This is a genomic window from Streptomyces sp. TS71-3, from assembly GCF_018327685.1.
Classification (GTDB): domain Bacteria; phylum Actinomycetota; class Actinomycetes; order Streptomycetales; family Streptomycetaceae; genus Streptomyces.
Genome location: NZ_BNEL01000001.1, coordinates 4,199,003 through 4,255,908, shown reverse-complemented (window position 1 = coordinate 4,255,908; position 56,906 = coordinate 4,199,003). Strand labels below are relative to the sequence as shown.

The window sequence follows — 56,906 nt, the reverse complement described above, 5'->3', positions numbered from 1 at the left end:
GCGGCTGACGATCCGGCGCCGGGTGGGCGTGCTGCTCCGCTTCCCCGCCGGCATCGCGCTGGTGTCCTGGCGCTACGTCTGGCGGGTCACGGCGCTGCACCGCACCGAGACCGAGGGCGACCGTGGCGACCTGCCGCCGCCGCTGCCCGCGGAGCTGGTCGACGAGCGCAGCAAGCTGCTGGCGGACGGCGCGGGGCCGATGTTCCACCGGCGGTTCTCGGTGCGCATCGAGGGCAGCGGGATGACGCCCGAGTCGCTGATGTCCGCCGTGGCGGCGGACGTGAACCGCGCGGCCCCGTCCGCCGCCGCCGTCTTCCACAAGACGGCCGGCGTGCCCGGCACCGCCCAGGTGGCGGACGAGTACCGGGTGCAGATGCCGGGGCCCTGGGACGGTCCGGTGCGGGTGGTGCACCGCGACGCCACCTCCCTGCGGCTCGCCACCCTCACGGGGCACCTGGAGGCCGGGCAGATCGAGTTCCGTACCGCGAGCGACCGCGGGTGCCTGGTCTTCGAGGTGGAGACCTGGGCGCGCGGCGGCGACCGGTGGGCGGACCTGCTGTACAGCAGGCTGCGGATGGCCAAGGAGATCCAGTTCAACATGTGGGTGCACTTCTGCCTGCGCACGGCCCGGTTCTCCGGCGGCCGCAGCCGGGGCGGGGTCACCGTCGTCACGCGCGCCGTGCCCGAGCCGGTCTGCCTCGCCGCGCGGGGCTGCTGAGCGGCAGGGCGGGGGCGATGGCGAGGGACTCGTCGCCGGGCACCCGCTCCACGCCGAGGACCGGTGCGCCGCGCAGTTCGGCCCGCACCAGCAGCACGAGGCGCCGCGCGGCCGCCCGCAGGAACCGGTGCTGGGTCGCCCTGCCGAACGCCTCGAAGCCGAGCCTGACGACGGGGTTCGCGATCGGGGCCCGGCGCGATCGGCCGCTGATGCGGAACTCGACGTCTCCGGTGGCCAGGTGCTTGACGACGAGATAGGTCAGGTCGCCCTCCTCCAGGTGGCCCTGGAGTGTCCGGTACGTCCAGCCCCAGACGCGCCGGGCCGCGGTGCCGGTGCCGAAGGTACCGTCGACCACCGACGTCACCCGGACGCCCATGTCGAAGCGGAGCCCCAGGAAGCGGCCCTCCAGCAGCATGTTCCGGCCGGGCAGCGGATCGCCGGGCCGGTACAGGGCACGCAGGATGCGCGGCTCCACGAACTGGAAGTCGCGCACCAGCCGGCAGGCGATCTGCCAGGCACCACCGGGCACCGGGTCGCCGGACGGCTCCCTGGCGACCGGGCAGCGCAGCGCGTCCAGGCTCCAGCCCGCGTTCCAGTACGGCAGCGGCCCGGGCGGTGGCGCGTAGTTCACGTCGAGCCGGGCCAGCGCCTCCAGGGCCTCGGCCGCACCGGCGCGGTACAGGCGCCGTTCACGCAGCATGCGGCCCCCTCGGTGGCGGGCGCCGGTCACCGCGGGGCGGCACGCACACGACGCGGGTCGCCGGAGGCTACTCGTACTCCGCCATGTTCTGGCCGATCAGCCAGAACATGGGCGGCCACAGGCCGACGAAGAGCGCCCGGCGCTCGGCGTTGCCGCGCTCGTCCTGGTCGTAGCCCTTCGCCCGGGTCCAGAACCCGATGCAGAGGACCACCGAGCCCAGCGAGGCGAGTTCGAGGTGGACACGGCGCAGCCCGGCCCGGTGCAGGACCTCAGCGACCGGCATACGACCTCCCCGGGCAACCTCCGCGCACGGCCCGTCCGCCGCCGTTCGCTCCACCGGCCGGGACGGATTCTTCCAATATGAGGAGCATAGGCCAGATATGTCCGCATGGCGCGCGCCCGCCGCCGGACGGCCCACCGCGCGGCCGGGACCGCCCGCCCGGGACCACTCGGCGGGGGCCGCCCGCCGGGAGTCACCTTGTAGCGGGCCGAGCCGGACCGCACGGCGCCGGACCTGACCGCACCTGACCGCACGGCGCCGCACCTGACCGCACGGTGCCGGACCCTGACCGCGCGGCTCCGGCTCCGCGGCCGGAACGTACCCTCTTGCGCATGACCGCGCAGCCGTCCGGGGACTCCGGTGTGACACGTACGAGGGTGCTGCTCGCCGAGGACCAGGGGATGATGCGCGGCGCACTGGCCCTGCTGCTCGGCCTGGAGGACGACCTGGAGGTCGTCGCGCAGGTGGCCACGGGGGACGCGATCGTGCCGACGGCGCTGAGCACGCGCCCCGACGTCGCCCTGCTCGACATCGAGCTGCCCGGGTGCAGCGGCCTGGACGCGGCGGCGGAGCTGCGCCGGCGGTGCCCCGAGTGCCGCGTGCTGATCCTGACGACGTTCGGGCGGCCGGGGTACCTGCGGCGGGCCATGGACGCGGGCGCGGCCGGCTTCCTCGTCAAGGACGGGCCCGTGGAGGAGCTGGCGGCGGCGATCCGGCGGGTGCTCGCCGGCGAGACGGTCGTCGATCCGGCACTGGCGGCCGCGGCGCTCACCGCCGGACCCAACCCGCTGACGCCCCGCGAGCGCGAGGTGCTCGTCGCGTCGGCGGACGGCGCGACGGTCGCGGACATCGCCGGGAAGGTGGGCCTGTCGGAGTCGACGGTGCGCAACTACCTCTCGTCGGCCATCGGCAAGACCGGCACGCGCAACCGCATGGAGGCGGTGCGCGAGGCACGGCAGCAGGGGTGGCTCTGAGGCCCCCGCTGCCGCGTCATCACCGCATGGACGTCGTCACCGGCCCCGTGCCGCCCACGGACCTCACGGACGAGCCGCCCGCACCTGATGCACGGCCCCCGCGGTGGCCGGCCCGCCGCGCTCAGTGCTGGCGCTGCGCCGCCTGTTCGGCGTCCGGCTCGACGAGCACCGGTCTCGGCCGGCGGGTCTCCCGGGGCATCCACAGCACCATGACGACGACCGCGGCGGCCAGGATGACGGTCGCGCACCGGAAGGCCAGGGCGTAGCCCGCGGTGAGCGCCGCGGGGCCGGTGCCGTCGCCGACTGCCGCCGTGCGGGACGCGGCCACCGTGGACAGCACGGCGAGCCCGAGCGCGCCGCCGAGGGTGCGCGAGGTGTTGACCAGGCCGGACACCAGGCCCGCGTCCCCCGGGTCGACGCCCGAGGTGGCGAGCGAGGCGAGCGGTGTCGTCGCGAGGCCGGCACCGAGCATCATCACGATGCCCGGCAGCAGGATCGACATGACGTAGCCGCCGTCCGCACGCATCGTCGACTGCCAGGCGAAGCCCACCATGGCGACGAGGATGCCGAGCACCGCCACGTTCCTGGCGCCGAGACGGGGCATCAGACGCGGGGCGGTCTTGGAACCCGCCATGATGCTCACCGAGCTGGGGACAAGCGCGATCCCGGCCCCCAACGGGCCGTAACCCAGGACATTCTGTGCGTACAGGGTCATCAGAAACCACATGCACATCATTCCGGCGCCGCCGATGAACATGGCGACGTTGGCGGCGGCCACGGGGCGCAGCCGGAACAGCTTCAGCGGCATCAGCGGGGCCCGGGTGCGCGCCTCCACCAGCAGGAAGACGGCCAGCAGCAGCGGCCCCGCGACCAGTGGGGCCAGCGTCCGCGCGGAGGTCCACCCCGAGGCCTCGGTCTCCACGATGCCGTAGGCGAGCACGGCCGCGCCCGCGGTGACCAGCACCGCGCCCAGCAGGTCGAGCCGGCGCCCGGCGGTGGACCTGCTCTCGGCCACCCAGCGGACCGCGGCGGTCAGCACCAGCGCGCCGATCGGCACGTTGATCAGGAGCACCCACCGCCAGGACAGCGCCTCGGTGAGCACACCGCCGACCAGGCCGCCCGCGGCGCCGCCGCCCCCGCCCACCGCGCTCCAGGTGGCTATCGCACGCGCGCGTGCCGGGCCTTCGGCGACCGCGGAGGTGAGGATCGTCAGCGTGGCGGGAGCCAGCACCGCGGCACCCAGGCCCTGCACGGCGCGGGCGGCCAGCAGTTGCCAGCCCTCCTGGGCGACGCCGCCCGCGAGCGAGGCGAGCGTGAAGAGCGCGAGGCCCATCAGGAACGTGCGCTTGCGGCCGAAGACGTCACCGGCCCGGCCGCCGAGCAGCATGAAGCCGGCGAAGGCGATCGAGTAGGCGTTGACGACCCATTGCAGGCCGGGCGCGCTCAGCCCGAGGTCCGTCCGCATCGAGGGCAGCGCCACATTGACCACGGAGACGTCGAGCACGACGAGGAACTGCCCCGCGCAGGTGGTGAGCACCACCAGCCAGGTGGGCACCGGAGTGCGGCGGGCGGGGGGCTCGGGAGGCGCGGCGGCTGGGGACATGGGGGCCATCGTCGCAGCGCCCGGCCCGCCGTGCATCGGGAATTCGCCGCACCGGTGCTGGTCCCATGGGACCAGGGCCTGTCCGGCCGCGCCCGCCGGCCCGGTGCGCCCGGCCCCGTCTCACAGGTCACGGACAGGTCAAGATTGATGTTCATAGGATATTCCTTGGAATACTCCCCGCCCCGGGTGAGTTGGGAACCGTCGTACTGCCGCACGGCCCCGGCCTCGGCACAGCGTGCCGCCATCGCGCCACGCACGACCGACCCGGCCCGCGTTCGCACGGCGGCGGTGCCGCCCGGCTTCAGGAAGCGCGGCGCCCCAGGGTGCCCGTACCACCCGCTGCCGCCGGAAGGCCGCAGCCACCGACGACGCACCGCTGACGACTGATGGACGCACGGAACCGATGGCTGATGACGGACGGCTGACGACCAGCGAGTCCGAAGCAACACCCAGACGCAATCCCCTCTCACTCCGCCCTGGAGGCCGCACAGAATGACCCAGACGACCGACCAGCACCCAGCGACGGCGGCCCAGGAGACCGCCGTTCGCGCGTCCGGGGTTCCCGGGGGTTCCGGACTGCCGGAGGACCCCGAGAAGCACCGTGACCGCAGCGGCGGCATCGTCCCCGTCCTCGCCTTCGCCGGCATCACGGTCGCCGTGATGCAGACGCTGCTCGTGCCGGTCATCAAGGATCTGCCGACCCTGCTCAGCACCTCGCCGAGCAACGCCACCTGGGTCATGACCTCCACGCTGCTCGCCGGCGCGGTGGCCACCCCGATCATGGGCCGCCTCGGCGACCTCTACGGCAAGCGGCGCATGCTGCTCGCCAGCCTCGCCGTCATGGTGATCGGCTCCCTGATCTGCGGCTTCACCGACCAGCTCCTGGTCATGATCGGCGGCCGGGCGCTCCAGGGCTTCGCGATGGGCGCGATCCCGCTCGGCATCGGCCTGATGCGCGACGAGCTGCCGCGCGAGCGGCTGGCGAGCGCCATGGCGCTGATGAGCTCCTCGATCGGCGTCGGCGGCGGTCTCGCGCTGCCGGGTGCCGCGCTGGTCGCCCAGCACCTGGACTGGCACGCGCTGTTCTTCACGGCCGCCGCGCTCGGCGTGGTGGCGATCCTGCTGACGATGCTGGTGGTGCCGGAGTCCCGGGTGCGCGCCCGCGGCAGCTTCGACCTGTTCGGCGCCCTCGGCCTGTCCGGCGGCCTGATCCTCCTGCTGCTGCCCATCACCAAGGGCAGCGACTGGGGCTGGGGCTCGCCCACCACCCTCGTCCTGTTCGGCGCCGCGGTGCTGGTCCTGCTGGTGTGGGGCCTGATAGAGCTGCGCCTCAAGGCCCCGCTGGTCGACCTGCGCACCTCCGCGCGCCGCGAGGTGCTGCTCACCAACCTCACCTCGATCATGGTCGGCGTCGCCTTCTACGCCATCTCTTTGGTGCTCCCCCAGCTCCTCCAGCTGCCCAAGGCCACGGGTTACGGCCTGGGCCAGTCGATGGTGGTCGCCGGCCTCTGCGTGGCCCCGCTCGGGCTGACGATGATGCTGACGGCTCCGCTCTACGCCAAGCTCTCCCGGGTCTACGGCCCCAAGGTCTCGCTGCTGCTCGGCATGCTGGTCATCGGCATCGGGTACGGCGCCGGACTCGGCCTCATGAGCGCCCCCTGGCAGACCATCGTCATCTCGGTGGTGGTCGGCGCGGGCATCGGTCTCGCCTACTCCTCGCTGCCGGCACTGATCATCGGCGCGGTGGACCCCTCGGAGACCGGCGCGGCCAACGGCCTCAACACTCTGATGCGCTCCATCGGCACCTCGGTCTCCAGCGCCGTCATCGGCATGGTGCTGGCCCGCACCGCGAACCTCACGCCCGATGGGATCGCGGTACCGACGCTGCACGGCTTCCGGGTGTCGTTCCTGATCGCCACGGCCGCGGTCGCCGGCGGTCTGGTGTTCGCGCTGTTCCTGCCGTCGCGCCGGCGGGCGCCCGCGGCCGGACACCTGCGCGCGGAGTCGGAGCAGGACACGCCCGATGCCCAGCAGGCCGGCGCCCCCGCCACAGCGGCGCCGCTCGCGGCCGAGCCGGCGACCGCCGTCGCCTCCGCTGTCGCCGAGCCGGCGATCGGTACGACCGCCACGGCCGTCCTCACGAAGGCCCCCGCCGCGGTCCAGGGCGGCGGTTGCTACGGCCGGGTGCTGGACGCCGCCGGTTCGCCGGTGGCGCGTGCGAAGGTCACGCTGATCGACAGCCGCGGCCGGCAGGCCGGCGCCGCCTTCACGGACGCGGAGGGACGCTTCGCCCTCGCCGTGCCGGACGTCGGCTCGTACGTGCTCGCCGCACGGGCCGCGGGCCACGCACCGCGCGCCTCCGCGGCCACGTACTCCGGTCCGGGCCGCCCGATGTCCGTCACGCTGACCCTTCCTGCCCTGGTCCCGGGTCCGCGCACGGAGCCCGAGCCCGCCCTGGAGCGGCCGCACGCCGGGGCGTGAGATCCCCGGTGTGACGCCGGCCCGAACTCCGGCGCGAAGGCCCCGGGTCGCCCCTCGAAGGGGGGCCCGGGGCCTTCGCCATGCCCGGACGGCCGCGCGGTGGCGCGTGCGGCAGAATTCCCTTCGGTGCGCATCATCGTGGCCAGTGCGCAATCCGTCGTAGCGGACGCGCTTCCGTCGCAGCCGGAATGTGCTGCGCCGTGACGCGCGGCCCCGGTGTCAGCCCGTGATCCGCATCAGGCTCACCCGGTCCCCCGCGACCGTGAACGCGAAGTCCGAGGGCCCGTTGAAGCCGCTGCCGCCGACCTGGGCGCTGACGGTGACGGTGTCGCCGTCGGCACGGGTCCCGGTCACGTCGAGGGTGACCTGCTTGCCGATGAACTCGGCGTCGCTCCAGCCCCGGATGGCATCGCCGCCGCGGAACTCGCGCCCCCAGTCGTTCACGGCACCGTCCTCCGTGAAGACCGCGAGGAACGCGTCGGTGTCGCCGTTGTTCGCCGCGTCGAGGGCGCGCCGGACGGGGGCGGGCAGGGCTGCGGTGGCCATGGGTGTCTCCCGGTGGTGCCGATGGAACGGAACGTGGGTGCAGTGGAACGCGTTCAGGGCGCGGACGGAGCACGGCAGCGGCGCCGGCGGAGCACGGCGGGCCCGCGGGCGGCGCTCCGGAAGCTTCGGCCGCACGCGAATGATCGCATCCGGTGTGCCGGCGCGGCCGGAACACCTCGCCGTCGCCGTCGCCTCCCGGCTCCCAGCTCCCGACCCCCGGCTCCCGACCCCCGGCTCCCGGCTCCCGGCTCCCGCACGCGCCCACCGCGCCCTGCGCTCCGAGCACTCCGACCGGTGGTGTCCGGCACTGAGGTCGTTCCTTGGCGGGGGTTCCACCGGACACCGTCCGGCCCGTGCGCCGGCCGGACTCGTTACCATCCGTTACGCCCCCGCCGCCCCCGGCGGCGGCGCCGTACGGCAGCATGGGCGCCGGGGCCTGCGCACCAGGCGCATCGCCCGGTGCACACCTCACGATCCGAGCGGAGGACTCATGGCCGCCGAGCAGACGCCGGTCGTCGAGCGGCAGGCGCCCGCGCCGGAGGTGCTCGCGGCCTTCGAGGCCGCGAAGGGCTTCATGCCGCGCGACGAGGGGCTCGCCCTCTACGCGGCGGCGTGCACGGCCGCGCGGCTGGGCCTGCCGCTGCTGGAGGTCGGCACGTACTGCGGCCGTTCCACCCTGCTGCTCGCCGCGGCGGCCCGGGACGCCGGTGTCACCGCGGTCACGGTCGACCACCACCGCGGCAGCGAGGAGCAGCAGCCCGGCTGGGAGTACCACGACCCGGAGCTGGTCGACCCCGAGGTGGGCCGGATGGACACCCTGCCCGCGTTCCGGCGGACGCTCGCCAAGGCGGGTCTGGAGGAGCACGTGGTGGCCGTCGTCGGCCGCTCCCCCGCGGTCGCCCGGCTCTGGCGGCAGCCGCTCGGCCTCGTCTTCGTCGACGGCGGCCACACCGACGAGCACGCGACGGGCGACTACGAGGGCTGGGCACCGCTCGTCGCACAGGGCGGTCTGCTGGTGATCCACGACGTGTTCCCGGATCCCGCGGACGGCGGCCAGGCCCCGTACCGCATCTACCGCAGGGCGCTGGATTCGGGCGCGTTCGACGAGGTGTCCGTGACGGGCTCGCTGCGGGTGCTGCGCAGGACCGGCCCCCCGAGGACCGGTGGCGCGGAGCCGGGAGCGTGCCGTTCATGAGCTTCGGCCACGACCCGTACGGGATCGAGGGTGAGAGCCCGCGCCGCCGGGTGCCGCGCGGTCCGCTGACCGTCGCGCTGGCCGCGCTGGTGCCGGCCGCCCTGGTGGGCTGGCTGGTCTGGCAGGGCCTGGACGGCGGTTCGGGCGGGGGCGGCGGGGCCGCGCAGGGCCCGCCGGGTGCCTCCGCCGGCGGGACCCCCTCGGGGCAGCCCTCCGCCCGGGGCGGGAGGTCCGCCGGGCGCGCGGACGGGCGACCGCTCGCGGGCAAGGTCGTGGTGATCGACCCGGGACACAACCCCGGCAACCACCTGCACACCGCCGAGATCAACCGCAAGGTCGACATCGGCACGGAGCGGAAGGAGTGCGACACCACCGGCACGGCCACCAACGCCGGCTACCCCGAGGCGCGCTTCACCCTGGAGGTCTCCAGGCGGGTGCGGGCGCTGCTGGAGCGGCAGGGCGCCAAGGTCGTCCTGACGCAGGACGGCGACCGCCCGTGGGGACCCTGCGTCGACGAGCGGGCCCGCATCGGCAACGACGCCCACGCGGACGCCGCGATCTCCATCCACGCCGACGGCGCCCCCGCGGGCGACCGCGGCTTCCACGTCATCCTGCCCGCCGCGGTGCACCGTGCAGGCGCGGACACCCGTGCGATCGCCGGGCCCTCGCGGAAGCTCGGGGAGCAGGTCAAGACACATTTCGCGCAGGCCACCGGCAGCGCCCCGGCCAACTACATCAGTGGCGGCAGCGGCCTCGACGTGCGCAGCGACCTCGGTGGTCTGACCCTCTCCCGGGTGCCGAAGGTGTTCATCGAGTGCGGCAACATGCGCGATTCCCGGGACGCCGCGAACGTCACGGACGGCGCCTGGCAGGAGAAGGCGGCCCGGGGCATTGCTGAAGGAATCATGAGTTTCCTGCACGTGTGAGGTCACAAGCCCATGACCAGGCAGACACCTCCCCCGGGATGACGATAGTGTCGCCCCGAGATTGGGGGGCCACCCCCGCGCTTCGCACCCCGCGGCCACCGCGGTCCTTAGGGGTCCTTGCACTATGAGCGTCCGATAGGGCGCGTGGTCTGGTGCCGTGCATCGCAAGGCGCCGGAGAGTCCTCGTAGCAGAGCTACCAGGGCTTTTCGGCAACGCGGCGAGGTGCGGTGCCAGGCCGCGCGACCCGGGCGGGCATAGTGCAAGGACCCCTAAGCGACCTGCCACCGCGAGCGACGAGCGACAGCGACGCCCACCAGCGACCGATGAGACGACTGACGAAGGACCTGAAGTGAATTTCCGCTCCCTCAAGCGAGGCGACGGCGTGGTGATCGGTGCAGCGGTGTTGCTGTTCATCGCCTCGTTCCTCGACTACTTCTCGGTGCCCTCGGGCTACCCCGGCAGCGCACCCACCGCCTGGGACTCGCTCGGCGCCGGTCTCGGTGTCTACATGGGCGGAGTCATCGGCGCGGCGCTGATCGTCGTCAACCGCGCCCAGCCCCAGCCGCGGAAGGTCGCGGGCCTGGAGCTGCATCAGATCGGCACCGCGTTCACCGTCATGTCGGCGTGGGTGATGTTCTGGACGATCGTCGACCTCAACGGCACGAGCGCCGGCGCCGGCCTCGTCCTCGGCCTGATCGCCGCCCTGATCCTCGCCGCCGCGGCGGTCGCCACCCCGCTCGTCGCCCAGCTCCAGGCTCCGCTCAAGGGCGCCCCGCGCACGGTCAGCGCCCCCTACGGCGGCGTGCAGCAGCAGGGCGGCGGATACGGCTACCCGGGCGCGGGCGCCCCGCAGCCGTCGTACGGCAGCCAGCCGGGGCAGGGCCAGCCCGGCCCGTACGGTGCGCAGCCGGTACCGCAGCAGGGGGGAGCCCCGCAGCAGCAGGCGCAGGGCACGGGGCCCGGCGGTGACTTCTCGCCGTTCTGGTTCGCGGTGCCGGTGCAGCGTCCGCTGTACGCGGAGGACGCCTCGGGCGCCCCGATCGCCGAACTCGCACCCGGCACCTGGTACCTGGCCGTCGAGCAGCGCGGCTCCGGCCTCGTGGCGCAGACGCAGGACGGCCGCCGCGGCGTGCTTCAGGACACCACGGGCATCCAGCGCGGCTGAGCCGGATCCCGGCCTGCGCACCACGGATCGCTCCCGTCGGCGCCCGGCGTCCCGCCGAAGGCAGGACCGGCCCTCGTCCCTCGCGGACGGGGGCCGTTCTGCTGCCCGGGCGGCCGGGAGCGGAACGGCGGAGCCTGGTGCCGGCCGGTGTCAAGGTTTTGGGCAGAGGCGACGGGCAACCCTCATGTACATGTCTCGATCACGCAACGGCTCAGCCCAGGCCGGCACGGTCGTCGCGGTCGTCGCCGACGTCCTCGCCTTCATACTCGGCCTGTGGATCCTGATGTACCTGTTGGACGCGAACCCGGGCAACGACCTGGTGCACGCCGTCCGCAACGCGGCGAACTGGCTCGCGGGCTGGTCGCACGACCTGTTCACCTTCGACGAGGCATGGGAGCGCGTGGTCGCCGGCTACGGCCTGGCCGCCGTCGTCTACCTCCTCGTCGGCCACGCGGTGGCCCACCGCCTGCACCGGAACTGATCCGGCACCGGTGCCGATCCGTGCGCCCGGGCGGCCGCCGAGCGGCCGCCCGGGGCCACGGTCAGCCCCGCACCCGGCGCCACTTGCGCAGGCTCACCATCTCCCGCGGTGGCGTCAGCTTGCTGCCGACCTCCACGTAGGAGACCTCCGCGGCGTAGACGCTGCCCTCGGAGTCGACGGCGATGCTGTGCAGCCAGTTGAAACGATCAGGTGCCTCCCCCGGCAGCGCGGCGCCGAACCGGGTGATCCGGCGGCCCGAGGGGTCGTAGATCTGGATCTTGTGGCCGACGTTCGGCACCCCGTGCTGGACCGGCGGCGGGCCCTGCTCGGCGACGTAGACGCCGGTGTCAGCGCCGCGGCCCACACAGACGGCGACGGCCCGGTGCGCGTGCCACGACGTCCTGAACTCCCCGTCCCGCGAGAAGACCTGGACGCGGTGGTTCTCGCGGTCGCAGACGATCACTCCGCCGTCCCCGAGCACGGCCACGCCGTGCGGCAGGCTGAACTCGCCGGGATCGGTACCGGGCGCGCCCCAGGAGGTGCGCAGGGCGCCGGACGCGTCGTAGCGGTGGACGCGCGAGTTGCCGTAGCCGTCCGACACGAAGACGTCTCCGGTGGCCGGTGAGACGGCCACGTCCGTGGGGCGGTTGAAGGGGTCTCCGCTGTGGAAGCCGGTGGGGCGGCCGGTGCCGAGGGTGAGGAGCGTCCGGCCCTTCCGGTCGGTCTTGGTGACGCGGTTGCCGATGTCGTCGACGAGCCAGAGGTTGTCCTCGTGGTCGACCGTGACGGCGTGCGGGCGCAGGAACCGGCAGCCCCTCCAGCGGTGCAGCGTGTTCCCGTACGGGTCCTCGACGCGTTCCGTGCCGTCGAACGGGGTGTCGTTGCCCCACATGTCGACGAGGTCGCCGTCGCGGTCGAGGACGAGGACGGGCATGTTGCCTCGGTTGAAGACGTAGACCCGGTCGTCCGAGTCGACCGCGACGGAGGTGGCCTCCCGCAGCCAGATGCCGTGCGGGATCCTCGCCCAGTAGGGGACGGGTTCGTAGACGGTGTCGCCGGTCGCCGGTCCAACGGCCATCGATGCTCCCTGGGCAGACAGGCCGGGCATCATAACGCGAGCGGGTGGCGCCCGAGTTGCCCCGCCGGCGGGACGGGGCCGGGCTCAGACGCCCTGCGTGCAGCACTCCGGGTCGAGTCCCCGCGGCAGGTCCGCGCCGCCGAACACCGCGCGGGTCGCCTCGTCGCCGCCGAGCGCGGCCACGGCGAGCAGCAGCGCGCCGGCGGTCCAGGTGGTCAGCTCCTCGGGCCACACCGCATCGTCGGCGTAGACGTACCCGGTCCAGTACAGGCCGGAGGCGGGGTCGCGCAGGTGCTGGATGGACCGCAGGACCGTGGCGGCGCGGTCCGGCTCGCCCGCCGCCCACAGCGCGAGCGCCAGCTCGGCGGACTCGCCGCCGGTCACCCACGGGTTGGGCACCACGCAGCGCACCCCCAGGCCGGGCACGACGAAGCGGTCCCAGTCCTGCGCGATGCGGGACCTTGCCTCGGCGCCGGTCAGCACGCCGCCGAGGACCGGGTAGTACCAGTCCATCGAGTAGCGGTCCTTGTCCAGGAACAGCTCGGGGTGGCTGCGCACCGCGTGCCGGAGCGCGCCCACCGCCAGCTCCCAGTCCGGCTGCGGCTCGCGGCGCTGTCCCGCGAGGGCGAGCGCGCACCGCAGGGCGTGGTGGACGGAGGCGGAGCCGGTGAGCAGCGCGTCCGTGCACGGGGTGCCGTCCGGTTCCCGCTTCCAGCCGATCTGCCCGCCGGGCTGCTGCAGGCCCAGCACGAAGGTGACCGCGGCGCGCACCATCGGCCACATGCGGTCCAGGAACCGTTCGTCGCCGGTGGCCAGGTAGTGGTGCCAGACGCCGACGGCGGGATAGGCGCAGAAGTTGGTCTCCCGGCCGCGGTCCGTCACCTCGGCCGCGTCGCCGTCGGCGTAGGCGGCGTACCAGGAGCCGTCCTCGTTCTGGTGCCGCGCGAGCCAGTCGTAGGCGCGGGCGGCGGCCTCGTGCTCGCCCGCCGCGTCCAGGGCCATGGCCGCCTCGGTGTGGTCCCAGGGGTCGAGATGGTGGCCGCGGAACCACGGTATGGCGCCGTCCGGGCGCTGGGCGCCGAGGATGGCCCGCACGGTGGCGGCGGCCTGCCGGCCGGTGAGCACCCCGGACAGCACCAGGCGCCCGGTCCTCTCGGGTCGCCTCACTCCGCGGACGCCCCGGTGCCGGGCAGGTGCGGCTTGGTGGCGTAGGCGACGAAGCTCTTGCCGACGACGGGGTTGAGCAGCTGCTCGGCGTACCGGGTCGCGCGCGGCTTCTTCATGATGTCCCAGACGAGGAGCTTGTGGTACGCGCGCACCGGCAGAGCCTTGTCATTGTCGACCCCGAACGCGCACTTCAACCACCAGTACGGGGAGTGCAGGGCGTGCGCGTGGTGGGTGCCGTAGGGCGCGAGGCCGGCCTCGCGGATCCTCGCCAGCAGTTCGTCGCCCCGGTAGATGCGGATGTGGCCGCCCTCCACCTCGTGGTAGGCGTCGCTGAGCGCCCAGCAGACCTTCTCGGGGCCGTACCTGGGGACGGTGACGGCGATCCGGCCGCCGGGCCGCAGCACCCGCACCATCTCGGCGAGCACCCCCTTGTCGTCCGGGATGTGCTCCATCACCTCGGAGACGATCACCGCGTCGAACGACTCGTCGGGGAACGGCAGCGCGAGCGCGTCGCCCTGCATGGCGGTGGCCGTGGCGCCCGCCGGGGCCTCTCCCGCCTCCTGCATCGCCGCGAACCACTTGGCGACCTCGCGGACCTCGTCGCCGCTGCGGTCGAGGGCCACCACGCGCCCGCCGCGCCGGTAGCACTCGAAGGCGTGCCGCCCCGCGCCGCAGCCCAGGTCCAGCACGCGGTCGCCCGCGGCGAGCGGGAAGCGGGTGAAGTCGACGGTCAGCATCAGTGGTTGCTCCCGGTGGGGGTCCCGGTGGCCGCGGGGCGCCCGGGGTCGGTGTCGGAGTGGACGGCGGTGCCCGGTGCACCGGCGGGGGCGGCGACGGACTGGGAGGCCACCGCGGCGGGAACGGTCGCGGACGCGGGGAGGACGGTCGCGGCGGCGGGGAGGACGGTCGCGGCGGCGGGAACGGCGGCCGGGCCGGCGGGCGCCGTAGCGGGAACGGGAGACGGGCCGGCAGGTGCCAGGGCGGGAACGGCGGGCCGCTCGGGCGCTGCCCGCTCGGGGGCGGTGGCGGCCGGCGCGTGCGGGCGGTTGGGCGGGCGCCCCGTGGACGCTCGCCCGGTGGACGCTCGGCCGGTGGACGCGGGGTCGGTGGCCGGGCGTTCGGCGGCCGCGCGGTCGATCGCCTCGCGGTAGCGCTCGGCGGTGCCCTGCGCGGCGCGTGCCCAGGTGAAACGGTCCAGCACACGGGCGCGGCCCGCGGCGCCCAGCCTGGCGCGGAGTTCGCCGTCGGCGAGCAGGCGGCCGAGTGCCGCCGCGAGCGCCTTGGCGTCACCCGGCGGCACGGCGAGGCAGGTCTCGCCGTCCGGCCCCGCCACCTCCGGTATGGCGCCACCGGTGGTGGCCACCAGGGGGGTGCCGGTCGCCATCGCCTCCGCGGCGGGCAGCGAGAACCCCTCGTACAGCGAGGGCACGCAGGCGACCTGGGAGCCGCGGATCAGGTCGACCAGCTCCTCGTCCGAGATGCCCTTGACGAAGCTGACGGCGCCGGCCAGGCCGTGCCGTTCGACGGCCGCCGCGACCGGCCCGTCCTCGGGGCGCTTGCCGACCACGACGAGATGGGCCGCGGGGTGCGCGGCGCGGACCTCGGCGAGCGCCTCGACCAGGTGCACGAGGCCCTTGAGCGGCACGTCCGCGCTGGAGGTGGTCACGATCCGGCCCGGCGTCCGCGGCACCGAGGGGTCGGGCGAGAAGCGGTCGGTGTCGGCGCCGATGTGGACCACGCCGATCCGCTCCGGGCGGACCCGCAGGTGCTCGACGATCTCCTGCCGGGAGGAGCCGGAGACGGTCAGCAGGGACGGCAGCCGGCGCGCGACCCGGCCCTGCATCCGCGTGAACGCGTACCAGCGGCGCACCGACACCCGGCGCAGCCTGCTCTCCGCGGCGTCCAGTTCCAGGCGGCGGTCGACGGTGATGGGGTGGTGGATCGTGGTGACCAGCGGGGCGCCGAGGTCGCCCAGCAGGCCGTAGCCGAGGGTCTGGTTGTCGTGCACGACGTCGAAGTCGCCGCGGCGGGCACGCAGGTGGCGGCCGGCGCGCAGGGAGAAGGTCAGCGGCTCGGGGAAGCCGCCCGTCTTCATCGTCGCCACCTCCAGCACGTCGATCCAGTCCCGGTACTCCTCGCGGGCCGGGGTGCGGAACGGATCGGGCTGGCGGTACAGGTCGAGGCTGGGCAGCTCGGTGAGGACCGGACCGGGCACGCCGCCGGTCCCGTCCAGCACGTCGAGCACGGGGTACGGCTGGGCGCCGATGACCTCCACCCGGTGGCCGAGGCGGGCGAGTTCGCGCGAGAGGTGGCGGACGTAGACGCCCTGGCCGCCGCAGTACGGGTTGCCCTTGTAGGAGAGGAGCGCGATGCGCAGCGGCCGTTCGCCGTCCGCCGCACGGCCCGGCCCGGGCGCCGCACCCCCGGCTCCGCCGGACGCCGAAAGCCCCGCCCTGTCGGCCTCAGCGGTCACTCCTGGCCCCCTTCTCATGGCATTCCAACGGCGACACTACGCGTGGGCGGTGATCTAGAACAAGTTTCAAACTTGATCGTCGGGGCCAAATCTACCGGCAAGTAGCTTGCTGGGAGAGGGCCGGCGGCGGTGATCCACGCCACGGAACCCTGTCGGGTTCGGGTAGCCGACGGCGGCGGGTACCGGAACGGTTCCTGCGGCCCACCGTCCCGACGGGGCGGTTCCCGCCGGTTCCGGACCACCGGTCGTTTGTGGCTGGTCGCTCCCCCGCTGCCTTGAGGGCGTGGGAGGTACCCCCACCCCGCGCCCCTGCCGGGGCGCTCCGCGCCCGACCATGGGCGCGAAGCGCCCGATGAGGGGCGCGGGGAACTGCGCGACCAGCCCAGACGGACCCGCACTCCGCCACCGGCAGCAAGCGGCCACCCCAATCCGCCAGCCCCTGGGGCGAAACCAGTAGCTACGGCCCCCGGAGAAGGGCGCGAAGCGCCAACAAGGGGCGCGGGGAACTGCGCAATCGGCCACGACGAACCCGCACCCCACCGCCTACGGAAAGCACCCCCCGGATCCCCTCGCCCCTTGGGGCGAACCCCGGCCGATACGTTGGGCGATGCACATGTCCGGCCCCGAAGACCGAGCGCCCGGATGACCGTCAGGACCGGCACGGAGCAATACACATGACAGCGGAGGCAGAACACGCGGTGCACGCGGTGCACACCCCGATGTCCCCGCCCCTGACGGAGCGGCAGGCGGAGCGGCGCCGCCGCATCCTCACCGCCAGCGCCCGGCTGGCAAGCCGGGGCGGCTTCGACGCGGTCCAGATGCGCGAGGTCGCCGAGGAGTCCGAAGTGGCGCTCGGCACCCTCTACCGCTACTTCCCGTCCAAGGTGCACCTGCTGGTGGCGACCATGCAGGACCGCCTCGACCAGTTGCACGACACCCTCCGCAAGCGCCCGCCCGGCGGCGGGAGTCCCGCGGAGCGGGTCGCGGAGACCCTGATGCGGGCCTTCGGAGCGTTGCAGCGCGAGCCGCACCTCGCCGACGCCATGGTCCGCGCGCTGACGTTCGCGGACCGTTCGGTCAACGCCGAGGTCGACCAGGTGTACCGCAGGACCACCGCGATCATCCTGGACGCGGTGGGCCCGGAGCGGGACGAGTCGCCCGGCCTGCTCTCGGCGGTCCGGGTCGTCGAGCACACCTGGCACGCGGCCCTGATCGCCTGGCTCTCGGGGCGGGCCGCGACGGTCCAGGTCCGGACCGACCTGGAGACGGTCTGCCGGCTGCTGCACCCGACGGCTTCCACCCCGCCCGGACCGCCCCGGCAGGCGCCGCCCGGGGGTGCGGGGGGACCCGGCCGGTAGAGTGATACATCGTCCTCACAGTCCTCACACCGGGTGAGGGGGCGCCGGTGCACATCGGCCGCCGAGCGCTCCCCGAGCGCACGGCCTCGCCCAGGGCGGGCGGGACCGCGCTCAGCGCGGCGGTGCGGCGGGCTCCCCGCCCGCCGTGACCGGCTGGTGCCACCGGCTCTCCGGCCGGCCGGCACCGTCCAGATCCACCGAGCCGGAGCCGCCCGGGTGCCGTAGTGCCCCGAGCGCCCGGCTCTTCGCAGGGAGGGGCACCCGCCGAGATGAACGTGCGCCGCAGGGTGGCGGTTCTGGCCGCCGTCATGATGACCGCGCTGCCAACCGCCGGGGCCGCCGTCGCGGACGACGCCGGCCCGTCCGGTGCCCCCTCCGCCACACCCGCGCTGCCGGCAGGTCTGTACGGCGCCGGGGACCCCACGTACGACGGTGTGTTCCGCCAGTCGTACGCGCTGCTGGCGCAGCACACCGCGGGGGTGCGCCCCGCGGCGGAGGCCGTCGGCTGGCTGGCCGGCCAGCAGTGCCCGAACGGCGGCTTCGCCGCGTACCGGAGCGACCCGGCTCGGAGCTGCACGGAGAAGACGCCGGTGGACAGCAACTCCACCGCGACCGCCGCCCAGGCGCTGGCCGCGCTGGGCGGGCACCGGGACCGCGTGGAGAAGGCGGTGCGCTGGCTCCGGTCGGTGCAGAACGAGGACGGCGGCTGGGGCTACACGCCGGGCCTGCCGAGCGACGCCAACTCCACCGGCCTGGCCGTCGGCGCGCTGGCCGCCGCCGGGCAACGGCCGGAGGGCGTCCGTTCCGCCAAGGACGGCAAGTCCCCCTACGACGCGCTGCCCGCGCTCGCGCTGCCCTGCGGGAAGGACGGCAAGGGGGGCGCGTTCGGGCTGCGGGACGCGAAGTCGGGCAAGCTCGCGGCGAACGCGGACGCCACCGCGGCGGGCGTGCTGGGCGGCCTCGGCAGGACGGTCGTGGTGGGTGCGGGGGACTCCAAGGCGGCCGGGAAGGACTCCGGGTGCCGCGCCGCGCACGGGCTGACGGCACGGCAAGCAGCCGCGAACGGCGCCGCCTACCTGGACGGGCTGCTCGCCCGCACCCCCTACCTGGTGTCGTCGCTGCCCGGCGCCGAGGACGCGCCGGACTACGGCAACACCGCTGACGCCGTGGTCGCCCTGGCCGCCGCGGGGCACGGCACCACCGCGCACCGGTCGGCCGAGTGGCTGGCCGGGCACGCCGGCGGCTGGGCGAAGCAGAACGGCCCCGCCGCCTGGGCCCAGCTCGTCCTCGCCGCGCACGCCGCCGGCACCGACCCGCGGCACTTCGGCGGCACCGACCTCGTCGCCGCCCTGAACGCCACCGGCCCGGCGCCCGCCTCAGGCCCCGCGTCCGCCGCGGGCCCTGAGCGCTCCGGGGACCGGGACGGCAAGGGCGGCTCCTCGTCCGGCACCTGGTGGCTGGTCGGCGTCTGCCTGGTCGCCGGTATCGGCGGCGGGCTGCTGCTCAGCACCCGCACGAGGCGCACACCATGACGCCCCCGGCCGCGCCGCGCCACGCCGGTGGGCGCCTGATGCTGGTCCTCGCGCTCCTCGGGGCGCTCGTCGCGGGGACCCTCGCGGGGGCGGGCCCGGCAGGGGCCGCCGGATACCGGTACTGGTCGTTCTGGGAACTGTCCGGCGGCGGATGGGTGTACGCCACCCAGGGACCGTCGGTGGAGCGGCCCGCGGACGGCGATGTGCAGGGGTTCCGTTTCGCGGTGAGCGAGGACTCCCAGGACGCGACGCAGCCGCGGGGTGCCCACGACTTCGCCGCGATCTGCAAGGGGACCCCGGCGAGGCCGGGCACGAAGCGCGTCGCGCTGGTCATCGACCCGGGCACCGCGGCCGACGCGCCCGCGGGCGAGACGCCGCCTGAGCCCCGTACGGCGTGCGCCCGGCTCTCCCCGGACGCGACGAGCGCGGACGGGCTGGCGGCGGTCGCGCGCCCGCTGCGGTACGACAGCCACGCCCTGCTGTGCGCCATCGCCGGCTACCCCAGGAGCGGCTGCGGCGAGCAGGTCTCCGTGAGCAGGCCGGCGGGCGGCGCGAGCGCACACCCCTCCGCTGCGGGCGACGCCTCCTCGGGCGGCCGTCACATCCCGTCGGCGGGCGTCGTCGTGGGCATCGCCGTCGTGGCACTGCTGGGCGTGGCCGCCATCTGGCAGTCACGCCGGCGGCGCGGCTGACCGGGCGGTGGCACGGTCATGACCCCTGAGCCCCGTTCCGCATGCCGTGCCCCGGGCACGGAGGCGCCATCGTACGCCGGCGTACCCGAGGGCGCGGCCGCCGGCCGCGCAGGCGCCCGGGACGCCGGCCGGAAACCACGCCCCGGGCCGGGCGGCTGGCGCGCCCCGCACGCCCACCGTTCCAACGCCCTGCACCCGGGCGCCTGGTGGCTGTGGGCCGCCGGCCTCGGCACGGCCGCCTCCCGCACCACGAACCCGCTGCTGCTCGGCCTGCTGGCGGTCGTCGCCGGATACGTGGTCGCGGCGCGGCGCACGGAGGCCCCCTGGGCACGCTCGTACGGGGCGCTGCTGAAGGTCGCGCTGGCGGTGCTGGCGATCAGGCTGCTCTTCGCCGTGTTCCTCGGCTCGCCGATCCCGGGCACGCACGTCCTCGTGACGCTGCCGCAGGTGCCGCTGCCCGGCTGGGCGCAGGGCGTGCGGCTCGGCGGGCGGGTGACTGCGGAGGGGCTGGTGTTCGCGCTGTACGACGGCATGAAACTGGCCACGCTGCTGGTGTGCGTGGGCGCCGCCAACGCCCTCGCGAGCCCCGCCCGGCTGCTGAAGTCGCTGCCGGGCGCCCTGTACGAGGCGGGGGTCGCGGTGGTCGTCGCGATGACGTTCGCGCCGCACCTGATCGCGGACGTGCGGCGGCTGCGGTCGGCCCGGCGGCTGCGCGGACGGCCGGACAGCGGGCTGAGGGGGCTCGTCCAGGTGGGGCTGCCGGTGCTGGAGGGCGCGCTGGAGCGGTCGGTGGCGCTGGCCGCGGCGATGGACGCGCGCGGCTACGGGCGGACCGCCGAGGTCCCCACGGCGGTGCGCAGGACCACGGCCGCGCTCACCCTCGGCGGCCTGCTGGGCATCTGCGCCGGCACGTACGGCCTGCTCGCCGCCGAGGGCGCGGCCTACGGCCTGCCGGTGCTGCTCGGCGGGGCCGCCGCGGCGCTCGGCGGGCTGTGGCTGGGCGGGCGGCGCACGGTGCGCACCCGCTACCGGCCGGACGTCTGGGGCGCCAGGGCCTGGCTGGTGGCCGGCTCCGGTGCGGCCGTCGCGGCGCTGATGATCCGCGCCGCCGCGCTCGCCCCGGCCGCCCTCAGCCCCGGCGTCGTCCCGCTGACCGCTCCCGCGCTGCCGCTGTGGCCGGCCGCGGCCGTGCTGATCGGCCTGCTCCCGGCGGCCGTCGCCCCGGCGCCGCCGGATGCGGCGGTGCCGTCCCCTCGCAAGGAGAGCCCGTGATCCGCTTCGAGGACGTCTCCGTCCGCTACGACGGGGCCGGCGCGCCCGCGATCAGCGGGGTCGACCTCACCGTGCCCGAGGGCGAGCTGGTGCTGCTGGTCGGGCCCTCGGGAGCGGGCAAGTCGACGCTGCTGGGCGCGGTGAGCGGGCTCGTACCGCATTTCACGGGCGGCACGCTGTACGGGCGCCTCACGGTCGCCGGGCGCGACACCCGCACCCACAAGCCCCGCGAGCTCGCCGACGTCGTCGGCACCGTCGGGCAGGACCCGCTCGCCCACTTCGTGACGGACACCGTGGAGGACGAGCTCGCCTACGGCATGGAGTCGCTGGGGCTGCCGCCGGACGTGATGCGCCGGCGCGTCGAGGAGACCCTCGACCTGCTGGGCCTCGACGCCCTGCGCGACCGCCCGATCGCCACGCTCTCGGGCGGGCAGCGGCAGCGGGTCGCCCTCGGTTCCGTCCTGACCCCGCACCCCTGCGTGCTGGTGCTGGACGAGCCGACGTCCGCGCTCGACCCGGCCGCCGCGGAGGAGGTGCTCGCCGTGTTGCAACGCCTCGTGCACGACCTCGGCACCACCGTCCTGATGGCCGAGCACCGGCTCGAACGCGTGGTGCAGTACGCGGACCGGGTCCTGCTGCTGCCCGCGCCGTGCGCGGCACCCGTCCTGGGCACCCCCGCCGAGGTGATGGCCGCCTCGCCGGTGTTCCCTCCGGTCGTGGGCCTCGGCCGGCTCGCGGGCTGGTCGCCGCTGCCGCTGACGGTGCGTGACGCGCGGCGGCGCGCGGGGGACCTCCGGACACGGCTGGGAGCTCCGCCGGGCCCGGAGGGCGGTGCCGGCGCGGGGAAGCGGGCGGCGGACGGCGGCGCCGGGACGGCGGGCCCCGACGTGGACGCCGCCAGGGTGCCGCGCCAGGCCCTGGGCGCGGACGCGGGTGTGGGCGTGGATCCGGAGGTGGTCGCCGACCCGGGCGCGGGCATGGATCCGGGGATGGTCGCTGACCCGGGCGCGCGGTACGGCTCGGGCTCCTCCGCCGGGGCCGGCGGTGCCGGGCCGACGGCGCCGCCTGAGGCCGGGGCCCGGCGCGGGCCGGCCCGCCTGCTGTCCGGACTCGAACGATTCCGCGCCGGTCGCCGCCGAGCCGCGGTGGACCCCGCCACTGCGGGCCGCGGGGCGACGGACCGCGACGGGCACCGCACCGTCGGGACGCCACCTCGGGTCGCCGTCGTCGAGGGGCTCGTGGTGCGCCGGGGACGCCTGGAGGCGCTGCGGGGCGTGGACCTGTCGGTGGCGCCCGGCGAGACGGTCGCGCTGATGGGCCGGAACGGCGCGGGCAAGTCGACCCTGCTGTCGGCGCTGGTGGGACTGGTCGAACCGGCCGCGGGCACGGTCCGCGTCGGCGGGACCGTGCCGCACCGCGCCGGGCCGCGCGAGCTGGTCCGGCGCGCGGGCCTGGTGCCGCAGGAGCCGCGCGACCTGCTGTACGCGGACACCGTGGCCGGTGAGTGCGCCGCCGCGGACCGCGACGCACAGGCGCGGCCCGGGAGCTGCCGGGCACTGCTGTCCGATCTGCTGCCCGGCATCCCGGACACCGTCCACCCCCGTGACCTGTCCGAGGGCCAGCGGCTCGCGCTGGCGCTGGCCGTGGTGCTCACCGCCCGGCCTCCCCTGCTGCTCCTCGACGAGCCCACCCGCGGCCTCGACTACGCGGCGAAGGCACGGCTGGTCGGGGTGCTACGGCGGCTGGCGGACGGCGGCCGGACCCACGCGGGCGGGACGGCTTCCGGCGAGACTCCGCCTGCGGGCGGCGCACCGCGGCACTCCGTCGTCCTCGCCACGCACGACGTGGAACTCGCCGCCGAGGTCGCCGACCGGGTGGTGATCCTCGCCGACGGCGAGGTGGTGGCCGACGGGCCCACCGCGGACGTCGTCACGGCTTCCCCCTCGTTCGCACCGCAGGTCGCCAAGGTGCTCGCCCCCCAGCCGTGGCTGACGGTGACCCAGGTCGAGAGGGCACTCAGGTGAGCGGCGCACGGGACCCGCGCGTTACGGATCCTCAAAGCGCCGGCCCCCGGGAGAGGGCACCGCACGGCGGGCACGCGCCGGCCGGGGAGCGGCGGCCCGCACTGTCAGACCGGACCCCCGCCGCACCAGTGGACCCGGCCCCCGCACCGGCCGTCCGGGCCCCGCGCCCGCACGTGGTACGGCTGGGGCCCCGCTCGGTGGTGGCGCTGGTGCTGGTGAGCGCGGTCGGCGTGGCCGGTTTCGGGTGGCCGCTGCTCGCGGGGCCGGCGGCACAGGTCAACGCGCACGCGCAGGACGCGCCCTGGCTGTTCGCGGCCGTCCTGGTCCTGCTGGTCGCGGTGGTCGCCGCGACCGTCTCGGAGACCGGGCTCGGCGCGAAGGCCGTGGCGATGCTGGGCGTGCTCGCGGCGACCGGCGCGGCGCTGCGACCGCTCGGCGCCGGCACCGCCGGGATCGAGCCGATGTTCTTCCTGATGGTGCTCAGCGGCCGGGTGCTGGGGCCGGGCTTCGGGTTCGTGCTGGGGTCCGTGACGATGTTCGCGTCGGCGCTGCTGACCGGCGGCGTGGGGCCGTGGATGCCGTTCCAGATGGTGGCCATGGGGTGGTTCACGATGGGGGCGGGACTGCTTCCGGCGCCCGACCGGATGCGGGGGCGCGGCGAGTTGCTGATGCTCGCGGCGTACGGCTTCCTCGCCGCCCTGGCCTACGGGACGATCATGAACCTGTCCGGCTGGCCGTTCATGGACACCCTCGCGTCCGGCATCGCCTTCGACCCGGGTGCCTCACTCCCCCACAACCTCGCCCGCTTCCTCGCCTACTGCGCCGCGACCTCCCTCGGCTGGGACCTGGGCCGCGCGCTGTGCACGGTCGTGCTGACCCTGGTGCTCGGCGGGGCGGTCCTGAAGGCACTGCGCCGGGCCACCCGGCGTGCGGCCTTCGAGGCGCCGGTGGCCTTCCGGGGCCCGGCGGACGGTGATCGGCCGGGCACCGCCTGACCTCGGGTCCGTCCATGCCCGGTGCGCGCCCCCGGGCCACGGCGCGTTCGAACGGGCTGGGGCCCCGGTAAGGGGGACCATGGCGGGCGACCCGTCCCCTACCCGGAGGGTGCCGTCATGTCCGCGACCGCGCCGGGCGAGGAGCCCGGCCCCCACGGTCCGCTGCCCGCCCGCGGCGAGCCCGCTACGGAAGCCGCTTCGGACGCCGCTCGGGCCGCGGAGCTCCGGCTGCTGCCGGTGCTCCTGGCGCTGACCGTCGTGAGCGGGATCATCGACGCCGTCAGCTTCCTGGGGCTCGGCCACGTCTTCACCGCCAACATGACGGGCAACGTCGCGGTGCTCGGGTTCGCCGCGGCCGGCTCCGGGGAGTTCTCGGGGGCGCATGCGCTGGTCTCGCTCGGCGCGTTCCTGGCCGGTTCGGCGGCCGGCGGGTGGGCCGCACGGATCTTCGCTGGGCGGGCCCGGCGCGCGTGGCTGCGTGCGGCCTTCACCGCCGAGGCGGCGCTGCTCGCTGCCGCCGCCGCGTTCTCGGCGACGGCGCCCGAGACGGCGGCGGCCACCGAGTACACCCTCGTCGCGGTGACCGCGCTCGCGATGGGCCTGCGCAACGCGACCGTGCGCCGCCTCGGCGTGGCCGACATGACGACGACCGTGCTGACCATGACGCTCACCGGCCTCGCCGCCGACTCCCCGCTGGGCGGCGGCCGGAGCGTCAGGACGGTGCGCCGCGTCGGCTCCGTCCTCGCCCTGCTGGCCGGGGCGCTGCTGGGCGGATGGCTGGTGCTCCGCCACGACCTGTGGCTGCCGCTGCTCATTGCCGCGGTGATGAGCGGGATTCTGGTGCCGACGGTTTCCGGACGGGTGTGACGGGGCTCGGTGAAGCAGGGCTCACGGTCCCTGTCACCGGATCGGCGCTCTCCGCGGACGCCGCCGGAGCCGTCGGAGCGGATGGAGCGGCGGGAGCCGTCGAAGCAGCCGGAGCCGCCTGGGCCGCCAGGGCCGGATCCCCGGCGGGGGTGCCGCCGGGGTCGCGCGTGCCGGCGCCCGCCAAGGCACCCTTCAGGCCCTCCCGGACGGTGTCCGTACCGCCGTCCTCACCCCCGCCCCCGGCCGCGGTCGCACTGCGCGGACCCGACAGCAGGTACGTCAACCCGAACCCGACGCCGATCGCCACCGCACCGCCGACCGCGTCCAGGATCCAGTGGTTGCCGGTGGCCACGATCGCGGAGAGGGTGAAGAAGGGGTGCAGCATGCCGAGGGCCTTCACCCACCACCTGCGCGACATCAGCGCGATGATGATGCCGCACCACAGCGCCCACCCGAAGTGCAGCGAGGGCATCGCGGCGTACTGGTTGGTGACCGCCGTCAGCACGCCGTAGTCCGGCTTGGAGAAGTCCTGCACGCCGTGCACGGTGTCGACGAACCCGAGCGCCGGCATCAGCCGCGGCGGGGCGAGCGGGAAGAGCCAGAAGCCCAGCAGCGCGAGCAGCGTGGCGAGGCCGAGGGTGGTGCGCGCCCAGCGGAAGTCCACGGGGCGGCGCACGTACAGCACGCCGAGCACCGCGAGCGGCACGCCGAAGTGGAACGACTCGTAGTAGAAGTCGAGGAAGCCGCGCAGCCAGGGCACGTGGACGACCTCGTGGTTGATCCAGTGCTCGACGTCGATGCCGAGGGTCCGTTCGGCGGAGTGCACCCACCTGCCGTGCCGCTCGGCTGCCGGCCGGTCCCCGCGGGCTGCCTCGCGCACGTAGTCGTAGCCCGAGTAGCAGACGCGGATGAGGAGCAGTTCCAGCAGGACGTTGGGGCGGGTGACGACGCGGCGCCAGAACGGGAGCAGCGGCACGTACCGCAGCCGGGGGCGCGCCCGGGGCGCGTACGCGGTGGGGACCGGGGTCTGGAACCAGGGCGAGGTGCGCGACAGGAACGGCACCGCGCAGGCCGCGGCGAGCACGGCCAGCAGTACGGCGTTGTCGCGGAGCGGGTACAGGAAGGACTTGTTCGGCAGCAGCATGTGCGGCGGCAGCGTCATCACCAGGACCACGGCGACGGGCCACAGATAGCGGTCGGCCGCCCGTCTGCCGACCCGGCCGACCACCGCGAGCAGCAGCCACAGGAGCTGGTGCTGCCAGGTCGTCGGCGAGATGGCGACGGCGACGCATCCGGTCACGGCCACGGCGAGCAGCAACTGCCCGTCCTTGGCGTACCGGACCGCGCGCGGCAGGCCCAGGCCCACGACGAGGGCCCCGAGCGCCAGGAACAGCGCGATCTCCAGCGGGCCCGTCGCGCCGGAGCGCAGCAGGGCGCCGTGCAGGGACTGGTTGCCGAGGCTGTCCGGGCGCGCGCCGAGGCCCACGCCCGCGAGGTGGTGCACCCAGTACGTGACGGAGTCGTGCGGCAGGGCGGCCCAGGCGAGGGCGGTGCAGGCGGCGAAGGTGGCGCCCGTGGAGAGCGTGGCCCTGCGCCGTCCCGTGCACCACAGCAGCACCGTGAAGAGCAGCAGTGCGGGTTGCAGCGCGGCGGCGACGCCGATGAGCACCCCGCTGGCGCGCTGCCCGCGCACCGTGAAGCAGCCCAGCAGGACGAGCAGGACGGGGATGATGCTCGTCTGGCCCAGGTACAGGGCGTTGCGCACCGGCAGGGAGAGCATCAGCAGGCAGATCGCGACGGGCACGGCCAGCAGCGAGGTGCGGCGTGAGACGGGCTGGGGAAGGGCCCGGGCGGCGACGGTGCCGAGCAGCGCCACCAGCAGCAGGGTGCCGAACGTCCAGGCCAGCCCGAGCGCGTTCTCCGCGGAGGCGGCGAGCGGCTTGAGGACGAGCCCGGCGAAGGGCGTGCCGGTGAACTGGTCCGCGTCGTACAGCGAGCCCTTCACGTGCAGCACGCCCTCGGGCCCGATCCATGTCTCCAGATCGGTCAGGCGCTCGCCGGGGGGCTGGAGTTGCACCGCCACGACCTGCCGTACGAAGAGCGCCGCGGCGACCACCCACAGGGCTACCCGCACCGCGCCGAGCCGTGCCCGTGCGCTGCTGCCGACTCCCGGCCCCAAGACCTGTCCCGGTCTGCCGTGTTCCACGTTCGCCACGCCCTGTCAGCCCTCCCGTCCCATTCATCCCTCACACCCGGCTTGCGCCTTCTATGCACCGGTGTGGTGCAGACTCTATGAGCCGGGCACTGATGCCAGCGGGTGAGACGCGGGCAACCTTTCCTTCACTTGACGTCCGCGTCGGATTTGACCGGATGTTGACACTCGCGGTCCCGTGGCACAGACCTCGCACCCCGAACGGTCCGTGCCGGAGATCCCACGGGATCCGCGAGTACCCACCCCTCACGACTCCATATCCTCTCCGTTCCCGTCACGTTTTCCCGACCGTTTACCGCTGTTTTTCCTGGGCCGGCCCCGGTTCACGGCGGCGAGCGCGAGGAGAGCGCCCTGTTCGCCACGCAACGTGAGCGGGCGGGGCGCACATCCACGCAACGTGATCACCGGGTGCGGAGCCACGGACCGGGGGCGGGGACCGTGGGTGCGGGGGTGGCCCCGCCGCGATCCCGCGACATGAATCACAGGGGCCCGCCGCCGTCGCGGCGACCGCGCACGCCGTTCGCGCAGGACAGGGGCCCCTTGATCGCGGAACGCCGCCCCGCGTGTACCGCCCGCAATGCCCCGAGGCGCCCGTATCGTCGCTACCGGGCTGTCCGGGACGGGCAGCCCGCTCGCTTTGGCGCCACCGCTGCCGTCAGGGGCGCGGCACCGCCCCCTGGGGTCCGGTGCCGCGCCCTCGTCCCTGTCGTCGACCGAAAGGCAGGTGAGCAGAACCTTGTCGATCGCAACGCGTGTCCTCTCCCATCTCCCGGCCCCGCCCGCACGCCCGGACTCCCCCTCCGCGGCCCGCGCCCCGGGCGCCACGGTCACCGACCCCGCGCTGGTCAAGCGGGCCGTGAAGGCGGCAGCGCTCGGCAACGCCATGGAGTGGTTCGACTTCGGGGTGTACAGCTACCTCGCCGTCACGCTGGGCAAGGTCTTTTTCCCGTCCGGCAGCCCGACCGCGCAGCTGCTGTCCACCTTCGGCGCGTTCGCCGCGGCCTTCCTCGTGCGCCCGCTCGGCGGCATGGTCTTCGGCCCGCTCGGCGACCGGATCGGCAGGCAGAAGGTGCTGGCCGTCACCATGATCATGATGGCCGCGGGCACCTTCGCGATCGGCCTGATCCCGTCCTATGGGGCGATCGGCGTCGGCGCGCCGGTCCTGCTGCTGGCGGCCCGGCTCGTCCAGGGGTTCTCGACGGGCGGCGAGTACGCGGGCGCGTCGACGTTCATCGCCGAGTACGCGCCCGACCGCAGGCGGGGCTTCCTCAGCAGCTGGCTGGAGTTCGGCACGCTGGCCGGCTACATCGCGGGAGCTGGCCTGGTGACGCTGCTGACCGTGCTGCTGCCGGGCGGCGACCTGACCTCCTGGGGCTGGCGCCTGCCGTTCCTCGTCGCGGGCCCGATCGGCCTGGTCGGCCTGTACCTGCGGCTCCGCCTGGAGGAGACGCCCGCCTTCGCGGCCCAGATGCAGTCGGCGGGCATGAAGCGGCGCCCGAAGGTACGGGTGCGCGAGACGGTCACAGGACAGTGGCGTGCGCTGCTGGTGTGCGTGGCGCTCGTGCTGGTCTACAACGTCACCGACTACATGCTGCTGTCGTACATGCCGAGCTACCTCACCGGACAGCTGCACTACGGCGAGACGCAGGGACTGCTGGTCGTGCTGGGCGTGATGGCGCTGATGATGGCCGTCCAGCCGTTCGCCGGGGCGCTCACCGACCGGCTGGGCCGGCGGCCGGTGATCGGCGCCGGCTGCGCGGGCTTCCTCGCGCTGTCCGTGCCGGCGCTGCTGCTGATCCGGCACGGCGGAGTGCTGCCGCTCGCGCTCGGCCTGGGCGCGCTGGGGCTGCTGCTGGTCTGCTTCACGGCGTCCATGCCCGCCGCGCTGCCCGCGCTCTTCCCCACCCGGGTCCGCTACGGCTCGCTGTCCATCGGCTTCAACGTCTCCGTGTCGCTCTTCGGCGGGACGACGCCGCTCGTGGTGACGGCGCTCATCGGTATGACCGGGAACGTGATGATGCCCGCCTACTACCTGATGGCGGCGGCCGTCGTCGGCGGGATCGCGGTCTGGCGGATGGCCGAGTCGGCGGGGCGGCCGCTGCCCGGTTCGCCGCCGGCCGTCGAGCCGGCGTCCGCGCGGGCCCGCCACCGCGTCCCCGCGTAGCCCCTCCCGGCGCCGGGTGGTGCCACGGGCCGGGGCGGCCGCGGCCGGGTGTGTCCTGCGTCACGGTCGCCCCGTGCAGCGGCTCTCGGCGCGCGCCGGTGGCCGGGGCCGACCTATCATTCGGCCGCGCGGTGCCTCCCGACCTGCCTCGAAGGCCGGCGGGCGGCCCCGGCTCACCCAGCGAACGGTAAGGAGCAGACGTGCTGGAGCTCACGATGGCCGCGGTGTCGGAGGCTGAGACAGGCGCGACGGCGGGCATGCTGATGGCCGACGCACCGAGCGACCCCGGGGCCATGCTGTGCGTGGGCCGGGACCGGAACCTGTGCCGCCTGGCTCCGCCGGACGGCTGGCTGTTCGTCTCCCGCGTCCACCTGGAGTTCCGCTGCGGCCCCGACGGGATCTGGACGGTCACCTGGCTGCGCGGCTCCCAGTCCGAGCCGTCGTCCGACGTCCGGGTGCTGGCGGACGGCTCCGAGCAGTCCATGCCCTACGGGGGCTACTGGCGGATACCGGCGGGCGGCTCCGGCGAGGTGGTCATCCACGACCGCCTGGGCGCACGCTCCGTGAACGTGGGCTACTTCCACGAGATCTGAACACCGGCCCCACCGGCCCGCACCACCGGCGAAAGCGCGGAAACGGATGTCCCGCAGCAGGCGATGCCTCTGCGACAATGGAGGCATGACGGAGCGCAAGCCCCCGGGTATCGGTTTCGAATCGTGGATCGACAAGCAGATCCGCGAGGCTGAGGAGCGCGGCGAGTTCTCCGGTCTCGCCGGTGCGGGCCGTCCGCTGCCCGGCGGCACGGACAGCACGTACGACGAGCTGTGGTGGGTGAAGCGGAAGATGGCCCAGGAGGGCCTGTCCGCCCTGCCGCCCACGCTGGCCCTCCGCAAGGAGGCCGAGGACGCCCTCGAAGCCGCGCACGACGCCCCCTCCGAAGCGGCCGCCCGGCGCATCATCACCGCCGTGAACGAGCGGATCAGGGAAGCGATGTTCAAGCCGCTGCCCGGCCCGCCCCTCGGCAAGAAGCCGTACGACGTCGAGGCCGTCGCCCACGAGTGGCGCGCCCGGCACGCGGACTGAACCCTGCCTGACCCCGCCGCGCCCCGCCCCGCAGCGGCCGGGCATCCTGGTCCCGACGCCGGTGCCGTCCACGTCACGGGTGCCCACGATCATGGCCGTCACGGTCGTGGGTGAGGGGTGCCGCCGTTCGGGGCACCCGTCAGGAGGCGAGGAAGAGGCGCAGCAATGGAACGACTGTTCTCCGACATCTCGATGTCGCTCGACGGCTTCATCGCGGGCCCGTTCGCGGGTCCGGAGCACCCGCTGGGCATCGGCGGCGACCGTCTGCACCAGTGGGTGTACCAGTTGGAGAGCTGGCGGCGTCAGCACGGCCTGTCCGGAGGCGTCCCCGGTCCGGAGTCCGACGCCATGCGGGAGTCCTTCGAGCGGACCGGCGCGTACCTGATGGGTCACGGGATGTACCGGGTGTCCAGCCAGTCCTGGGGCACGCACCCGCCGTTCAGCAAGCCGGTGTTCGTGCTCAGCCACACCCCGAGGGAACCGGACGTGCGCACGGGCGGCACCACGTTCATGTTCGTGACGGACGGCCTGAGGGGCGCGCTCGCACGCGCCAAGGACGCAGCGGGCCTGCGCGACGTCTGCCTGGCGGGCGGCGCCGACATCATCCAGCAGGCGATCGGCGCCGGGGTCCTCGACGAGCTGCGGCTGCACATCGTCCCCGTCCTGCTCGGGTCGGGCACCCGGCTGTTCGACCGGATCGGCGCCGAGTACATCGAGTGGGAGACCAGCCGCGTGAACGGCGCGTCGGGCACCGTCCACCTGACTCTGCGGCCCACGGCGCCGGCTCGGAGCGCCTGAGCGGACGGGGTCTGAGGGTCCTTGGGTCCCGGTCCCCCTCAGGGCTCCTGCCCCAGGGTCCGTGGCTGCCACCCTCGGTCCGCCTCCGGTACGCCTCCGCCCACGGTCCGCCCACGGTCCGCCCGCGGGCTCCCGCCGGTGCCTCACCCCACGGCTCGCCGCAACCTCCGTGGTCTCCTGTGCTTGCGTACCGGCCCGGCATGGGGCCGTTCGTGGTCGGAGCCGCACATCTCCTTGCTGAGGTCCCGCACCAGCTCGCCGAGGTCGGTCGGGCGGCCGGGCCGCCACCAGTCCCCGAGCAACTCGGCCATGCAGGCCTCGCGGGCGCTCTGGAGCCGTTCCGCGGCCTCGTGGCCGTGCCGTGTCAGCACCAGAGGCAGGCCCTGCCGCACGGCCAGCCCCCTCTGCTCCAGCTGCCGTACCGCGGCGGCGAGCACGGGCACCGGGAGCGTGAGGCGCGTGGCGAGGGCCACCGGATCCGTGGCCCCGTACCGGCGGATACGCAGCAGCAGCCATGAGGACGCGGGCAGCAGGTCGTAGCCGGCCCGCTCGGTGATCCGGACGTAGACCTCCCGGCGCCCCTCCCGGCTTGCCAGCAGCGACAGGGCCCGCGCGGCCTCGTCGTGCGAGGAGCGCTCGACCGGGTTGCTGGCCACCGTCTCCGTCCCCTCGGGCGCCCGCACGGACGCCCGCAGCCGGTCCTCGCGCAGGAACCACGCCAGGACGAAGGCGAGGGCCGCGATCGGTGCCGCGTAGAGGAACACGTCGGTGATCGCCGACGCGTACGCGTGCACCACCGGCGGCCGCAGCGCGGGCGGGAGGCGCCCGATGCCGCGCGGGTCCGCCTCCAGCGAGCCGATGCTGAGGCCGGGCGGCAGCGGACGGCCGCCGAGCGCCGACGCGATCTGGGACCCGAGCCGGGTCGCGAAGACCGTGCCGAAGATCGCCACCCCGAAGGACGCCCCGATGGACCGGAAGAACGTCGCGCCGGAGGTGGCCACGCCCAGGTCCTCGTAGCCGACGGAGTTCTGCACGATCAGCACCATCACCTGCATGACCAGGCCGAGTCCCAGCCCGAACACGAAGAAGGTGACGCTCAGCACGAGCGTGCCGCTGAACTCGTCGAGCCGGTGCAGGAGCAGCAGCCCGACGGCGGTGACGGCGGTGCCCGTGACCGGGAAGACCTTCCACCGCCCGGTTCGGCTCACGATCTGCCCGGAGACGGTGGAGGCCAGCATCAGCCCGAACACCATCGGCAGCATGTGCACCCCCGACAGGGTCGGCGAGATCCCCTGCACGACCTGGAGGAACGTCGGCAGGTACGTCATCGCCGAGAACATCGAGAAGCCCACCACGAAGCTGATCACGGCCGCGAGGCTGAAGGTCCGGATGCGGAACAGCCGAAGCGGCAGCACCGGCTCGGCCGCCCTGCGCTCCACGGCCACGAAGACCCCCAGCAGCAGGACGCCGAGCACGGCAAGACCGATGATCCAAGGGGAGCTCCACGACCAGGTCGTGCCGCCGAGCGAGGCGACGAGCACCAGGCAGGTCGCGACGGAGGCGATCAGCACGGTGCCGGGGTAGTCGATGACGTGCCGCCTGGTGTGCACGGGGATGCGCAGCGTGGTGGCGATGACGACGAGCGCGACGATGCCGACGGGCACGTTGACGTAGAAGACCCAGCGCCAGCTCAGGTGCTGGGTGAGCACCCCGCCGAGCAGCGGCCCGAGCACGCTCGTGGTGCCGAAGACCGCGCCGAAGAGCCCCTGGTAGCGGCCGCGTTCCCGGGGTGGGACCAGGTCGCCGACGATGGCCATCGACAGCACGATCAGGCCGCCGCCGCCCAGCCCCTGCACGGCGCGGAAGACGATCAGTTCGGGCAGGCTCTCCGCCGCACCGCACAGGACCGAGCCGAACAGGAAGATCACGATCGCGGTCTGGAAGAGCCGTTTGCGCCCGTACTGGTCACCGAGCTTGCCCCACAGCGGGGTGGTCGCGGTGGAGGCGAGCAGGTAGGCGGTCACCACCCAGGAGAGGTGGTCCAGGCCGCCGAGCTCGCTGACGATGGTGGGCAGCGCGGTCGACACGATGGTCTGGTCGAGCGAGGCGAGCAGCAGGCCCATGAGCAGGGCGCCGATCGAGACCAGGACGCTCCGGGGGCGGGCTTGGCCAGGGGTGTGGTCGAGGTCTTCCGGGCCGCCTCGGTTTCCCGGGCCGTCGTGGTCACCTGGGCCGCCTGCGCCACCGGGGCGGTCGCGGTCGCCCGGGCTGTCCTGGTCGCCGGGGCCGTCGCGCTCTCCGGGACTGTCGTTGTGCGCCGAACTGTCGTCGTCCCCCGGGCCGTCGTTGTCTCCCGGACCGTCATCGTCCCCGGGGCCGTCGTCCTTCTCCCGGCTGTCGTCGTGTGCCGCTACCGCGCCCCGGGAAGCGCCCGTCCCGGAGCGTCGGGCCCCGTTCCGACGCCAGGGTGAGCTGTCCGCATCCTGGGACATGGACACCTCCCGTGAACCTGAGGCCAGAAATTCCTCCGCCACGTTGCCGAAGTAACCCTTTATGGCCCGTTGAGTCCTCGTAAGCCCGTTGGGGACACGGTGGAGCGGCCGTATACAGTGCGCTCAATCTCTCGGTGCAGGTCTCAGGAGAGGGCCCCCACGGTGACCGGAAAGCGTTGCCCGCACTGCGGCACAGAGCGAACGTCGACGGGCGCAGCGGCATGCGCGTGCGCCGGCCGGACCCCTGCCCAGGCCACCGGCCATCCCGGTGACCGCAACCCGCTGAGCGGGACACGCGCGGGGTCGTCCTCCGCGGAGGGCTCCGCAGGCGGGACGAGGGCGGACTGGCAGCGCCGTCACGCCTCCGACGCGGAGCGGCGCCCCGGCGGCGGCACGCTCAGCACGGAGCAGGAAGAGCACGAGCCGCTGTACATGCGCCCCTACGTCTCCCTGCCGGACGCCGAACACGCCTCCGGCTCCGGCTCCGGCTCCGACCAGCACACGTCCGAGTCCGACCAGGTCGCGTCCGAACTCGACCAGCACGCTTCCGACCCCGACCAGGTCGACGACCGGCCCCTGGACACCGAGGCACTGTTCGGGCCGGGGGGTCCGCTGGACTGGAGCATCGAGGACATCTGGGGCCCCAGCGAGGCCACCATCAGGGATTCCGAGGCGTCGGGCGGCGGGACCCGGGACTCGGACGTGGATGCGGAGAGCCAGTCCGGGGATGCCGGGGATACCTCCCCGGGGGAGCCCGAGGCTTCTCGGCAGGAGGCCCGGGTGACCTCTCAGGAGGAGGCCGGGGAGACCTCTCGCGAGACTGCCCGGGAGACCTCTCGGGACGTCCAGGACACGGCCGGCAGGGCCGGTGAGGCGGGCGGTGCCGAGGACGCCGGGGAGCGGCGGAACGCCGACTCCGCCGAGCAGCAGCCGCCGCCCGGCGTTCGGAAGCAGGATCCCGCCGGGTCCGGCGTCTCGGCCGCGGCTCGGCCTGGAGGGTCCACGGGTCCGGTACGGCCCGGCGGGCGGGAACGGGGCCACGAGGCCGGACGCGGACCCACGGCGGGTGCGCAGGGGCGGCCCGGGGACGGCCGGAGGCGCGCGGAGCCGAAGGGCGCGGTGGACCCGCGGAATGTGGCAGACCCGCGGGGCGCGGCAGCCACGCAGAACGCGCCGGGGTCGCAGAGCACGCCGGGGTCGCAGAGCACGCCGGGGGCGCAGAGCACGCCGGGGTCGCGCGAGGCCGCGGGTGGCGGGCGCACCGTGAACGCGACCGGGCCCGGACGCGACCGCACCCCGTCCGCCGCGAGTGGCGCGAACGGTATGGCTGCCAGCCCGAACACGGTCACCGGACGAGACGACGGCAAGGCTGCCGGACCGGGCGGCGGCAGGGCCGCGGGAGCCCGCGGTGCCGTTGCTGCCCGACCTGGCGGCGGCACGGCTGGCGGACCCGGGGGCGGCGCGGCTGCCGCACCCGCGCCGGAGAGCAGCGTCCCCGCGCCGGGAAGCACGGTTTCCGCGTCTGAGAGCACGGGGCCCGCGTATGAAAGCACGGGGCCCGCGACGGGACCGGGCGGCCCGGACGCCGGGCGTCCCCTCGACGTCGGGGACGCCCCGAACCGCACCGACGCCCCTGAGCCGACCGTGCGAGGGCCGCGCCCCGCACGCACCCCGGCCGCCGGAGCCACCAGGGCCGCCGCCGGCGTCGCCGCCTCGGCCACCGTGGACATCGACACCAAGCGCGTCCCCCAGGTCCCCGATGGTGACGGGAGCCCCGAGGGCCGCACAGCCCCGGACAGGTCACGTGGCGGGGACAGGGCAGGCGGCCGGAACGGCCAGATCGGGTCGCAGCCGGGCGGGCGCAAGGGTGACGGCCCGGGTCGCCCGGGTGAGCCGTACGGAGCACGCGGCGCCGCCGATCGGGGCGGCCCGGAGACGGTGGCCTCGCCTGCGCCCGCCCCGCGCCGGCGCCGCCGCGCGGTCGTGCTGGCCGCGGTCGGTGCCGCGGCGGCCGTCGCGTGCGTGGCCGTACTCGCCGGCGGGCTGTCCTCGAACGAGAAGCCGCGGCATGACGACGCCATACCGGGGACCGACAGCGCGACGGGCGCGCCGGAGTCCACGGAGACGGCTCCCGAGGCGACCGGCGCCGCATCGGGCGCACCGGCCGCGTCCGCGCCGCGTTCGTCCACGGCCGGGGCCACCGCCTCGCCGTCGCACCCGATGACGACGCCGACGGCCGCCGTCCCTCCCCCGCCCTCCGCGGCCACGTCGTCCGGGCCCGCCGGTTCCACGGCCCCGGCGCCGCCGCCCCCGGCCGTCCCTGGACCTCTCGTGCTGCGCCTCGGCGACCAGGGTACGGAGGTCAAGGACCTGCAACTGCGCCTGCGGCAGCTCCTGCTGTACCTGGGCAAGGCGGACGGCGTCTACGGCACCAGCCTGGAGAAGGCGGTGGGCCGCTACCAGGACACCCGCAAGATCGACGGCGACGGGCACGGCGTCTACGGCTCGGCCACCCGCCAGAGCCTGGAAGCGGAGACGGGCCAGCCGTAACCGGGGCACGCCCTCAGTCCCGTCACAGCCAGGCGCAACTCTCAGCCCCCCCAGCGGCCCGGGGGGCCTTCAGCCCCCAGACCGGGCGCAGTCCGCACCTCCCAGCCCGGGCGCAGTCCTCACCCCCTCAGCCCGGACACGGCCCTCAGTCCCAACAGAACGGGCGCACTCGTCACGCCAGGAACAGCCGGATCTCGCCGTCCGCGCCCTCCACCCGGGCCTCCGTGAGGTCCCGCACCAGGAACGTGGGCTCGTGTTCGCCGGCGCGCGGGCCGACGCCCACCACCCGCATCCCCGCGGCACGCGCGGCGGTGATGCCGGCGCCGGAGTCCTCGAAGACGACGCAGTCGGCCGGGTCGACGCCCAGCTCGGCGGCGCCCTTGAGGAAGCCCTCCGGATCGGGCTTGCTGGCGCCCACGGACTCCGCGGTGATCCGCACGGCGGGCATCGCGAGCCCGCAGGCGCCCATCCGGGCGGTGGCCAGCGCCACGTCCGCGGACGTCACCAGCGCGTGGTGCAGTCCGGCGAGGGACGCGAGGAACGCACCTGCGCCGGGGATCTCCACGACGCCGTCGGTGTCGGCGGTCTCCTCGGCGAGCAACCGGGCGTTGTCCGCGAGGTTCTCCTCCAGGGGCCGGTCCGGGAGCAGGATCGCCATCGTCGCGTGGCCCTGCCGGCCGTGCGCGACCCTCAGGACCTCCTCCGCGTCCAGGCCCTGCCGTGCGGACCAGCGGCGCCAGCAGCGCTCGACGACGGCGTCCGAGTTCACGAGGGTGCCGTCCATGTCCAAGAGGAGGGCGCGGGCGGTCAGAGGAGTGGGACGGGTGACCGTCATCGGCAGGCTCCGTAGCACGAGGGTCTTCCGGGACGGGCGGGCCCCGAAGGTCAAAGCGTCCCGCCCGCCGGTCAGGCAGCGGGCGGGATCACTTTGTTTCCTCACGATACAAAACGACGCCCGGCACCGCTACCCTCGCCCGAACCCACACCGGACCGAACCCACACCGAGCCCGCACGGGGCCGGAACCACACCGAGCCCGCACGGGGCCGGAACCATACCTGGCCCGACCTCGCACGAGGCCCGAACCCGCACCAGGCCGCACCCCGGCACGAGCCCTCAGGCCACCACCGCCTCGTAGACGCTCCACAGCCCGAGCGCCGCCATCACCAGCGCCGCCACCTTGGTGATCAGCCGCATGGGCACCCGCTGCATCAGCGCCCTGCCCCCGAGGATGCCGATCCCGGCGACCGCCCAGAGCGCCAGGGCCGCCCCGATGGCGACCGACACCGGATCGCCGTAGCGGGCGGCGAGGTTGGCGGTCATGATCTGGGTGAGGTCGCCGAACTCCGCGACGAGGATGAGCCCGAAGCCCGCACCGGACACCCGCCAGAAGCTCTGGTCACGCGGCTTGCGGACCTCCTCTTCGCCCCCCTCGCCCTTGTGGAGGAGCAGCACGGCGGCGCCGGCCAGGAAGAGGCCGCCCGTCACCGCGTGCACCACGCGGTCGGGCAGCAGCGTGAGCACGCTGCCCGCCGCCACGGCCAGCGCCACGTGCACGGCGAACGCGGCGGCCACCCCGGCGAAGACGTAGGAGGCCCGGTACCGCGCACCCAGTACAAGGCCGGCCAGCGCGGTCTTGTCGGGCAGTTCGGCGAGGAAGATGACGCCGAAGACGAGCGCCATCACGCTGAAGCTGATCAAGGTTCCTCAATCGGTCGGGGCTGCCCCGCCGAGAGTGCACAGCGCTTCGCGACACCCCGGCACGGCAGCGCACTCGGCCGCACACGGCTGTGTACGTGCACTGCTTGCCGAAGGTCTCGCTGGCCGACCGGTGGAACGGTCAGCCTCCGGGCGCCGGCTCGGGAGTCCCGAGCAGTGTGTCGACGGTCCGGCGAAGAGCTACTCCCCTTCTGCTCCGCCCATGCTACGCGACGGACGGAACGCACGGCCTCGGCGGGCGCGCGTCCCGGTGCCGGACGGATCCGGACCGCGAGGCCGGGGGGCTCCCTGGGGCGCCCCCGGGAACGTCATGCGGGGCGCCCCAGGGGACATCTCTGGCGGCCTCCCCGGGGCGCCTCTGGGGCATAGGGGGCGAACTCCCCTCTTCTCGCACACCTGTTGGGGACATGAGTACGACAGACGTCTTGATGTGACGTGCCCATGACGCAACGCTGTTACCTGGTGCCCGCCTTCCGGAAACCCGGCGGCGCCACCCTGACCGAGCCCCACCCGGTCGCTACCCCCACACAAAGGGAGTTTTGCATGTCCGATGTCTACGCGCGTCGAATCGGCACGTCCCGCCGCCGGCTGAGCACCCTCGGCGCTGTCGTGGCCACGGTGTCCGCCTGCGCCCTGCTGACCAGCACGCCCGCCCAGGCCTCCCCACCCACCCCGATCGCGGTGTCCACCGCCCACACCTACCTGTCCGAGCTGACCGTGGCCACCGAGGGCTCCATGTCGGGTTACAGCCGCGACAAGTTCCCCCACTGGATCACCCAGTCCGGCAGCTGCGACACCCGCGAGGTCGTCCTGAAGCGCGACGGCACCGGCATCCAGCAGGGCTCCGACTGCTACCCCACGTCCGGCAGTTGGTACTCCGAGTACGACGGCGCCACCTGGACCGCCGCCAGCGACGTCGACATCGACCACATCGTGCCGCTCGCCGAGGCCTGGACCTCGGGGGCCAGCAGCTGGACCACCGCCCAGCGGCAGTCGTTCGCCAACGACCTGACCCGCCCCCAACTGATCGCGGTCACCGACAACGTCAACCAGTCCAAGAGCGACCAGGACCCGGCCGAGTGGCTGCCGCCGCGGGCCGCCTACCACTGCACCTATGCCCGGATGTGGATCCAGGTGAAGCACTACTACAAGCTGACGGTCGACTCCTCGGAGAAGAGCGCCCTTCAGTCGGTGCTCAACAGCGAGTGCTGAATCGGTTGTCCCGCACGCGGGGGCGCTGACCCTCTTCCTCCCACGCCGAGGCGGATCCGGGCGTGGCGGGCGGGCCCCCGCACAACGGCCATGGCACGACCCACGGCGCAGCCCCTGGCACGACCCGCGGCGCCCTGAAGCGCTGTCAGCCCCATCACGAGCCGCCGGGGCCGCCCGGAACCGGTGTGAGCCCGGTTCCGGCGGCCGGCCGGCGGCTTGTGCGTTTCCGGGGGCGTGAGGGCGCCGGAGGGGTGCCGGAGCGTGGCATCCCGGGTGCGGGTACGGGTGCGTGTGCGGGTACGGGAGGCCGTTGACGTGACGTCCGGTCCGCGGGTCGTTCCCGCCCGTCCCGCCCGTCACGCCCGCCCATCCAGATGGCCGCTCGCTCCCGCCCAGCCGATCACTCCCGCCCCCGGCGAACCGATCATTCCCCTGGCCCCCCGAACGTTCCCGGCCACCCTGCGGGACGGTGGCTCCCGCGGCCGTAATCGCCCCTCACCCGGGGCCGGGAGCCGGGGAACCGCCCTTCGGGACCGCCCTCGAACGGCGGAGGGGCCGGTGATCCCGGAGGACGTGACCAGGTCCGCCACCTGGGCACCGACACCGACCCATGCGCCGGCACCGGGACCGCCGCGCCCGTAGGCAAGCGGAGCGCCGCCCCCTGGTCCCATCCCGCACACACGCTCGCGCACCAGCCGCACCACCCACGCCAGTCGCCCCGCCGAGCCCCGCTGCCGCACGCCGCGCCGAGCGCCCGACGGGTACCGGCACCACCGCGCCCCGCCGCACGTCCGCCGCCTCACCCATCCCCCCATCCAGTCGTGTGCATCGATGGCCGAATTGCGTGTCCGTCGTTGAACACACCCCCGTCCGTGCGCGTATGTCCCCCGTGCACGGCCCCGCACCACCCTGCCCGCGCTCCGAAGCCGGACAGTGCGCCTGCGACCCGGTGAGCGACGCCGGATGCGCGTCCGGGAATGGCAATTGTTGAACTTGCAAGAACAACTTAGGTAGACCTAACCTACCTCGCGTTGGTCGCCCTAGGTGTATTGCCCTGTGAGGTTGGGGACGCGGCTGGCGGGTGGTTGGCCTTTCAGCGCGGTGTGTCCGCGGTGGTGATTGTAGGTGTGCAGCCAGTCAGGGAAGGCGTCGCGTCGTTCCTGCTCTGAGCGGTAAGGGCGGGCGTAGGCCCACTCATCGAGCAGGGTGCGGTTGAAGCGTTCGACCTTGCCGTTCGTCTGGGGTCGGTAGGGCCGGGTTCGCTTGTGGGTGATCCCGGCCGCCGCCAGGGCATCGCGCCACAGACGGGACTTGTAGCAGGAGCCGTTGTCGGTCAGCACGCGCTCGACGGTGATCCCGCACGAGGCGAAGAACGCCTGCGCCCGGATCCAGAAGGCGACGGCGGTTTCTTTCTTCTCGTCGGTGAAAATCTCGCTGTAGGCCAGGCGGGAGTGGTCGTCGACGGCGGTGTGCAGGTAGCTGTAGCCGGCGCCGGAGCGGGTCTTGCGGCCCGCTTGGCGGCCAAGGATCTTGTGGCCGCCACCGTCGGGGATATTGCCGAGCTTCTTGATGTCGACGTGGACGAGCTCGCCGGGCCTGGCGCGTTCGTAGCGGCGTATGACGCGGCCGGTGGCCCGGTCCAGATGCGTGAGGCGGGCCAGGCCGTAGCGGGTGAGTACCCGGTGCACGGTGGAGGGCGCCAGCCGCAGAAGGCTCGCGATCCGTGCGGGGCCCCAGCGGCGCAGTACGCGCACCTTGATGATCCGCCGCTCGGTACGTGTCGACGTCTGGCGTGGGCTGGCGTGCGGGCGGCTGGAGCGGTCGGTCATGCCCGCCTCGCCGAGCCTGCGGTAGCGGTCGGCCCACCGCTGTGCCGTTGTCGGCGAGACCTGGAAGCGTTCCGCGGCCCGGCGCAGGGGCCAGTTGTCTTCCACGACGCAGCGGGCCAGCCGCAGTCGTCCTGTCTCGGTCAGGGGTGCATTACGGTGGGGCACGAGGGCCTTTCTGGTCGCCGGTGCAGATGTCGCAATCCACACCGAGCCAGAAGGCCCTCACCTATTTCAAGATCGCTCAGCCGTGGCGTCCGTCACCAACCTCCGTGGACAGAACACCTAGGTCAACCGTTCCGCTGTCCCACCCCCGGTTTCCGACGTCCCCACACCGAAGGAGTCACCTCCCATGTCCGGACGCCTCGACAGCACGCGCCCGTACGCCATCGGGCTGTTCCGCATCGTCGTCGGCCTGCTCTTCGCCTGCCACGGCGCCAGCACGCTGTTCGGCGCCTTCGGCGGGCCTAGCCAGCCCGCCGGTGCCTGGCCCGGCTGGTACGCGGCCCTCATCCAGCTCGCCGCCGGTGTCCTCGTCTTCGTCGGCCTCTGCACCAGGCCCGCGGCGTTCGTCGCGTCGGGGTCGATGGCCTTCGCGTACTTCAAGGTCCACCAGCCCCATGCGCTGCTGCCGATCCAGAACGGCGGCGAGCCCGCGGCCATGTTCTGCTGGGCGCTGCTCCTGCTGGTCTTCACGGGCTCCGGGGCGTTCGCCGTCGACCGGCTGTTGAGGACCGGCGGCGGGCGCGGCGGCCGGGCCGACCAGGCCGGCGAGCAGGCCAGCCCTGCCGGCGAGCAGGAGCCGGTCACAGCGTGACCTTCGGCCCGAGAGCCGCAACCCGAGGGCTGTGGCCCGGAGGTCGTGGCCCGAGGGCTGTGGCCCGAAGGTCGTGGCCCGAGCTCTGTAGCGCGAAGGTCGTGGCCCGAGCTCCGTAGCCCGAAGGCCGTGGCCCGAGCGCTATAGCCCGAAGGCCGAGGCCCGAACTCCGTAGCCCGAAGGCCGTGGCCCGAGAACCGCACCGAATGTGGGCCCACGATCTGCGGCCCAGGACCGGGGCCGGCGCCGGCGCCCGGGCCGCACGCAGGTGAAGGCGCCCACCCCCTTTCGAGGGTGGGCGCCTTCGCCGGCCTTTCGAGGGTGGGCGCCGGCGCCGGTCGTACGACTGCCGTCGCCGTACCGCTCCCAGACGTACCGCTCTCAGACGGGCCGGTCCGGATCCCGTACGGCCGGACCCGGGCCACCCGGGTCCGGCCTCACCCGCCGCCGACCGCCCCGAACGGCACCGTCAGACAGGCGACCCTGGCACCCTTCGTGCCCGGCTCGTCGTGCAGGACGACCGAACGTGCCTGGCCGCTGCGGAATCCCCAGGTGTGGTGGGCCCGCGCCTCACCCTTGCCGCGCGTGTCCGCGGTGAAATCGAGCCACACCTCGTTCTGCGCGTTGACGTATGCGGGGTCGGTCGAGGGTTGTACGGGGTCGACACGGTTCTGGTAGTGGCCGCCTGCCGCGGCCGGGTCCGCGGCGCAGGGCTTGGTGTGTACGTGCACGCCGAACGCGTGCCCCGCCCGCACCCCGGACACGTGCAGACTGACCGTCGTCCCCCGCCTGTCGCTGTTCTGCTGGACCTCGATCCGGGTGCCCGGGGGCACGAGGTTCCTGTCGTAGGTCAGAGCATTCGACGGAACCGTCCCGGACGGCGGCGAGAAGTGCGCCACCGTCCGCAACTCGAAGGAGTCTCCTCCACTCGTCCCGCCGCCCCCACCGGCCGGCACGCCACTCGCGGCCGCCAACACGGCCGCCATGGCACCGGCAAGCATCCCTGCCATCATCGCGTTCCGCTCCTCGTCTAGGGCGCGACTTCGTCATGGGCAATCAGTCGCGTCGTATGAGTAGTTGCTACGCGACCGCGGCGGCGCGCGCCGAATCGGATGCGGCAAATGGGTGAACGTGGTGCTCTGGTGCGCTTCTGGTGACATGACCATCATCACGCACCCCTAAAGGGACTGCGTCCCGCATGGACGCGTACGCTGTATGGCTGTCAACGCGCCGGCCCGTGCCGCCTCCCGCGACCTCGCGGCGTGCCTTGTGTACGGGGGAGTTCGCGTGCTGGAGAGTCTGGGGTCGCTGACCGGCAGCCCATGGATCTATGCGGTGGTGGCCCTCTCCGTGCTGCTGGACGTGTTCGTGCCGGTGCTGCCCAGCGGCGTTCTCGTGATCACCGCCGCCACCGCCGCGGCGGCCGGTTCGCAGGCGTCGACGGGACGGGTGCCGCACGATGTGCCCGACATCCTCTTCCTGATCCTTTCGGCTGCGACGGCGTCGGTGCTGGGCGACATGGTCGCGTACGGCCTGGCCCGGCAGGGCGGCGAGCGGCTGGCCCGCACGATCGGCCGCTCCCGGCGGCTGGCCGCGGCCCAGGAACGGCTCGGAGCCGCGCTCTCCCGGGGCGGCGGCGTGCTCGTGGTGCTCGCCCGGTTCGCGCCGGCGGGCCGGTCGGTCGTCTCGCTGGGTGCGGGCGCCGCCCACCGCAAGGTGCGCGAGTTCCTGCCCTGGTCCGCCCTGGCGGGCCTGGCCTGGGCCGGATACAGCGTCGCCCTCGGCTACTTCGGCGGCGAGTGGCTGGGTACCACGTGGGTCGCCACGGCGGTCTCGGTCCTCGCACTGTTCGCGGCGGGCGCCGGCGCGGGGTACGTGATGCGACGGCCCGCGGACGGGGCGGCGGCGAGTTCCGGGGCGACTGCGGGGGTGGTCTTCGGCGCGGGGGGTGCCGGGGGCGCGGGGGCGGGCTCCGGGACGGATGCGGCGGGCTCGGGGGCGGCGGGGGCGAGTTCCGGGGCGGATTCCAAGGGTTCAGGGAGTTCGGAGGGTTCGGAGCGTTCGGAGGGCTCGGATCGTTCGGAGAGCTCGGAGCGTTCGGAGCGTTCGGAGGGTTCCGATACGGCAGGAGCGGGGTCAGGGACCCCGGGTGCGGGCTCCGCGAGGGCCGGTTCCGCGGCGGCGAGGACAGCCGTGGGCGGTGCTTCCGCGGCGGCGCCGACGGCGAGGCGCGGGGCGCGTCGAGCGGGACGGCGGGGCGATGACCGCGGTACCGGGCGGCGGGGCGGTACCCGCAGCGGCGGTCAGCGGGTTCGATGAGCTGTGGCGCCGGGGGGCGGGGCGGTGCCCGCGGTCCCGCGAGGTCGGCCAGTGGCGAGACACCCCCTGGTGCCCGCTGGTAGCCCGGCATCTCGGGTAGCGGCCGGTGGCCGGCGGCCGAACCGTCGCGAAACCGGTCGGCTGCCGCGCACCCGCCGCGGAGTCGGGGGCTGATATGCAAGTGGCAGGGCGCCGCGCGCCGGCCGGGTCGGTGGCCTCAGCGGCACGGGCCCGAGCGTCCGCAGGGCGGGCGTCCGCAGGTCAGGCGGCTCCGGCGGCCTCGGCGACCGCCGGCCGGCTGCCGCGCACCTCAAGACCGCCGAGAAGTTCGGCGGTGGCGAGAGCGACGGCGTCGACGGCCCGGTCGAACACCTCGCGGTTGTGGGCAGCCGGCGCCCGGAACCCGGACACCTTGCGTACGTACTGCAACGCCGCCGCCCGGATCTCGTCCTCGGTGGCCTCTTCGGGCAGCGCGGGCGGGCGCAGAGTCTTGATGCTTCGGCACATACGGACAGTGTCTCTCACCCTTCCGCCGGGGCCCCACCCTCCCCGGGCCGAATCGAACTCATCGCGCCCATCGCGCCCGCGCCCCGTGCTACACCGCCGCCCCCAGACCGGGCGGCACGTCGGCCCCCGGACCGGAGCAGAAGGCCCACCCGGCCGACCCGGCTCCGGAGACCGCCCCGAGCCGGCGCTCACCCGCGGACCGGTCCAGGGCGACCATGCAACGCGACGGCCATGCAACGCAACGACCACGCAACGCGACAACCACCTGACACCGCGTCGGCGACCGCGACCGCGACCGCCGACGCGACGCGACGCGCGAACGGCACCGGAAGAAACTCGCATCACAAAATCGAACAGGCGTAGCATTGCGGCGTGGCTGCGACTCATGACTTTCCGAGCGATCTCCGCGCAGGTCAGGAGGAGCTGCACCAGGTACGGGCCGAGCTTCTTGCCCTGCTGAAGCGGCTCCCATGGTCGGTGGAACCCCTGGACGGCTTCAGCGACGACGGCGGCTGGCGCAAGATAGAGCGCCCCGCCTCCCCGGGCTGGACCGAGGACGAGCAGGCCGAGGTGGAGAAGCTCCGTGAGCGCGAACGCGAACTCGCCGTCTTCGTCACCTGCCACCGCTACTGGTCCGACCTCCCCGCAGGCGACCGGGTCGAGGCCCGCATGGCCCTGAAGCACACTCCGCCGCCGCGCGCCGGGGAGGACTGAGGGCCGAGAGCACCTCGGGACAGACCAGCGGACCAGAGGTCCGAGGGGAGAACGGTCCGAGAAGGGTCGGGAACCGCCAGGAGGCGGGAAGTGGGGCGAGGCAGGAAACCGGTGAGACGCCCTTCCCCACGAGCCTCATGCCCATGACACTGGCGCAGGTCGAGCCCCACCGACCCTGACGGAGCTCGACCGACCACCGTTCTTGGACCTCGACGGACCCGATCGACCAGAGGACCCGACGGGCCCCGCGGGCCCCGCGGGCCCGGCAGGCCCGCACCGGGACCCACCCGGGAGGATCCGCCACGGCCCCTCCCGGACCGGCCACGTCCCTGGACCGTCACGGACCTCGAACGGACCCGCCAAGGACACGCTCGTGAGAGGACGAAGCCGAAGATGATCTCTTCCCGCTCTTTCGACCGCCGCACCGCCCTCCGAGGCGCACTGGCCGCCGGCGCCGGTGTCGCGCTCGGCCCGACGCTGCTGTCGGGAGTCGCCCAGGCCTACGGCTGGACACGCACGCTCAACCAGGGGGCGACCGGCGCGGATGTGACCGAACTCCAGATAAGAATCGCGGGCTGGGCCGCGGACAGCCCGAGCCAGACGCGCGTGGCCATCGACGGAGAGTTCGGCCCGGGCACCGCCGCCGCGGTACGCCGGTTCCAGTCGGCCTACGGTCTCGCCGTCGACGGAAGCGCCGGTCCCGCGACGCAGGGACAGCTCAACGCGCTGGAACAGTCGGACGGCTCCACGGTGCACTTCAACTTCAGCGAGTTCACCGACCGCGTCAGCGGCACGTTCGCCGGCGGCAAGCTGAGCACGGCCGCCACCAAGGAGAACGCGCGGCGAGCGATGTACAAACTGGAGGCGCTGCGCAAGAAGCTGGGCAACGTCCCCATCACGGTCAACTCCGGCTTCCGCAGCATCGCGCACAACGCCGAGGTGGGCGGCGCCAGCGACAGCATGCACCTGTACGGCACGGCCGCCGACCTCAACGTCCCCGGCGTGTCCAACCGCACCGTCTACCAGAAGGCCGAGACCTGCGGCTTCTCCGGTCTGGAGACGTACACCGAGGACCACCAGCACGTGGACAGCCGCGCCGACCTCGGCCGGGCCTGGTGGTGGCAGGACGGCACCATCTGACGCCCGTCGGTACGCAATCGGCCCAGGTCGACGGCGACGCCGCCGACCTGGGCCTCCGGCGTGCGCAGGAACCGGTACGCCCACTCTCCCGGTGATCGGTCGGAGTACCGCTGGTCCGCCGGAACGTCGGGGTTCAGATGGTGGTCCACGAGCCCGGCCATACAGACGCCACCTGCCCCAGACGGTCGGACATGTAACCGTTGTCCTTCAGCCGGTTGGGGCCCTCCGACACAGAACCGCCGGCCCGCCCGCCCGGCCCCGAAAACCCTCATGCGCGCACGAGAGCCGATGCGCACAGCACCTGTCCTCGCCGGAACCGGCGGCGCCCAGAACATCGCCGCCCACGTCAACGACCAGACCGTTCAGGGACCGCGCGACGAGCCCACTCACCACGTAGGTGGCGCGGCCCCCCTCAAAGCCCCGCAAGACAAAGGCCCAGGCGCCGGACTCGAACCGGCTGACTGGGCCTTCCTCACGCCGCAAGCTGGTGGGCGCGGACGGTTTCGAACCGCCGACATCTGCCTTGTAAGGGCAGCGCTCTACCACTGAGCTACGCGCCCGGGGCTGATGCGACAGCCTACCCTGCCCGCGGCCCTGCCTCGCAAACCCGTATACACGCCTCGGCGGGGGGTTATCCCCCCAACGAATGCGGTAGCGAGCCGGATCCCCCGGAACCTCCGGGTTCCGTACGGTCGCAGTGTTCGGCGGCGGCCCATGGGGGCGGGCCGGCCGCGGGAGGGGGCGCGGAACAGGAGCGGGCAGTCGGTCTCCGGCCGGCGGCGGCAGGACTCGGTGCGCCGGCGCCGCCCGCCCCCCGTTCACCTCGCCAGGCGCACCCGGCGAGCCCGACCGACGCACCCGTTCCACCATTCCACCCTCTCCCCCACTTCACCCGCCTACACAATTAGGCAGATAAACCAGGAAATCGGATTCACCGATTCGCGGCTCCACCCGAGGGGATCACCATGACCACCACCCGTGTCCGCCGTCCACGCCGCGGGGCCGCCCGTTGGCTCGCCGCCGCCTGTGTCGTGGCCCTTGTCTGCTTGGTGGGCGGATGTACGGCCGACGCCGGGGGCGACGACCATCCGGAGAAGCGCGCGTTCACGCTGCACGGCCCGACCCTCACCGTCGACTCCGAGAACTCGGCAGTGGAAGTGGTGCCGGTGGACGGCCGTCAGGTGCGGGTCACTCGATGGTTCAAGGGGCGGGTGGTCCTCGGGGGCAGCCCCTCCGCCTCCTGGCAGTGGCACGACGACCGCCTCACCCTGCGCATGAAGTGCTCCGGCATGGTGGCCGACTGCTCCGCCCGGTACCGCGTGGAGGTCCCCCGGGATGCCGCCGTGCACATCCGCAACGAGGACGGAAGCGTGTCGGCTCGCGGCATCGGCACGGCGCTGAAGGTCGTGACCGCGAACGGCTCGGTGCGCGCCGAGGACTGCTCCGGGCCCCTTGACATGCAGAGCGAGGACGGCTCGGTGGCCGCCGGCGGCATCACCGGGCACCAGGTGCACGCCGTCACCAAGAACGGCAGCATCAAGCTCGGGCTGCGCCGCGTCCCCGACGAGGTCACCACCCGCAGCGAGGACGGCTCGACCGAGATCACCCTGCCCCGTTCCGGCGCCGACGGGTCTCCCATCGCCTACAAAGTGACCGTCACCACAACCGACGGCGGCAAGGAGATCGACGTCCCCCGCGACGACCACAGCCCGCACCAGGTTTCCGCACACTCCCAGAACGGCAAAGTCACCCTGCGAAGCGCGAACTAATGGGCCTGTGTGTTCGTCCTCAACCGGTGGGACAATGACACCGGGCAGAGCGGACGACAGCACAGGAGAGGCATGTGACGGCGACACCTACGCAGCCGTACGCGTCGAATGCGCCGGATGGACTGCGCCCTCGCCGCCATGGCCTCAGCGGGGTTCTGCGGGGGTTGGAGTCCTTCCTGCGCACGCCCCGCTCCCGCCGGCCCATCGGGGGTTCCACGGACCGGTCCCTCCCGTGCGCCGACGACCGCCCGTCTCTCCCTCCGCGCAGTGAGACCCCCGGCGCGGCGACCGATCGCCTCGGGACCGGGGGTCCCGTACCTGCATCGCACCGCAGCGCCGCCCGTGACCTGCTGACCCTCGTGCTGCTGCCCGTGCCGCTGGTCGTGGCGGCGGCACTGCCCGCGACCTTCACGGGAGGCGGCACGAGGCGGTGGTTCGGAGGGCGGGCCGAGAGCCAGCGTGCCGAGGCCCAGGCCGCCAAGGACGCCGCCGCTGCCGCGTTCTACGAGCTCGACACCGCCCAGCGGGATCTGCGGATCTCCATCGAGACGATCACCGCGGTCGACGACTCCCCCGCGGCCCGGCGTGTGGTCTCGGACTTCGCCGAGCTGGGGCGCCGCATCGACGACGTCAGCCACCGGTACATCACCGCCGTCGACGCCCACGATCTCGACCGCGATGGCCTGGACACCGCGTCCGCGACCGCTGCCAGGACCGAGCTGACCCAGGCCAAGGACGAGCTGATCCGGACCAAACAGGATCTCGACCGGTTCTCGCAGGGGCTCGGGCCGGTGCTCGACAAGGCGGAGACGCAGTTGGCCCGCGTCGCCCCGAGTGTCGAGCGGGCCCGGCAGGCGCTGCGTGCGGCGAGCGACGGGCTGGACACCGCCCGCGAGTCCGGCCTGGGCGCGGATGATCTGGCAGCCCGGCTGGCCGCGCTCGCCCCGGAGCTGACCAAGCTCAACGAGGGCGCCGGTCGGCATGGCGTACCGGAGACGTTGCAGCGGGCCGAGCTAGTCGCGCGCGAGGCCGAAGCCGTGCGTGCGGAGGCGGAGCGGCTGCCGCAGCAGGCGGCGGAGATCGACCACCGTCTGGTGTCGATGCGCACCCGGGCGGAGGCGCTGACCACCCGGGCGGGCCAGGTCGCGCCGATCCTCAGCGAGCTGCGCAGGCGTTTCACGGCGGCCTGCTGGCAGGATCTGCAGAACGTGCCGGAGCACGCCGCGGAGAGCGTGCGCCAAGCGGAGCAGAAGCTGAAGGAAGCCCAGACCGCCCGCGACGCGCAGCGCTGGCCGGACGCGACCTCGCACCTCTCCACGGCGCGTGCGCTCCTGAACTCCACGGACGACGCCGTCTCGGCGGCCGGGGAACGGCTGCGGCGGCTGAACGCCGTGGCGAAGGACCCGCAGCAGGAGATCGAGCGGACGCGTTTCGCCATCCGGGACGCCCAGCGCCTGGCGATGGCGGACCGCCAGACCCCGGACCCCCGTCACGCGCAGCCGCTCGACGATTCGGTGGCGCGGCTGAACCGCGCGATCGCCGCGCTCGAGGGCGTGCACCCCGACTACTGGCACTTCCTCACGGAGACCGACGCTGTGCGGCAGATGGTGACGCGTGTGGTCTCGCAGATCCGCGAGGATCGCGGCACCCCCCACTGATGGCCTGGCCGGCGGTCCCGCGCCTGCGCGGCGCAGAACGTGGGCCGTCGCTTGCGTCTCAATCACGAGCACCCCTCCTATTAATTGTTAAATAACGAGAACTTGTGGGAGCCTGTTGGGGTGCAGCATCAGAATCCGCACGCCCCCCGCCGCCTCCCGGAGCGGGGACGATCCGGACTCTGTCCGGGGCCGCCGGATGGCGCCCGCTTCTTGGGGAAGGGATCCCTCAGTGAAGATCACTCGTGTCGAGACCTTCCTGGCACCGCCCCGCTGGCTCTTTGCACGGGTGGAGACGGACGACGGGCTGGTCGGCTGGGGCGAGCCGGTCGTGGAGGGACGCGCCGAGGTGGTGCGGGCCGCGGTGCAGGCGCTGTCGGAGTACCTGGTCGGGCAGGATCCGCTGAGGATCGAGGATCACTGGCAGGTGATGACCAAGGGCGGCTTCTACCGGGGTGGTCCCGTCCTGTCGTCCGCTGTCGCCGGTCTCGACCAGGCGCTGTGGGACATCAAGGGCAAGGCCTACGGGCAACCGGTGCACCAGCTGCTGGGCGGTCCCGTCCGCGACCGGATTCGGGCTTATGCGTGGGTCGGCGGTGACGAGCCGGCGGAGGTCCGTGACGCGATCACCGCTCAGATCGAGGCCGGTTTCACCGCGGTGAAGATGAACGGCAGCGGGCGTATGACGGCACTCGCCTCGCGTGCCGACATTCGCGCCTGCGTCCTGCGGGCCGAGACCGCCCGGGAAGTTCTCGGCGATTCCCGGGACTTCGCACTCGACTTCCATGGCCGCGTCTCTCCCGCCAACGCGCGCCGCCTGCTGCCACTGCTCGCCGACTTCGGCCCCTTCTTCGTCGAGGAGCCCGTGCTCTCCGACCAGATGCACGCCGTGTCCGACCTGGTGAACGCGTCCAATATCCCCCTTGCACTCGGTGAACGCCTCTTCACACGGCAGGAGTTCCTGGCTCCGCTGCAAGCGGGAGTCGCCGTGGTGCAGCCGGATATCTCGCACGCCGGCGGCATCTCGGAGCTCCGGCGCATCGCAGCACTCGCGGAGGCGTACGGAGCTCAGATCGCGCCCCACTGCCCGCTGGGCCCCGTCGCCCTCGCCGCGAGTCTTCAGGTGGCCTTCACCACCCCCAACTTCCTCATCCAGGAGCAGTCGATCGGCATCCACTACAACAAGGAAGCCGAACTGCTCGACTACGTCGCCGATCCCGAGCCGTTCCGCTTCGAGTCCGGCTCGCTGCTGCGCACTGACCGGCCCGGCCTCGGCGTGGAGGTGGACGAGGCGGCGGTCCGGGCGGCCGACCGCAAGGGGCATGCCTGGCGGAACCCGGTGTGGCGGCACGACGACGGTTCGTTCGCCGAGTGGTGACCGAGACCCCATCCCCATCTCGTCCGCGTGCCCGATCCGCCGCCTCGTTCTCGGCGCTCCGCCACCCCGAGGAGCCGGCAGACCGCATCCGGTGGAAGGAAGATCGTCTCCCCGAGAAGGAAGTAGGAACATGGATTTCACCACTGCGCTGCGGCAGCAGCGGCTGGTCGCCATCGTCCGCGGCTCGGACGCGGATGCGTCGTTCCGGACGGTGATGGCTCTGGCCGAGTCGGGCATTCCGCTCGTGGAGGTCTCGCTCAGCGGCGCCGGCGCGCTGGACGTCATCCGGCGCGCGCGGTCGGAACTGGGCTCCGAAGCCTGGCTCGGCGCGGGTACCGTGCTCACCTCGGAGGACGCCGGCCAGGCCGTGGAGGCCGGCGCGAACCTCGTGGTGACCCCGGGGCTCGGTCCCGGTGTGGACGAATCACTGCGTCTCGGGGTGCCGGTGCTCGCTGGCGTGCTGACCCCCACCGAAGTGATCGCCGCTCGCGCCGCGCGCGCAACCGCTCTGAAGATCTTTCCTGCGTCCACCGTCGGTGGCCCTTCCTATCTCAAGGCCCTGCAAGGGCCGTTTCCCGATGTGCCGTTCGTGCCGGTCGGCGGCGTGGACGTCTCCGCCGCGAAGGAGTACCTCGTCCTGGGCGCCACGGCGGTCGGCGTGGGATCACCCCTGGTGGGGGATGCCGCTGACGGCGGTGATCTGGCCGCCTTGCGCAAGCGGGCCGCGGAGTTCCGGGCGGTGTGCGGATGACCACGGAACGGGCGCAGGAGCCTGCCGTCGCCCCGGATACCGGGGGCGATGTGCTCACCTTCGGCGAGACCATGGTCGCCCTGCGCGGCAGCGGCCCTCTGAAGCTGGGCGGCTCGATGGAGGTGTCCATCGCCGGGGCCGAGTCCAACGTCGCCATCGGCCTGTCCCGGCTTGGCCACCCGGTCCGCTGGGTGGGCACGGTCGGCGACGACGAAGCCGGTGAACTCGTGCTGCGCACGCTCCGGGCGGAGGGCGTCGACGTCACCGGCGTGCAGCATGATGCGAGTGCCCCCACCGGGCTGATCCTCTTCGAACCGAGGCTGCCCGACGTCACCCGCGTCCACTACTACCGGGCGGCCTCCGCCGGCTCCCGGCTCGAACCGAACGCCATCGAGCGCGCATTCGCCGCTCGCGCTCCCCGAATCCTCCATCTGACAGGTATCACCCCGGCCCTGAGCTCTTCCGCCCTTGCCGCGGCCCGGCGTGCTCTGGAACTGGGCCGCGCCCACGGCAGCCTCATCTGTCTGGATGTCAACTTCCGCTCCCGTCTGTGGAGTGCCGAGGCGGCCTCCGCCTTTCTCGACGTCTGCGTTCCCCATGTCGATGTGCTCATCGCCTCCGACGACGAGCTACCGCTCTGCCTGCCCCAGGGCGGCGCGCCGTCGGACAGCACGGCCGACGTGGCGGCCCTGGCCAAGCTCCTCCTCGCCCGAGGTGTCGGCGAGGTCGTGGTGAAACTCGGCCCCGAAGGCGCCGTCTCCCACACAGCGCACGGCGAGTTCCATCGCCCTGCCCGGCCCGTGAGGGCCGTGGACTCGGTGGGCGCCGGTGACGCCTTTGTCGCCGGCTACCTCTCCGCACTGCTGGACGGCGAGGACACATCAGCCCGCCTCGACAGGGCAGTCACCACCGGTGCCTTCGCCGTCGCCTCACCGGGCGACTGGGAAGGGGCCCCGACCCGGTCGGAGCTCGGACTTCTCGGCAGCAGGGCAGGAACCGTCGTCCGATGACCCGCTGCGCCCCCGGCGACTGCCCGATGTGCGGTCAGGCTCCGCGGGCACCCCGGGGCCAAACATGGACCTCGGAGCGCTGACCGTGTCCCCTGCGGGTCAGACGACGCGCCGGCCTGTATCTCTGACCCCGCCGGCACCCATCCGCCCGAGAACGCTTCCGTGCGCGGACAGGTTTCCGCGAGGTGCTCTGCCACGCTCCCCTCTCGCCGGTTAACCTGTGCTCATGCCTCGCTATGAGTACCGCTGCCGTAGCTGCGGCGACACCTTTGAGCTGAACCGTCCGATGGCTGAGTCCTCTGCCCCCGCCACGTGCCCGGCCGGCCACGACGACACGGTGAAGCTGCTGTCGACCGTCGCTGTCGGCGGCACGGCCACCGCCACACGCGGCGCGACTGGTGGAGGCGGGGGCGGCGGTTGCTGCGGTGGAGGCTGCTGCAGCTGAGCCGCAACCCGTTCTCCTCTCCGGATGACGCTACTTCTTTCGGGCGAGGGTCAGACCGTCTGCCACGGCCACCATCACCGCTTCCACTCGCTGGTCCCGGTCCACGTGATCGTTGAACTCCTTGATCGCCGCGGCGCTCCCGGTGGCCTCGGGGTCGGTGACGCCGCCGTGGAAGAAGACGTTGTCCACAACCAGGAGCCCTCCCTGGCGCATCCGGGGTATCAGTGCCTCCCAGTACGCGATGTAGTTGACCTTGTCGGCATCGATGAACGCCATGTCGAAGGCCGGCTCCTCCGGAAGACTCGCCAGGGTCTCCCGCGCATCACCGATACGCAGCTCGACGCGGTCCGCCACTCCTGCCTTCGCCCAGGCTGTCCGGGCGTGCTCGGTCCACTCCTCTGAGATGTCGCAGGTCAGCAGGGTGCCATCCGCTGGCAGCGCCTGCGCCATGGAGAGTGCGGAGAGTCCGGTGAACGTCCCTACCTCGACGACCTTGCGTGCTCCCGTCAGGCGTACCAGAAACGCGAGGAGTGGGCCCTGCTCCTGCGCCACCTGCTTGCCCGCCTCGAGGGGAAGCTCCGTGTGCGTGACGTCCACGAGCATGCGCTGCACCGGGTCCAGCGGCGGATTGTGCCCCAGCATGTAGGAGTACAGCTCCTCGGTCAGCTGAGTGGTGTTGTTCCTCGTCATGTGTCCTCCTTATTCCGTGCCGAGATAGCGCAGCACGGCGACGACTCGGCGGGAGTACCCCATGCCCCCGGACAGTTCGAGTTTGTCGAAGATGGCGTTGACGTGCTTCTCGACGGCGCTGAGAGAGATGTGCAGCCGACCCGCGATCGCGGCGTTGGTATGGCCCTGGGCCATCTCGGCCAGAACCTCTCGCTCCCGGTCGGTCAAACGGTCCAGGGAATCCTTGTGCGGGCTGCGTCCCAGGAGTTGCCGCACCACTTCCGAATCGAACGCCGCCTGTCCCTGCCCCACCCTCTCCAGGGCGTCTAGGAACTCATCGACCTGCACGACCCGGTCCTTCAGCAGGTATCCCACTCCCTCCGACTCCCCCGTGAGCAGCTCCGTCGCATATCGTTTCTCGACATACTGCGACAGCACCAGGACACCCACGGCCGGCCATCGCCGCCGAATCTCCAGGGCCGCTCTGAGGCCCTCGTCGGTGTGCGTCGGCGGCATGCGCACATCGGCCACGACAACGTCCGGTTGGCGCTCGGCGACCGCTTTCAGTAGTTGTTCCGCATCGCCGACCGAAGCAAGAACCTCATGGCCCTCTTCGGCCAGCAACCGGAGCAGCCCCTCCCGGAGCAGAGTGGAGTCCTCTGCCAGCATCAGTCGCATGGCAACTCCGCCGTGATCACCGTCGGCCCTCCTGCCGGGCTGTGCACCTCGAGGCGTCCGTCGAGCGCGGCCACCCTCCGTGCCAGGCCGATGAGCCCGCTTCCACCGGGATCGGCTCCCCCCGCGCCGTCGTCCTCAACGGACACCCTCAGGGAACCGTCCTCCTTGTCTTCGATCATCACTCTTATCCGGGTGGCCTGGGTGTGTTTCACCGTATTGGTGATGGCCTCCGACACCACGAAGTAGGCAACCGCCGCGATCGGCCCGCGTGGTTCTTCGGCGATGCCGAATTCCAGGCTCACGGGCACAGCCGACCGCTCCGCCACCGTTTCCACCGCTGCCTTGAGTCCTCCCTGGTCCAGAGCCGTCGGATAAACCCGCCACGCCACCTCACGCAGGTCGGTGAGCGCCTGCTGGCTCTCGCGGTGCGCCTGGCTCAACAGCTCGTCTATGTGGTGCCGGTCCTGGCTGCGCAGCGCCCGGCCGAGCAGCATTCCCAAGGCGACCAGCCTCTGCTGCACTCCGTCATGCAGGTCTCTTTCGATGCGGCGCCGCTCGTCATGCACCGCTTCGACGATCCCGGCGCGACTGCTGAAGAGCTGATCGATACGGCGCCTGAGCTGCTCCTGTTGGCTGGGGCCGAGGAACCGCCGAGCCACTCTTCCCTCCAGCGCACGGACGCCGACCGCACCCTGGACGGACAGGAAGAGGAGCAGGAGACCCGCCGAGCCGGCCATGACCACGTCTGCAGGATGGTGCACGTCGGCCACCATGGAGCCGACGAGTAAGAACAACACATACGCTGCGCCTATGAGTGCGCACAGGAGCACCAGACCGCCGAGCAGACCCAACGGCCAGCGCACTGCGATGTAGGTGAGCGCGCGCTCGTCGGTGTACGCGGGCGAGCACGTTATCCGCAGGCACGCGGAGAGCCGGTGCCGCTCGCGCTCGGCGAGCCAGCGGCCGGCCGACCCCACCGGCCGAAGCACCGCGCGGAAACCGCGCGGCCAGGCCTGCACGGGAAGCAGGACCACTCCGGTCAGCAGTGTGAAGGCCATCTCGACGACTCCCGTGATGGCGCCGAGTGCGATTCCGATGGCGAGTCTCAGCCCGCGGCGTGCTGCTGTTTTCACAGTCCGTCACATTAGCCAGGCCACGAGGGCCGGCACATTGCGGTAAACCGCAATTCTCGGATGCGGTGCACACCACCGAAACCATGCGGTCGACCACAATGTGTCACCGGTGTCCGGCTTCTAGCGTTGTCGGCATGATCGAGAGCAGCGCACCACAGCGGATCAAGACGTCACACGGACCTGCCGAGCGGGTCCACATGCGGGCTGACCGGGCGCTCGCCGGCGCTCGAAACGCGCCGCGGGCGAGAGGTACGGGCGAGTTGCCGAAGGATCTCCTCCCCCGCCTCGACCCCTGTCTCTGCAAGAGCGGTGAGCCGCGGGGCGCTCCACCCGGTCTCCGCCAGCTCACCGTGACCGGGCCGCCAGGCCAGGTCCGCCGCGAGCAGCAGGTCTGCGTCAAGAAGCGAGTCACCTGCGGCGAGGACGAGATCGGCTCCGGTCCTGCGAGCGACCTCCCGCACGGCGGCGCTCTTGGTCAGAGGCTTCGGCACGGCATAGATCTTGCGACCTTGCAGGGACACCGTCCAGCCACGCGACTCGGCCCAGCCGGACAGCTCCTTCACCCACTGGTCGGGCAGCAACGAGCGCTCCACGACCAGGTAAGCGAAGAGGTCCTCAGCGACCCGTTCCTTGATCACCCACGCCGGGTCCGCGGTGGCGTGCATATAGGAGCAGACCTCTTCCAGCGGCGCGGACTCCGCTGCGACCCGTGCGGCGACCTGCCGGTGCCATGCAGGGTCCGGCACACCGTCGACGAGCAGATGACCGCCGTTGGCGCAGATCGCGAACGCCGGGGGCGGTCCAGGCAGGTGGATACGGGAGTACTGCGCGCGACTGCGGGTCGTGGTGGGGACGAACACCGAGGTCCGGTGGAGTTCTTCGAGCAGGGCGGCGGCCGCCTCCGTCATGTACGAAAGCGGCAGGCCCTCGTAGGTCTCGACACAGAGGAGCCGTGGCGCCTCTGTGTCGGGCATGCGCAGGCCCAACGCGGGTGCGGAGTAGATGAGCGTCCGGTCCAGATCACTGGCGACGACGGTGCGCCCGGAGGACTGGCCGTCCGCTGTCATGACGCCACCACCCGTCGGCCGTCGGCGCCGGTGGCACCGCGGGTGAAGTGGGGGTGGATCAGCCCGACACAGCTGTAGGGAAGATCGTCCACTTCCTCGACCGGGACGTTCCGCTGCTCGGCGAGCAGCCGAATGTGGTCGAGGTCGGCGCCGGCCCCACGACGGGCCAGGACTTTCCAGGGCACCCGGCGCAGAAGTACTCGGGTTGTCTCACCAACCCCCGGTTTGACGAGGTTCACATCATGTATTCCGTACGCCCTGCTGATCTGCTC

Annotated in this window: 49 protein-coding genes, 1 tRNA gene and 1 pseudogene (2 of these 51 running past the window's edge); 30 read left to right on the top strand and 21 right to left on the bottom strand. The window is 73.4% G+C overall.

Annotation, left to right across the window (positions count from 1 at the left end):
• A protein-coding gene (locus Sm713_RS17190; RefSeq protein ID WP_249416341.1) for a DUF1990 family protein crosses the window boundary here: on the top strand, window positions 1–718 show its 3' portion. Its footprint begins 71 nt before the window's first position; only the last 718 of its 789 coding nucleotides appear in the window; the start codon falls outside the window, past its left edge; its stop codon occupies window positions 716–718.
• Here Sm713_RS17190 and Sm713_RS17185 read toward each other — a convergent pair.
• Both Sm713_RS17185 and Sm713_RS17180 read right to left on the bottom strand, forming a co-directional pair.
• Entirely contained in the window at window positions 669–1,418 is a 750-nt protein-coding gene (locus Sm713_RS17185; protein WP_212910481.1) for a DUF1990 family protein, read from the bottom strand. The two genes, Sm713_RS17190 and Sm713_RS17185, sit on opposite strands and share 50 nt — an antisense overlap.
• Before the next feature lie 67 nt (window positions 1,419–1,485).
• Window positions 1,486–1,701: a hypothetical protein gene (locus Sm713_RS17180; protein WP_212910480.1), complete on the bottom strand. Its 216-nt coding sequence runs from the start codon at window positions 1,699–1,701 to the stop codon at window positions 1,486–1,488.
• Between the two features lie 329 nt (window positions 1,702–2,030).
• Between Sm713_RS17180 and Sm713_RS17175 the strand changes: the two genes are divergently transcribed.
• Complete coding sequence (locus tag Sm713_RS17175) at window positions 2,031–2,672, top strand: response regulator transcription factor (protein WP_212910479.1); 642 nt, start codon at window positions 2,031–2,033, stop codon at window positions 2,670–2,672.
• 121 nt (window positions 2,673–2,793) lie between these two features.
• Here the strand turns inward: Sm713_RS17175 and Sm713_RS17170 are convergent, their stop codons facing one another.
• Window positions 2,794–4,284 (bottom strand): MFS transporter, encoded by a 1,491-nt coding sequence (locus tag Sm713_RS17170; protein WP_212910478.1) that lies wholly within the window; start codon window positions 4,282–4,284, stop codon window positions 2,794–2,796.
• A gap of 483 nt (window positions 4,285–4,767) precedes the next feature.
• On the opposite strand from Sm713_RS17170, the gene Sm713_RS17165 reads away from it, so the two are divergent.
• Complete coding sequence (locus tag Sm713_RS17165) at window positions 4,768–6,756, top strand: MFS transporter (RefSeq protein ID WP_212910477.1); 1,989 nt, start codon at window positions 4,768–4,770, stop codon at window positions 6,754–6,756.
• A 219-nt stretch (window positions 6,757–6,975) separates the two neighbouring features.
• Here the strand turns inward: Sm713_RS17165 and Sm713_RS17160 are convergent, their stop codons facing one another.
• Window positions 6,976–7,302, bottom strand: a complete 327-nt coding sequence (locus tag Sm713_RS17160; RefSeq protein WP_212910476.1) for a nuclear transport factor 2 family protein — start codon at window positions 7,300–7,302, stop codon at window positions 6,976–6,978.
• Window positions 7,303–7,792: 490 nt separating this feature from the next.
• Here Sm713_RS17160 and Sm713_RS17155 point away from each other — a divergent pair, with 490 nt between their 5' ends.
• The 4 genes from Sm713_RS17155 (at window position 7,793) to Sm713_RS17140 (ending at window position 11,070) form a co-directional block, all read left to right on the top strand.
• Window positions 7,793–8,497, top strand: a complete 705-nt coding sequence (locus Sm713_RS17155; RefSeq protein ID WP_212910475.1) for a class I SAM-dependent methyltransferase — start codon at window positions 7,793–7,795, stop codon at window positions 8,495–8,497.
• Complete coding sequence (locus Sm713_RS17150) at window positions 8,494–9,423, top strand: N-acetylmuramoyl-L-alanine amidase (protein ID WP_212910474.1); 930 nt, start codon at window positions 8,494–8,496, stop codon at window positions 9,421–9,423. Before Sm713_RS17155 ends, Sm713_RS17150 begins: the two co-directional genes overlap by 4 nt.
• Window positions 9,424–9,773: 350 nt before the next feature.
• Window positions 9,774–10,589: a DUF5336 domain-containing protein gene (locus Sm713_RS17145; protein ID WP_212910473.1), complete on the top strand. Its 816-nt coding sequence runs from the start codon at window positions 9,774–9,776 to the stop codon at window positions 10,587–10,589.
• Window positions 10,590–10,779: 190 nt separating this feature from the next.
• Window positions 10,780–11,070, top strand: a complete 291-nt coding sequence (locus Sm713_RS17140; RefSeq protein ID WP_212910472.1) for a hypothetical protein — start codon at window positions 10,780–10,782, stop codon at window positions 11,068–11,070.
• Between the two features lie 61 nt (window positions 11,071–11,131).
• On the opposite strand, the gene Sm713_RS17135 is transcribed toward Sm713_RS17140, so the two are convergent.
• From Sm713_RS17135 to Sm713_RS17120, 4 genes are all read right to left on the bottom strand, one after another.
• Window positions 11,132–12,148, bottom strand: coding sequence for a peptidyl-alpha-hydroxyglycine alpha-amidating lyase family protein (locus Sm713_RS17135; protein WP_212910471.1), 1,017 nt, complete (start codon window positions 12,146–12,148; stop codon window positions 11,132–11,134).
• An 84-nt stretch (window positions 12,149–12,232) separates the two neighbouring features.
• Window positions 12,233–13,315, bottom strand: a complete 1,083-nt coding sequence (locus tag Sm713_RS17130) for a prenyltransferase (protein ID WP_212910470.1) — start codon at window positions 13,313–13,315, stop codon at window positions 12,233–12,235.
• Window positions 13,312–14,052, bottom strand: a complete 741-nt coding sequence (locus tag Sm713_RS17125) for a class I SAM-dependent methyltransferase (protein WP_212910469.1) — start codon at window positions 14,050–14,052, stop codon at window positions 13,312–13,314. Before Sm713_RS17125 ends, Sm713_RS17130 begins: the two co-directional genes overlap by 4 nt.
• Window positions 14,052–15,788 carry a glycosyltransferase family 4 protein gene (locus tag Sm713_RS17120; protein ID WP_374195996.1) on the bottom strand — a complete coding sequence of 579 codons (1,737 nt, stop codon included), beginning with the start codon at window positions 15,786–15,788 and terminating at the stop codon, window positions 14,052–14,054. The genes Sm713_RS17125 and Sm713_RS17120 overlap by 1 nt, the downstream gene beginning before the upstream one ends.
• A 674-nt stretch (window positions 15,789–16,462) precedes the next feature.
• On the opposite strand from Sm713_RS17120, the gene Sm713_RS17115 reads away from it, so the two are divergent.
• The 7 genes from Sm713_RS17115 (at window position 16,463) to Sm713_RS17085 (ending at window position 24,528) form a co-directional block, all read left to right on the top strand.
• Complete coding sequence (locus tag Sm713_RS17115; protein WP_212910467.1) at window positions 16,463–17,146, top strand: TetR family transcriptional regulator; 684 nt, start codon at window positions 16,463–16,465, stop codon at window positions 17,144–17,146.
• Between the two features lie 269 nt (window positions 17,147–17,415).
• Window positions 17,416–18,678, top strand: coding sequence for a prenyltransferase/squalene oxidase repeat-containing protein (locus Sm713_RS17110; protein ID WP_212910466.1), 1,263 nt, complete (start codon window positions 17,416–17,418; stop codon window positions 18,676–18,678).
• Window positions 18,675–19,370: an SCO2322 family protein gene (locus Sm713_RS17105; RefSeq protein ID WP_374195995.1), complete on the top strand. Its 696-nt coding sequence runs from the start codon at window positions 18,675–18,677 to the stop codon at window positions 19,368–19,370. The genes Sm713_RS17110 and Sm713_RS17105 overlap by 4 nt, the downstream gene beginning before the upstream one ends.
• An 18-nt stretch (window positions 19,371–19,388) precedes the next feature.
• Window positions 19,389–20,642, top strand: a complete 1,254-nt coding sequence (locus tag Sm713_RS17100) for a CbiQ family ECF transporter T component (RefSeq protein WP_212910465.1) — start codon at window positions 19,389–19,391, stop codon at window positions 20,640–20,642.
• Window positions 20,639–22,666 (top strand): ABC transporter ATP-binding protein, encoded by a 2,028-nt coding sequence (locus Sm713_RS17095; protein WP_212910464.1) that lies wholly within the window; start codon window positions 20,639–20,641, stop codon window positions 22,664–22,666. Before Sm713_RS17100 ends, Sm713_RS17095 begins: the two co-directional genes overlap by 4 nt.
• A 128-nt stretch (window positions 22,667–22,794) precedes the next feature.
• On the top strand, window positions 22,795–23,661 hold the full coding sequence (locus Sm713_RS17090) for an ECF transporter S component (protein ID WP_212910463.1): 867 nt from the start codon (window positions 22,795–22,797) through the stop codon (window positions 23,659–23,661).
• A 117-nt stretch (window positions 23,662–23,778) separates the two neighbouring features.
• Window positions 23,779–24,528: a YoaK family protein gene (locus Sm713_RS17085; RefSeq protein ID WP_212910462.1), complete on the top strand. Its 750-nt coding sequence runs from the start codon at window positions 23,779–23,781 to the stop codon at window positions 24,526–24,528.
• Here Sm713_RS17085 and Sm713_RS17080 read toward each other — a convergent pair.
• Window positions 24,473–26,743 (bottom strand): bifunctional glycosyltransferase 87/phosphatase PAP2 family protein, encoded by a 2,271-nt coding sequence (locus Sm713_RS17080; protein WP_212910461.1) that lies wholly within the window; start codon window positions 26,741–26,743, stop codon window positions 24,473–24,475. The genes Sm713_RS17085 and Sm713_RS17080 overlap by 56 nt on opposite strands.
• Window positions 26,744–27,482: 739 nt before the next feature.
• Here Sm713_RS17080 and Sm713_RS17075 point away from each other — a divergent pair.
• The 4 genes from Sm713_RS17075 (at window position 27,483) to Sm713_RS17060 (ending at window position 30,785) form a co-directional block, all read left to right on the top strand.
• Window positions 27,483–28,904: an MFS transporter gene (locus Sm713_RS17075; RefSeq protein ID WP_212912067.1), complete on the top strand. Its 1,422-nt coding sequence runs from the start codon at window positions 27,483–27,485 to the stop codon at window positions 28,902–28,904.
• A gap of 200 nt (window positions 28,905–29,104) precedes the next feature.
• A complete protein-coding gene (locus Sm713_RS17070) occupies window positions 29,105–29,497 on the top strand; it encodes a hypothetical protein (protein WP_212910460.1) in 393 nt (130 codons plus the stop codon).
• Window positions 29,498–29,582: 85 nt separating this feature from the next.
• Entirely contained in the window at window positions 29,583–29,987 is a 405-nt protein-coding gene (locus Sm713_RS17065) for a DUF1992 domain-containing protein (protein WP_212910459.1), read from the top strand.
• Between the two features lie 165 nt (window positions 29,988–30,152).
• The gene (locus Sm713_RS17060) at window positions 30,153–30,785 is read left to right on the top strand and encodes a dihydrofolate reductase family protein (RefSeq protein ID WP_212910458.1); all 633 of its coding nucleotides are present in this window, start codon (window positions 30,153–30,155) and stop codon (window positions 30,783–30,785) included.
• A gap of 143 nt (window positions 30,786–30,928) precedes the next feature.
• On the opposite strand, the gene Sm713_RS17055 is transcribed toward Sm713_RS17060, so the two are convergent.
• Window positions 30,929–32,908, bottom strand: a complete 1,980-nt coding sequence (locus tag Sm713_RS17055; protein WP_249416618.1) for an MDR family MFS transporter — start codon at window positions 32,906–32,908, stop codon at window positions 30,929–30,931.
• Window positions 32,909–33,439: 531 nt separating this feature from the next.
• Between Sm713_RS17055 and Sm713_RS17050 the strand changes: the two genes are divergently transcribed.
• Window positions 33,440–35,827 carry a peptidoglycan-binding protein gene (locus Sm713_RS17050; protein ID WP_212910456.1) on the top strand — a complete coding sequence of 796 codons (2,388 nt, stop codon included), beginning with the start codon at window positions 33,440–33,442 and terminating at the stop codon, window positions 35,825–35,827.
• 172 nt (window positions 35,828–35,999) lie between these two features.
• Here the strand turns inward: Sm713_RS17050 and Sm713_RS17045 are convergent, their stop codons facing one another.
• Both Sm713_RS17045 and Sm713_RS17040 read right to left on the bottom strand, forming a co-directional pair.
• Complete coding sequence (locus Sm713_RS17045) at window positions 36,000–36,662, bottom strand: HAD-IA family hydrolase (protein WP_212910455.1); 663 nt, start codon at window positions 36,660–36,662, stop codon at window positions 36,000–36,002.
• Between the two features lie 279 nt (window positions 36,663–36,941).
• Entirely contained in the window at window positions 36,942–37,526 is a 585-nt protein-coding gene (locus tag Sm713_RS17040; protein ID WP_212910454.1) for a TMEM165/GDT1 family protein, read from the bottom strand.
• 561 nt (window positions 37,527–38,087) lie between these two features.
• Between Sm713_RS17040 and Sm713_RS17035 the strand changes: the two genes are divergently transcribed.
• Window positions 38,088–38,756, top strand: coding sequence for an HNH endonuclease family protein (locus tag Sm713_RS17035; protein ID WP_212910453.1), 669 nt, complete (start codon window positions 38,088–38,090; stop codon window positions 38,754–38,756).
• Between the two features lie 1,040 nt (window positions 38,757–39,796).
• Here Sm713_RS17035 and Sm713_RS17030 read toward each other — a convergent pair.
• Entirely contained in the window at window positions 39,797–40,750 is a 954-nt protein-coding gene (locus Sm713_RS17030) for an IS481 family transposase (RefSeq protein ID WP_212910452.1), read from the bottom strand.
• Window positions 40,751–40,934: 184 nt separating this feature from the next.
• Between Sm713_RS17030 and Sm713_RS17025 the strand changes: the two genes are divergently transcribed.
• Window positions 40,935–41,399 (top strand): DoxX family protein, encoded by a 465-nt coding sequence (locus Sm713_RS17025; protein ID WP_212910451.1) that lies wholly within the window; start codon window positions 40,935–40,937, stop codon window positions 41,397–41,399.
• A 437-nt stretch (window positions 41,400–41,836) separates the two neighbouring features.
• On the opposite strand, the gene Sm713_RS17020 is transcribed toward Sm713_RS17025, so the two are convergent.
• On the bottom strand, window positions 41,837–42,400 hold the full coding sequence (locus tag Sm713_RS17020; RefSeq protein WP_374195994.1) for a superoxide dismutase family protein: 564 nt from the start codon (window positions 42,398–42,400) through the stop codon (window positions 41,837–41,839).
• Window positions 42,401–42,686: 286 nt separating this feature from the next.
• Between Sm713_RS17020 and Sm713_RS17015 the strand changes: the two are divergent.
• Window positions 42,687–43,292 (top strand): annotated as a pseudogene (locus Sm713_RS17015) (DedA family protein); the annotation flags it as partial.
• Between the two features lie 687 nt (window positions 43,293–43,979).
• On the opposite strand, the gene Sm713_RS17010 reads toward Sm713_RS17015, so the two are convergent.
• Window positions 43,980–44,225: a DUF2277 domain-containing protein gene (locus Sm713_RS17010; protein ID WP_212910449.1), complete on the bottom strand. Its 246-nt coding sequence runs from the start codon at window positions 44,223–44,225 to the stop codon at window positions 43,980–43,982.
• A gap of 372 nt (window positions 44,226–44,597) precedes the next feature.
• Here Sm713_RS17010 and Sm713_RS17005 point away from each other — a divergent pair, with 372 nt between their 5' ends.
• Both Sm713_RS17005 and Sm713_RS17000 read left to right on the top strand, forming a co-directional pair.
• On the top strand, window positions 44,598–44,939 hold the full coding sequence (locus tag Sm713_RS17005; protein WP_212910448.1) for a hypothetical protein: 342 nt from the start codon (window positions 44,598–44,600) through the stop codon (window positions 44,937–44,939).
• Between the two features lie 393 nt (window positions 44,940–45,332).
• Window positions 45,333–46,079 (top strand): D-Ala-D-Ala carboxypeptidase family metallohydrolase, encoded by a 747-nt coding sequence (locus Sm713_RS17000; RefSeq protein ID WP_212910447.1) that lies wholly within the window; start codon window positions 45,333–45,335, stop codon window positions 46,077–46,079.
• Between the two features lie 485 nt (window positions 46,080–46,564).
• Here Sm713_RS17000 and Sm713_RS16995 read toward each other — a convergent pair.
• Window positions 46,565–46,639: transfer RNA gene (locus tag Sm713_RS16995), tRNA-Val, on the bottom strand.
• Window positions 46,640–47,044: 405 nt separating this feature from the next.
• Between Sm713_RS16995 and Sm713_RS16990 the strand changes: the two genes are divergently transcribed.
• The 6 genes from Sm713_RS16990 to Sm713_RS16965 all read left to right on the top strand — a co-directional run bounded on the left by Sm713_RS16990 (window position 47,045) and on the right by Sm713_RS16965 (window position 53,087).
• Window positions 47,045–47,848: a DUF4097 family beta strand repeat-containing protein gene (locus tag Sm713_RS16990; RefSeq protein ID WP_212910446.1), complete on the top strand. Its 804-nt coding sequence runs from the start codon at window positions 47,045–47,047 to the stop codon at window positions 47,846–47,848.
• Window positions 47,849–48,195: 347 nt separating this feature from the next.
• The gene (locus Sm713_RS16985) at window positions 48,196–49,506 is read left to right on the top strand and encodes a hypothetical protein (protein WP_212912066.1); all 1,311 of its coding nucleotides are present in this window, start codon (window positions 48,196–48,198) and stop codon (window positions 49,504–49,506) included.
• 229 nt (window positions 49,507–49,735) lie between these two features.
• Entirely contained in the window at window positions 49,736–50,881 is a 1,146-nt protein-coding gene (gene dgoD / locus Sm713_RS16980; RefSeq protein WP_212910445.1) for a galactonate dehydratase, read from the top strand.
• 130 nt (window positions 50,882–51,011) lie between these two features.
• A complete protein-coding gene (locus Sm713_RS16975; protein WP_212910444.1) occupies window positions 51,012–51,632 on the top strand; it encodes a bifunctional 4-hydroxy-2-oxoglutarate aldolase/2-dehydro-3-deoxy-phosphogluconate aldolase in 621 nt (206 codons plus the stop codon).
• Complete coding sequence (locus Sm713_RS16970) at window positions 51,629–52,642, top strand: sugar kinase (RefSeq protein WP_212910443.1); 1,014 nt, start codon at window positions 51,629–51,631, stop codon at window positions 52,640–52,642. Before Sm713_RS16975 ends, Sm713_RS16970 begins: the two co-directional genes overlap by 4 nt.
• Before the next feature lie 226 nt (window positions 52,643–52,868).
• Window positions 52,869–53,087: a zinc ribbon domain-containing protein gene (locus tag Sm713_RS16965; RefSeq protein WP_212910442.1), complete on the top strand. Its 219-nt coding sequence runs from the start codon at window positions 52,869–52,871 to the stop codon at window positions 53,085–53,087.
• A 30-nt stretch (window positions 53,088–53,117) separates the two neighbouring features.
• Here the strand turns inward: Sm713_RS16965 and Sm713_RS16960 are convergent, their stop codons facing one another.
• From Sm713_RS16960 to Sm713_RS16940, 5 genes are all read right to left on the bottom strand, one after another.
• Window positions 53,118–53,777, bottom strand: a complete 660-nt coding sequence (locus Sm713_RS16960; RefSeq protein WP_212910441.1) for an O-methyltransferase — start codon at window positions 53,775–53,777, stop codon at window positions 53,118–53,120.
• Window positions 53,778–53,786: 9 nt separating this feature from the next.
• A complete protein-coding gene (locus tag Sm713_RS16955; RefSeq protein WP_212910440.1) occupies window positions 53,787–54,434 on the bottom strand; it encodes a response regulator transcription factor in 648 nt (215 codons plus the stop codon).
• A complete protein-coding gene (locus tag Sm713_RS16950) occupies window positions 54,425–55,567 on the bottom strand; it encodes a sensor histidine kinase (RefSeq protein WP_249416338.1) in 1,143 nt (380 codons plus the stop codon). Before Sm713_RS16950 ends, Sm713_RS16955 begins: the two co-directional genes overlap by 10 nt.
• A gap of 170 nt (window positions 55,568–55,737) precedes the next feature.
• Window positions 55,738–56,634, bottom strand: coding sequence for an HAD family hydrolase (locus Sm713_RS16945; RefSeq protein WP_249416337.1), 897 nt, complete (start codon window positions 56,632–56,634; stop codon window positions 55,738–55,740).
• A protein-coding gene (locus Sm713_RS16940; protein ID WP_212910439.1) for a phosphoribosyltransferase crosses the window boundary here: on the bottom strand, window positions 56,631–56,906 show its end. 2,526 nt of this gene lie beyond the right edge of the window; 276 of the gene's 2,802 nt are visible here — the last part of the coding sequence; its start codon lies beyond the right edge, outside the window; its stop codon occupies window positions 56,631–56,633. The genes Sm713_RS16945 and Sm713_RS16940 overlap by 4 nt, the downstream gene beginning before the upstream one ends.

Coding starts and splice junctions, on each gene's coding strand:
- Sm713_RS17180 (WP_212910480.1), bottom strand. CDS start 1,701: ATGCCGGTCGCTGAGGTCCTGCACCGGGCCGGGCTGCGCCGTGTCCAC.
- Sm713_RS16945 (WP_249416337.1), bottom strand. CDS start 56,634: ATGACAGCGGACGGCCAGTCCTCCGGGCGCACCGTCGTCGCCAGTGAT.
- Sm713_RS17035 (WP_212910453.1), top strand. CDS start 38,088: ATGTCCGATGTCTACGCGCGTCGAATCGGCACGTCCCGCCGCCGGCTG.
- Sm713_RS17065 (WP_212910459.1), top strand. CDS start 29,583: ATGACGGAGCGCAAGCCCCCGGGTATCGGTTTCGAATCGTGGATCGAC.
- Sm713_RS17085 (WP_212910462.1), top strand. CDS start 23,779: ATGTCCGCGACCGCGCCGGGCGAGGAGCCCGGCCCCCACGGTCCGCTG.
- Sm713_RS17060 (WP_212910458.1), top strand. CDS start 30,153: ATGGAACGACTGTTCTCCGACATCTCGATGTCGCTCGACGGCTTCATC.
- Sm713_RS17045 (WP_212910455.1), bottom strand. CDS start 36,662: ATGACGGTCACCCGTCCCACTCCTCTGACCGCCCGCGCCCTCCTCTTG.
- Sm713_RS17170 (WP_212910478.1), bottom strand. CDS start 4,284: ATGGCCCCCATGTCCCCAGCCGCCGCGCCTCCCGAGCCCCCCGCCCGC.
- Sm713_RS17160 (WP_212910476.1), bottom strand. CDS start 7,302: ATGGCCACCGCAGCCCTGCCCGCCCCCGTCCGGCGCGCCCTCGACGCG.
- Sm713_RS17115 (WP_212910467.1), top strand. CDS start 16,463: ATGACAGCGGAGGCAGAACACGCGGTGCACGCGGTGCACACCCCGATG.
- Sm713_RS17135 (WP_212910471.1), bottom strand. CDS start 12,148: ATGGCCGTTGGACCGGCGACCGGCGACACCGTCTACGAACCCGTCCCC.
- Sm713_RS17185 (WP_212910481.1), bottom strand. CDS start 1,418: ATGCTGCGTGAACGGCGCCTGTACCGCGCCGGTGCGGCCGAGGCCCTG.
- Sm713_RS16955 (WP_212910440.1), bottom strand. CDS start 54,434: ATGCGACTGATGCTGGCAGAGGACTCCACTCTGCTCCGGGAGGGGCTG.
- Sm713_RS16970 (WP_212910443.1), top strand. CDS start 51,629: ATGACCACGGAACGGGCGCAGGAGCCTGCCGTCGCCCCGGATACCGGG.
- Sm713_RS16965 (WP_212910442.1), top strand. CDS start 52,869: ATGCCTCGCTATGAGTACCGCTGCCGTAGCTGCGGCGACACCTTTGAG.
- Sm713_RS17100 (WP_212910465.1), top strand. CDS start 19,389: ATGACCCCTGAGCCCCGTTCCGCATGCCGTGCCCCGGGCACGGAGGCG.
- Sm713_RS17150 (WP_212910474.1), top strand. CDS start 8,494: ATGAGCTTCGGCCACGACCCGTACGGGATCGAGGGTGAGAGCCCGCGC.
- Sm713_RS17020 (WP_374195994.1), bottom strand. CDS start 42,400: ATGCTTGCCGGTGCCATGGCGGCCGTGTTGGCGGCCGCGAGTGGCGTG.
- Sm713_RS17000 (WP_212910447.1), top strand. CDS start 45,333: ATGATCTCTTCCCGCTCTTTCGACCGCCGCACCGCCCTCCGAGGCGCA.
- Sm713_RS17165 (WP_212910477.1), top strand. CDS start 4,768: ATGACCCAGACGACCGACCAGCACCCAGCGACGGCGGCCCAGGAGACC.
- Sm713_RS17175 (WP_212910479.1), top strand. CDS start 2,031: ATGACCGCGCAGCCGTCCGGGGACTCCGGTGTGACACGTACGAGGGTG.
- Sm713_RS17010 (WP_212910449.1), bottom strand. CDS start 44,225: ATGTGCCGAAGCATCAAGACTCTGCGCCCGCCCGCGCTGCCCGAAGAG.
- Sm713_RS17125 (WP_212910469.1), bottom strand. CDS start 14,052: ATGCTGACCGTCGACTTCACCCGCTTCCCGCTCGCCGCGGGCGACCGC.
- Sm713_RS16960 (WP_212910441.1), bottom strand. CDS start 53,777: ATGACGAGGAACAACACCACTCAGCTGACCGAGGAGCTGTACTCCTAC.
- Sm713_RS17025 (WP_212910451.1), top strand. CDS start 40,935: ATGTCCGGACGCCTCGACAGCACGCGCCCGTACGCCATCGGGCTGTTC.
- Sm713_RS16990 (WP_212910446.1), top strand. CDS start 47,045: ATGACCACCACCCGTGTCCGCCGTCCACGCCGCGGGGCCGCCCGTTGG.
- Sm713_RS17140 (WP_212910472.1), top strand. CDS start 10,780: ATGTCTCGATCACGCAACGGCTCAGCCCAGGCCGGCACGGTCGTCGCG.
- Sm713_RS17055 (WP_249416618.1), bottom strand. CDS start 32,908: ATGGGCCTGCTGCTCGCCTCGCTCGACCAGACCATCGTGTCGACCGCG.
- Sm713_RS17155 (WP_212910475.1), top strand. CDS start 7,793: ATGGCCGCCGAGCAGACGCCGGTCGTCGAGCGGCAGGCGCCCGCGCCG.
- Sm713_RS16975 (WP_212910444.1), top strand. CDS start 51,012: ATGGATTTCACCACTGCGCTGCGGCAGCAGCGGCTGGTCGCCATCGTC.
- Sm713_RS17105 (WP_374195995.1), top strand. CDS start 18,675: ATGACGCCCCCGGCCGCGCCGCGCCACGCCGGTGGGCGCCTGATGCTG.
- Sm713_RS17110 (WP_212910466.1), top strand. CDS start 17,416: ATGAACGTGCGCCGCAGGGTGGCGGTTCTGGCCGCCGTCATGATGACC.